The 57,671-nt window shown below is 35.1% G+C and carries 54 protein-coding genes (2 of these 54 cut by a window edge); 27 read left to right on the forward strand and 27 right to left on the reverse strand.

The annotated features are described in order from the left end of the window. A protein-coding gene (locus ACHRV3_RS00520; RefSeq protein WP_047775073.1) for a zinc dependent phospholipase C family protein crosses the window boundary here: on the reverse strand, positions 1-869 show its 5' portion. The gene continues 130 nt to the left of window position 1, outside the view; only the first 869 of its 999 coding nucleotides appear in the window; the start codon lies at positions 867-869; its stop codon lies off the left edge, out of view. Positions 870-1,042: 173 nt separating this feature from the next. On the opposite strand from ACHRV3_RS00520, the gene ACHRV3_RS00525 reads away from it, so the two are divergent. After that, positions 1,043-1,993 (forward strand): hypothetical protein, encoded by a 951-nt coding sequence (locus ACHRV3_RS00525; RefSeq protein WP_395434119.1) that lies wholly within the window; start codon positions 1,043-1,045, stop codon positions 1,991-1,993. A 4-nt stretch (positions 1,994-1,997) separates the two neighbouring features. Here ACHRV3_RS00525 and ACHRV3_RS00530 read toward each other — a convergent pair whose 3' ends face one another. The 22 genes from ACHRV3_RS00530 to ACHRV3_RS00635 all read right to left on the reverse strand — a co-directional run bounded on the left by ACHRV3_RS00530 (position 1,998) and on the right by ACHRV3_RS00635 (position 27,844). Next, a complete protein-coding gene (locus ACHRV3_RS00530) occupies positions 1,998-2,963 on the reverse strand; it encodes a YeiH family protein (protein WP_395434120.1) in 966 nt (321 codons plus the stop codon). Positions 2,964-3,037: 74 nt separating this feature from the next. Then, the gene (locus tag ACHRV3_RS00535; RefSeq protein WP_395434121.1) at positions 3,038-3,934 is read right to left on the reverse strand and encodes a LysR family transcriptional regulator; all 897 of its coding nucleotides are present in this window, start codon (positions 3,932-3,934) and stop codon (positions 3,038-3,040) included. A gap of 92 nt (positions 3,935-4,026) precedes the next feature. After that, positions 4,027-6,054: a hypothetical protein gene (locus tag ACHRV3_RS00540; RefSeq protein ID WP_395434122.1), complete on the reverse strand. Its 2,028-nt coding sequence runs from the start codon at positions 6,052-6,054 to the stop codon at positions 4,027-4,029. 64 nt (positions 6,055-6,118) lie between these two features. Further along, a complete protein-coding gene (fabG, locus tag ACHRV3_RS00545) occupies positions 6,119-6,865 on the reverse strand; it encodes a 3-oxoacyl-[acyl-carrier-protein] reductase (RefSeq protein WP_047775088.1) in 747 nt (248 codons plus the stop codon). 263 nt (positions 6,866-7,128) lie between these two features. Further along, positions 7,129-7,353 carry a hypothetical protein gene (locus tag ACHRV3_RS00550; RefSeq protein ID WP_230001908.1) on the reverse strand — a complete coding sequence of 75 codons (225 nt, stop codon included), beginning with the start codon at positions 7,351-7,353 and terminating at the stop codon, positions 7,129-7,131. Between the two features lie 85 nt (positions 7,354-7,438). Next, positions 7,439-7,642 carry a hypothetical protein gene (locus tag ACHRV3_RS00555; RefSeq protein ID WP_230001909.1) on the reverse strand — a complete coding sequence of 68 codons (204 nt, stop codon included), beginning with the start codon at positions 7,640-7,642 and terminating at the stop codon, positions 7,439-7,441. A 482-nt stretch (positions 7,643-8,124) separates the two neighbouring features. Then, positions 8,125-9,009 carry a hypothetical protein gene (locus ACHRV3_RS00560; protein WP_395434123.1) on the reverse strand — a complete coding sequence of 295 codons (885 nt, stop codon included), beginning with the start codon at positions 9,007-9,009 and terminating at the stop codon, positions 8,125-8,127. Positions 9,010-9,151: 142 nt separating this feature from the next. After that, complete coding sequence (locus tag ACHRV3_RS00565; protein WP_047775093.1) at positions 9,152-10,513, reverse strand: DUF4302 domain-containing protein; 1,362 nt, start codon at positions 10,511-10,513, stop codon at positions 9,152-9,154. 34 nt (positions 10,514-10,547) lie between these two features. Beyond that, the gene (locus ACHRV3_RS00570) at positions 10,548-11,408 is read right to left on the reverse strand and encodes a putative zinc-binding metallopeptidase (protein WP_230001910.1); all 861 of its coding nucleotides are present in this window, start codon (positions 11,406-11,408) and stop codon (positions 10,548-10,550) included. Between the two features lie 23 nt (positions 11,409-11,431). Beyond that, positions 11,432-12,913 (reverse strand): RagB/SusD family nutrient uptake outer membrane protein, encoded by a 1,482-nt coding sequence (locus ACHRV3_RS00575; RefSeq protein WP_047775098.1) that lies wholly within the window; start codon positions 12,911-12,913, stop codon positions 11,432-11,434. Between the two features lie 11 nt (positions 12,914-12,924). After that, positions 12,925-16,650: a SusC/RagA family TonB-linked outer membrane protein gene (locus ACHRV3_RS00580; protein ID WP_053004213.1), complete on the reverse strand. Its 3,726-nt coding sequence runs from the start codon at positions 16,648-16,650 to the stop codon at positions 12,925-12,927. 306 nt (positions 16,651-16,956) lie between these two features. Continuing rightward, positions 16,957-18,069 carry a FecR family protein gene (locus ACHRV3_RS00585; protein WP_047775100.1) on the reverse strand — a complete coding sequence of 371 codons (1,113 nt, stop codon included), beginning with the start codon at positions 18,067-18,069 and terminating at the stop codon, positions 16,957-16,959. An 89-nt stretch (positions 18,070-18,158) separates the two neighbouring features. Then, a complete protein-coding gene (locus ACHRV3_RS00590) occupies positions 18,159-18,770 on the reverse strand; it encodes an RNA polymerase sigma factor (protein WP_047775102.1) in 612 nt (203 codons plus the stop codon). An 838-nt stretch (positions 18,771-19,608) separates the two neighbouring features. Then, complete coding sequence (locus ACHRV3_RS00595) at positions 19,609-20,037, reverse strand: hypothetical protein (protein ID WP_395425361.1); 429 nt, start codon at positions 20,035-20,037, stop codon at positions 19,609-19,611. A 135-nt stretch (positions 20,038-20,172) separates the two neighbouring features. After that, positions 20,173-21,045, reverse strand: coding sequence for a succinate--CoA ligase subunit alpha (gene sucD / locus ACHRV3_RS00600; protein WP_047775108.1), 873 nt, complete (start codon positions 21,043-21,045; stop codon positions 20,173-20,175). 85 nt (positions 21,046-21,130) lie between these two features. Beyond that, a complete protein-coding gene (locus ACHRV3_RS00605; RefSeq protein WP_047775109.1) occupies positions 21,131-21,493 on the reverse strand; it encodes a hypothetical protein in 363 nt (120 codons plus the stop codon). Between the two features lies 1 nt (position 21,494). Further along, a complete protein-coding gene (locus tag ACHRV3_RS00610; RefSeq protein ID WP_395434124.1) occupies positions 21,495-22,424 on the reverse strand; it encodes a UDP-3-O-(3-hydroxymyristoyl)glucosamine N-acyltransferase in 930 nt (309 codons plus the stop codon). 109 nt (positions 22,425-22,533) lie between these two features. Further along, positions 22,534-23,100, reverse strand: coding sequence for an elongation factor P (efp, locus tag ACHRV3_RS00615; RefSeq protein ID WP_047775112.1), 567 nt, complete (start codon positions 23,098-23,100; stop codon positions 22,534-22,536). 190 nt (positions 23,101-23,290) lie between these two features. Continuing rightward, positions 23,291-24,076: an acyl-ACP--UDP-N-acetylglucosamine O-acyltransferase gene (gene lpxA, locus ACHRV3_RS00620; protein ID WP_047775114.1), complete on the reverse strand. Its 786-nt coding sequence runs from the start codon at positions 24,074-24,076 to the stop codon at positions 23,291-23,293. A 74-nt stretch (positions 24,077-24,150) separates the two neighbouring features. Beyond that, positions 24,151-25,539: a bifunctional UDP-3-O-[3-hydroxymyristoyl] N-acetylglucosamine deacetylase/3-hydroxyacyl-ACP dehydratase gene (locus tag ACHRV3_RS00625; protein ID WP_047775377.1), complete on the reverse strand. Its 1,389-nt coding sequence runs from the start codon at positions 25,537-25,539 to the stop codon at positions 24,151-24,153. Continuing rightward, complete coding sequence (gene lpxD / locus ACHRV3_RS00630) at positions 25,532-26,575, reverse strand: UDP-3-O-(3-hydroxymyristoyl)glucosamine N-acyltransferase (RefSeq protein WP_395434125.1); 1,044 nt, start codon at positions 26,573-26,575, stop codon at positions 25,532-25,534. Before lpxD ends, ACHRV3_RS00625 begins: the two co-directional genes overlap by 8 nt. 39 nt (positions 26,576-26,614) lie before the next feature. Next, positions 26,615-27,844, reverse strand: a complete 1,230-nt coding sequence (locus ACHRV3_RS00635; RefSeq protein ID WP_047775118.1) for an HD domain-containing protein — start codon at positions 27,842-27,844, stop codon at positions 26,615-26,617. 238 nt (positions 27,845-28,082) lie between these two features. On the opposite strand from ACHRV3_RS00635, the gene ACHRV3_RS00640 reads away from it, so the two are divergent. The 9 genes from ACHRV3_RS00640 (at position 28,083) to ACHRV3_RS00680 (ending at position 38,724) form a co-directional block, all read left to right on the forward strand. Further along, entirely contained in the window at positions 28,083-28,580 is a 498-nt protein-coding gene (locus ACHRV3_RS00640) for a GbsR/MarR family transcriptional regulator (RefSeq protein WP_047775120.1), read from the forward strand. A 20-nt stretch (positions 28,581-28,600) separates the two neighbouring features. Next, complete coding sequence (locus ACHRV3_RS00645; protein ID WP_047775121.1) at positions 28,601-29,719, forward strand: efflux RND transporter periplasmic adaptor subunit; 1,119 nt, start codon at positions 28,601-28,603, stop codon at positions 29,717-29,719. An 8-nt stretch (positions 29,720-29,727) separates the two neighbouring features. Continuing rightward, complete coding sequence (locus ACHRV3_RS00650) at positions 29,728-32,904, forward strand: efflux RND transporter permease subunit (protein ID WP_395434126.1); 3,177 nt, start codon at positions 29,728-29,730, stop codon at positions 32,902-32,904. Then, positions 32,894-34,294 (forward strand): efflux transporter outer membrane subunit, encoded by a 1,401-nt coding sequence (locus tag ACHRV3_RS00655; RefSeq protein WP_395434127.1) that lies wholly within the window; start codon positions 32,894-32,896, stop codon positions 34,292-34,294. The genes ACHRV3_RS00650 and ACHRV3_RS00655 overlap by 11 nt, the downstream gene beginning before the upstream one ends. Before the next feature lie 165 nt (positions 34,295-34,459). Beyond that, positions 34,460-36,013: a PglZ domain-containing protein gene (locus ACHRV3_RS00660; protein ID WP_395434128.1), complete on the forward strand. Its 1,554-nt coding sequence runs from the start codon at positions 34,460-34,462 to the stop codon at positions 36,011-36,013. A 128-nt stretch (positions 36,014-36,141) separates the two neighbouring features. After that, entirely contained in the window at positions 36,142-36,549 is a 408-nt protein-coding gene (gene tsaE / locus ACHRV3_RS00665) for a tRNA (adenosine(37)-N6)-threonylcarbamoyltransferase complex ATPase subunit type 1 TsaE (RefSeq protein ID WP_395434129.1), read from the forward strand. 7 nt (positions 36,550-36,556) lie between these two features. Beyond that, complete coding sequence (locus ACHRV3_RS00670; RefSeq protein WP_395434130.1) at positions 36,557-37,030, forward strand: GNAT family N-acetyltransferase; 474 nt, start codon at positions 36,557-36,559, stop codon at positions 37,028-37,030. An 83-nt stretch (positions 37,031-37,113) separates the two neighbouring features. Next, entirely contained in the window at positions 37,114-38,313 is a 1,200-nt protein-coding gene (locus ACHRV3_RS00675; RefSeq protein ID WP_047775136.1) for an alanine dehydrogenase, read from the forward strand. Between the two features lie 36 nt (positions 38,314-38,349). After that, entirely contained in the window at positions 38,350-38,724 is a 375-nt protein-coding gene (locus tag ACHRV3_RS00680) for a DUF4258 domain-containing protein (RefSeq protein WP_230001921.1), read from the forward strand. Positions 38,725-38,727: 3 nt separating this feature from the next. On the opposite strand, the gene ACHRV3_RS00685 is transcribed toward ACHRV3_RS00680, so the two are convergent. Beyond that, positions 38,728-39,399 carry a uracil-DNA glycosylase gene (locus tag ACHRV3_RS00685; protein ID WP_395434131.1) on the reverse strand — a complete coding sequence of 224 codons (672 nt, stop codon included), beginning with the start codon at positions 39,397-39,399 and terminating at the stop codon, positions 38,728-38,730. Positions 39,400-39,510: 111 nt separating this feature from the next. Here ACHRV3_RS00685 and ACHRV3_RS00690 point away from each other — a divergent pair, with 111 nt between their 5' ends. Both ACHRV3_RS00690 and ACHRV3_RS00695 read left to right on the forward strand, forming a co-directional pair. Beyond that, on the forward strand, positions 39,511-41,676 hold the full coding sequence (locus tag ACHRV3_RS00690; protein WP_047775143.1) for a DNA mismatch repair protein MutS: 2,166 nt from the start codon (positions 39,511-39,513) through the stop codon (positions 41,674-41,676). Between the two features lie 357 nt (positions 41,677-42,033). Continuing rightward, positions 42,034-42,447, forward strand: coding sequence for a thiol-disulfide oxidoreductase DCC family protein (locus tag ACHRV3_RS00695; RefSeq protein WP_395434132.1), 414 nt, complete (start codon positions 42,034-42,036; stop codon positions 42,445-42,447). 369 nt (positions 42,448-42,816) lie between these two features. Here the strand turns inward: ACHRV3_RS00695 and ACHRV3_RS00700 are convergent, their stop codons facing one another. The 3 genes from ACHRV3_RS00700 to ACHRV3_RS00710 form a co-directional block, all read right to left on the reverse strand. Beyond that, positions 42,817-44,559: a DUF885 domain-containing protein gene (locus ACHRV3_RS00700; RefSeq protein ID WP_395434133.1), complete on the reverse strand. Its 1,743-nt coding sequence runs from the start codon at positions 44,557-44,559 to the stop codon at positions 42,817-42,819. A 48-nt stretch (positions 44,560-44,607) separates the two neighbouring features. Continuing rightward, positions 44,608-46,584, reverse strand: a complete 1,977-nt coding sequence (locus ACHRV3_RS00705) for a thiamine pyrophosphate-dependent enzyme (protein ID WP_395434134.1) — start codon at positions 46,582-46,584, stop codon at positions 44,608-44,610. Positions 46,585-47,190: 606 nt separating this feature from the next. Beyond that, positions 47,191-47,940 carry a 4-hydroxy-tetrahydrodipicolinate reductase gene (locus ACHRV3_RS00710; protein WP_395434135.1) on the reverse strand — a complete coding sequence of 250 codons (750 nt, stop codon included), beginning with the start codon at positions 47,938-47,940 and terminating at the stop codon, positions 47,191-47,193. Positions 47,941-48,195: 255 nt separating this feature from the next. Between ACHRV3_RS00710 and ACHRV3_RS00715 the strand changes: the two genes are divergently transcribed. The 15 genes from ACHRV3_RS00715 to ACHRV3_RS00785 all read left to right on the forward strand — a co-directional run. Continuing rightward, a complete protein-coding gene (locus ACHRV3_RS00715; protein ID WP_047775151.1) occupies positions 48,196-49,146 on the forward strand; it encodes an isopenicillin N synthase family oxygenase in 951 nt (316 codons plus the stop codon). Between the two features lie 115 nt (positions 49,147-49,261). Beyond that, positions 49,262-49,594 (forward strand): translation initiation factor, encoded by a 333-nt coding sequence (locus ACHRV3_RS00720; RefSeq protein ID WP_047775153.1) that lies wholly within the window; start codon positions 49,262-49,264, stop codon positions 49,592-49,594. A 132-nt stretch (positions 49,595-49,726) separates the two neighbouring features. Continuing rightward, entirely contained in the window at positions 49,727-50,599 is an 873-nt protein-coding gene (locus ACHRV3_RS00725; protein WP_047775155.1) for a nucleoside phosphorylase, read from the forward strand. Then, on the forward strand, positions 50,600-51,040 hold the full coding sequence (locus tag ACHRV3_RS00730; RefSeq protein ID WP_395434136.1) for a DinB family protein: 441 nt from the start codon (positions 50,600-50,602) through the stop codon (positions 51,038-51,040). Positions 51,041-51,076: 36 nt separating this feature from the next. Further along, positions 51,077-51,469, forward strand: coding sequence for a VOC family protein (locus ACHRV3_RS00735; RefSeq protein ID WP_395434137.1), 393 nt, complete (start codon positions 51,077-51,079; stop codon positions 51,467-51,469). Further along, positions 51,469-51,942, forward strand: coding sequence for a DUF4265 domain-containing protein (locus ACHRV3_RS00740; RefSeq protein WP_395434138.1), 474 nt, complete (start codon positions 51,469-51,471; stop codon positions 51,940-51,942). Before ACHRV3_RS00735 ends, ACHRV3_RS00740 begins: the two co-directional genes overlap by 1 nt. A 60-nt stretch (positions 51,943-52,002) precedes the next feature. Then, the gene (locus ACHRV3_RS00745) at positions 52,003-52,854 is read left to right on the forward strand and encodes a substrate-binding domain-containing protein (protein ID WP_395434139.1); all 852 of its coding nucleotides are present in this window, start codon (positions 52,003-52,005) and stop codon (positions 52,852-52,854) included. Between the two features lie 19 nt (positions 52,855-52,873). Further along, complete coding sequence (locus ACHRV3_RS00750) at positions 52,874-53,806, forward strand: hypothetical protein (RefSeq protein ID WP_047775165.1); 933 nt, start codon at positions 52,874-52,876, stop codon at positions 53,804-53,806. A 186-nt stretch (positions 53,807-53,992) separates the two neighbouring features. After that, positions 53,993-54,358: a hypothetical protein gene (locus ACHRV3_RS00755; protein WP_047775167.1), complete on the forward strand. Its 366-nt coding sequence runs from the start codon at positions 53,993-53,995 to the stop codon at positions 54,356-54,358. A 327-nt stretch (positions 54,359-54,685) separates the two neighbouring features. Next, positions 54,686-55,261: a YdeI family protein gene (locus ACHRV3_RS00760; protein ID WP_395434140.1), complete on the forward strand. Its 576-nt coding sequence runs from the start codon at positions 54,686-54,688 to the stop codon at positions 55,259-55,261. A gap of 134 nt (positions 55,262-55,395) precedes the next feature. Continuing rightward, on the forward strand, positions 55,396-55,713 hold the full coding sequence (locus tag ACHRV3_RS00765) for a helix-turn-helix transcriptional regulator (protein ID WP_047775173.1): 318 nt from the start codon (positions 55,396-55,398) through the stop codon (positions 55,711-55,713). Between the two features lie 5 nt (positions 55,714-55,718). Next, positions 55,719-56,186: an SRPBCC domain-containing protein gene (locus tag ACHRV3_RS00770; RefSeq protein ID WP_395434141.1), complete on the forward strand. Its 468-nt coding sequence runs from the start codon at positions 55,719-55,721 to the stop codon at positions 56,184-56,186. Between the two features lie 7 nt (positions 56,187-56,193). Further along, positions 56,194-56,568 carry a DoxX family protein gene (locus tag ACHRV3_RS00775; protein WP_395434142.1) on the forward strand — a complete coding sequence of 125 codons (375 nt, stop codon included), beginning with the start codon at positions 56,194-56,196 and terminating at the stop codon, positions 56,566-56,568. Positions 56,569-56,591: 23 nt separating this feature from the next. Further along, positions 56,592-57,173, forward strand: a complete 582-nt coding sequence (locus tag ACHRV3_RS00780) for a YdeI family protein (RefSeq protein ID WP_395434143.1) — start codon at positions 56,592-56,594, stop codon at positions 57,171-57,173. Positions 57,174-57,199: 26 nt separating this feature from the next. Beyond that, a protein-coding gene (locus ACHRV3_RS00785) for a DUF4256 domain-containing protein (protein WP_395434144.1) crosses the window boundary here: on the forward strand, positions 57,200-57,671 show its 5' portion. Its footprint extends 95 nt past the window's final position; 472 of the gene's 567 nt are visible here — the first part of the coding sequence; the start codon lies at positions 57,200-57,202; the stop codon falls past the right edge of the window.

Genomic DNA, 57,671 nt, shown 5'->3' on the forward strand with positions numbered 1-57,671 from the left:
TTAACCCAAGCCGTGTACCAAAAACTTGCTGTTGCTGTGATTGCTTTTCTCATTTGGCTTTCAACCATTCCGTTTAATTCTTTGTGTAATTTTTCGGCATAGTCATCAGAGAATTTAGCTGCGTTGTATTTAGTTTTAACAACTTTTCCGTCAGCACCAATAACATAAATTTTATTTTCAGGAGTTGAAGTTCTTAGTTTTTTATCAACCGCTAATAAAGGTTCAACAAGAGTGTGGGTGTCATTAATCATGTCCCAGGTTGCTTTATGTACATTTTCGTAGTATTGCGCTTCCGGAACATTTAACTTATAATTTTTGACGAATAACTCCGGTAATTTGCTTTCCCAAAGTGAATGAATTCCTTTCTGATCGGTTAACTGACCGTCATGATTTGCAGAAGTGTGCAATGGCATGTGGGCATCTCCGATATAATGACCTAAATCTGCTGCAAGGAATAAAATTTCTGCTCTGTTTTTTTCTTTGAATGCCTTTGTCAATTTTTCCATCATATCTTCAATGTACCATGGTAAAATTCCATTGTCATTCAAAAATTTGGCATCATATTTCTTTTTTGCTTCTTCAAAAGTTTGTGGTATACTTTCTACAGGTCCGAAATTTTCCATGTCAAAATAATGTCTTGGATTTTCGTCTTTATAATTCAATGCATATTTACGGATATCCGGCACAGAAGCTTCCTGAGTAATAAAGTCAATATGATTGTAAAAAAACACCTGAAGTGGACGGGGCAAAGCCATTACCGCTGCTTTGTTGATACGTTCATGACCTACAATTCCCCATGATAATGTCAAAAAACCAATTCCTACTACTAGAAAGGCAATTAGTCTTGGTTTCATTCTAAAGTTTTTCATTTTAAATTTTTATTTGGACTGCAAATTTATCCCATTTATGCACACTACAAAGAAAACGGGACTAATTATTATAGTAATTTAACTTTTTGTTATTTTTTGGACTATACCGGAGTGGCTAATTCCATCTTATCAGTCATTTTCTTTGTATGTTTGTCTTAGTTAAATCGAATGTTATGCGTCTTATTGTTTTAAATTTCTTTCTTTTTTTAGCACCTTTTTGTTTGGCTCAAGAGGCTGAAATACAGCTAAAAAACGTCAGCGATACTGTTCTGAATCCAAAAAGAACACTTAAAATTCCGGATCCTTTAAATGGTGAGAAAACAATGCAAAAATTGTTTCCGGGTAATTTATACCATTTTGCTGATAAAAATACTTTTGTGAGCTGGAAGTGCAAAAATTGCAAGACCACTGCTTATACTGACGTTAATGAGGTCGAAGGCGATCAGCTTTTTCCGTATGAGGCAGGTGTTGCTACAAGATTGTTAACGACGCTGGACTATTCGGACTCCAAAGGAAATGAGTTTAAAATACTTGCTTTTAATCATTCGTTTCATGATGAAGACGGATTACAAACAGGCCGTTTTTCCGGTGGATTGTTGGGCCTTGCTAAATTTGCAAAGAATAATACTACTTGGGAAATGAGATCTTTTCAGCCTGCTGTTGCCGGCTTTGGAGCCTTCGCACGATGCCCTACTCCGAAACTTTTGCAAATCGGAGAAGATCAATATGCTTTTACCCTGTTGCATGTCAATGGTGGTGCCGGTGGTCCTTTTGAAGGTTATCTTTATCTGATTGCGGGTTTTGATGGTAAGTACCAGTCCATAATGGAAGTTAATAATTATCAGCTCACCAATGTACAAAGTGTGGACTGGTCAAGTTCTTACAAAGTTGTAAAGGATGACAAAAAAATACATTTTAGAGACATTATAATTACAACAAAAGGTTCATTTAATAAAGCGGAGCAAGCTAATGATGAGTTTGAAGTTGTTTTACCCGAAGAAATAGCTGTTATGGGCAAAACGAAAAAGTCTTTCAATTTTGAGATGGAAAGACGCTTTTCATTTAAAGGGAAAATTTATAAAATGATTAATAAACCGGTAGTAAAATTTTCAAACGTTAAATAGGTTCTTAATTCAGGTATACAATGGTGGTCAATCCTAAAATGGCAATAAAGACCCAAAGGAAAACACCTTGCAGCAAAGGCCTTACTCCTACCGCTTTGAGCGTTTTTATATTTAGAGTTGCACCAATAAGGAACAAAGTGATTGTTAGACCAATTTTTGCGATGCTTACGATATGCGGAGCCACAATGGCTGTTGCAGGGACATAAGTGTTTAAAAGCATGGCTACAATAAACAGTCCAATGAAATAAGGAATTTTGATTTTGCTGTTTTTGTTTTTAAATGCAATAGCAGTGAAAATTGAAATTGGAATGATCCATAAAGCTCTTGCTAATTTTACTGTTGTAGCAATTTGCAAAGCTTCAGCCCCGTATCTATTCGCTGCCCCAACTACAGAGCTGGTATCATGAATCGCAATAGCGCACCATAAACCAAATTCTTTTTGCGATAAATCAAGTTGATGACCAATATAAGGGAAAAGAAATAAAGCGACAGAATTCAGTATAAAAATGACTCCCAAAGCAATTGAAGTCTGATTTTCGTTTGATTTGATGACCGGAGCTACTGCTGCAATGGCACTACCACCACAAATAGCGGTTCCGCAAGAAATTAAATGTGACGTTTTCTTTTCGATTTTAAGCCACTTTCCTAAGAGAATACCGAAAATCAAAGTGCTGAAAATAGAGAGTATGGTTAGTAGAAAACCTTCTTTTCCTGCTGAAATGGCACTGACGGCATTCATTCCAAAACCAAGACCTACAACAGAAAATTGCAATAGAAATGTAATGGCTTTATGATTGAAAGCTAAAAAAGGATTGCCAAAAACGTTAACAATAAGAACGCCCAATAACAATGCGACTGGTGGTGAAATTATGGAGAATATACACAGAATAATAACCAGGGCAAAAACGGCCTGTTGAAAGTAAATACTAACTTCTAATAATTGCGGTGTTGAATGTTCTTGCGTTTTCAAAATAATATACTTATTAATTACTCAGCAAAGATCTGACGATTCTATTAGAATCACCAATCGTAAATTACAATAGACTATAACTTCAGGTTATAGTAAGTGGACATGCTTTGAACAAATAGCTCTGATAAAGGGTCTGATTTTCCGACTAAAGTAATGATATAAAAGTATCTTTCAATGGTTAAATTCTCGACATCCAATACTGTTAGCTCGTTGTTTTTTAACTCCTTACCTACTGCATGTATTGACATAAAGGCAAAACAATCAGAATTTAATAAATAGGATTTTATACTTTCGGTACTTCCTAATTGCATTTCGAATTGTAAATCGGTTATTTTTAAATTGACTTGTCTTAAAGCATATTCTATAACTTCAAGTGTTCCTGAGCCACGTTCTCGCGTGATGAATTTCATTGATTTGAGATCATTTAATGAAATTTCATTCTGCTGAGCCATAGGATTTTGACTGTTGCAAACCAAAACCAATTCGTCTTTTAAAAATGGAATGTATTTGATGGACTGGTTTTTTGACTGTCCTTCTACAATTCCAATTTCAATTTCTTTGTTGATTAAGGCATTTTCTATTTGCTCAGTGTTACCATTAAGCAAATTGACTTTTATTTCTTGCTGCTTTTGATGAAATTGCGCCAAAACAGGAGAAATAATATATTGTGAAATTGTGGTACTCGACCCTAAACGCAATAAACCTTGGCGGTTACTGGCAAAAACACTCATGTCAAAATCAATTTTGCGATAGATTTCAAAGATGCTTTTAGTGTGCTGCAGTAGCATATCGCCAGCTGGAGTTAAGGCTATTTTGGACCCGTTTCGTTCAAAAAGTTTTGTTTTATAGGTTTCTTCGAGTTCCTGAATGTGTTTAGAAACTGCGGGCTGCGTAATATACAATTCCGTTGCGGCTTTTGTAAAGTTAAGCCTTAAAGCGACAGTGTAGAATACTTTTAGCCTGAAGTCCATTCTGGAAAGGTGTTAGGTTAATTTTGTTTCAAGTTTTAAGTTTCAAGTTTCAGGTTGGGCGTTGTTAAAACCTTTATCACTCAGAGCTTACCTTATAATAATCCATTGTATTTTCTAACAAACCATTCGGTTGTCAGTAGAGCAACAAGTATAATTAGTAGCCAAATCCAATCAATAAGAGGTGTTTTTGTTGCAATATTTTTTTCGATCGATTTGTATTCTTTATTTTCTAAAAGTGTTTTTATCAATTCTGCTGACTGATCTTCAAAAAAGGCTTTTCCATTGGTTTGTAGAGCCAATTGTTTTAATTTTAAAACATCAGGATTTACAAATTGTTTTTCAATATCAAAATCTAAAATTTCAAAATGTCCGGAGTAACTGGTATTGGTGTTTAATTCTTTTACAGAAAAATTATACTTACCTGCCGTTAATCCATCCAAATTTACAGAAAAAGAATTGTTTCCTTTTAGTAAATCGTAGTTTTTAGTTTGTTTCGTTGCTGCGTTTGTTACACTTATCGCAAGTCTTGCTTTTTCATCGAACTCATAATTTTTATTAAAATATTGCGCATTGATGGCAATTGCTTCGCCAGAATTATAGAAACTTTCGTGTGTCACCACCAATGATTTTCTAGAGGTTGATGAAGCTAAAAACTGAACTATTTTATCGATAAAAACGTCATATTTTTCAAAAGACTGATGGTCTACATGACTTTGTAAACGCCATTTCCAACTGTTTTCTCCTAAAAGATAAGCCGTTCGTTTGCCTTGATTTTCAGCGAAAGCCAACAATGGTGCATTGGTACTTACATTTCTGATTTTTGAAGAAAGTAAAACCGAAACATTTCCATTAGTGGTTACGGTCCCAAATAAATTTTGCAAAGGCGGAAAATTTTCAAAACCAATATTATCAATAGCAAATAAATTAAACTGCGATTGGAACTCATTTAGATAATCTTCTTTCTGGCCGCTCATTTTGAAGACCAAATTTGACTGCTGCTGATTTAAGAAATTAAAATCAGTATTAGTTCCTGTAATAATAAAGGTATTTGTGCCTGCCAACTTATTAGTGTCGAAAATGGCTTTAAAAGCGGTTGTCGGTTGATATAAAACCAAAACAGAAACATCTTGTAATGAATTGATTTCGTTAGGTCTTACCAGTATTACTTTGCGTTGCGCATTAGACTCAATAGAACGTTTCAAAGCAGCAATGTCAGGATGGTTTATTGCCGAAACAATTGCTATTGTTGACTTTTGATCCATTACTTCAACTGCGAAGTTCTTGATGTTGTTGTAGCTGTTCTTCTCTTTTGCATTAGAAGAAATACTCGCTTTAAAAACTTGCAGTCCAACTTTATCAGCGGGTAATAGTAAATTGATTGTTGCTGTTTTTTTAGACGGTGAAAATGAAACTTTTTCTTTAGCAATAACACTGCTTCCCTGAACAATAGAAAAATCGGCTGTCGTATTTTTAGTTCCGGAATACTGAAGAAAAACTTCTACAGGGAATTTGTTTTTATGAAAAGCGTATTTGTTTACATTTAATTGATTGATTTTTAAATCAAAAAAAGTGGTCGTATCACCTACAATTACAGGATAAACCTTGTTTATTGGATCAAAACGATACACATAATCATTTCCGGTGGTTTGATTTCCATCTGTAATAATAACCGTTGGGAAAATAGTATTCCTGTTGATGCTTTTTAAGTTTTTGGCAATGGCATCTAAATTTGTCTGTTTTCCTTTAAAATCAAATTGTTTGGAAGGTTTTAAATCTGCATCAAATTGATACGACTGAATTTCAAATTTTTCCTGAAGTGCAGGATTTGAAACTAAATCCTGGTACAATTCGATTGCTTTTTTGTCTGATTTTAAAACCGGAATCGAACTGGAATTGTCTACTACGATTGCCAGAGGTGTTTTGGTTACTTCAAGAGTATTTTTAGTTACAATCGGATTAATCAATAAAAGGAGTATCGCAAAAATGGTCAAAAAGCGCAAAAAAGCCAAAAACAAATTCACTTTTGAATTGCTTTTGGCTTTATAAAAATATTGAAAATACGACAAAGCACCAGCTATTACTAAAGAAAGCAACAATAATAGAATCGTGTTTGTAGTCATATTTATAGTATTCGGTGACGGTTTTCAGTCTTCAGTAAAAACTGAAATCTGGACCGGAACTTTTTTAAGTTAACATTCCTCCACAAACATTTAAAACCTGTCCTGTGATGTAGGCACTCATATCTGAAGCCAGGAATAAACAAGCATTGGCAACATCTTCAGTAGTTCCGCCACGTTTCAAAGGAATTCCTTCTCTCCATCCTTTTACTACATCTTCGTTCAATTTTGCTGTCATCTCTGTTTCAATAAATCCTGGAGCAATTGCGTTGCAACGAATATTACGAGAACCTAATTCAAGTGCTACCGATTTTGTAAATCCAATTGCACCAGCTTTTGAAGCTGCATAGTTAGTTTGTCCTGCATTTCCAGATACCCCTACTACTGAACTAATATTGATAATTGAACCTGCGCGTTGTTTTAGGAAAGTTTTTTGAATTGCTTTTGTCATATTAAAAACAGACTTCAAATTAACATCAATTACCTGATCGAAATCAGCTTCAGACATACGCATTAACAAATTGTCTTTTGTAATTCCGGCGTTGTTAATTAAAATATCTACCGTTCCGAAATCAGCCAAAACTGCTTCGACAAAAGTTTGAGCCTCATTAAAATCAGCTGCATTAGATTGGTATCCTTTGGCTTTAACTCCTAAACTGTTCAATTCAGCTTCTAAAGCTTCTGCTGAAGCTACAGATGAACTGTATGTAAAGGCAACATTTGCGCCATGTTTAGCAAAAACTTCTGCAATTCCTCTTCCAATTCCACGACTAGCGCCTGTAATGATGGCAACTTTTCCTTCTAGTAATTTCATATTCAAAATTAAATTTAATATTTATTTGTAGCTGTTCCTGTTATCGATTCTCTCGTTTCTGTTTTTGAAGAAAAACAGAAAAAAGATTTTCATTTCTGGCAGCGCTATAAATGACTTGTCAAATATATGATAATTCCCTTTTTAAAAAAATAACAATCGTATAATTTATGGTCTCCCTCTTCTTAAGTACTTAATTGTTCGCTGAAAATAAAAATACCGTTCCAAAATTTGAAACGGTATTTTTGTTTTTTTAATAAACTTAATTAACACCCAAGTCCAACACAAGGATCATCTATAGGAAATGGATTCTCACGTATAATGTCTGCACATGGATAGAGCGGATAGTCTATACGATTCGCACCCGGAGGAGCATAGGTTTTACATTTTTCTACAGGTTTTGGGTCATTAGGACCTTTTCCTGTAATGTTTTTTTGTTCTTCGTCATTAAGAAGGTGGATTCCTTCTAAATTTAAAATAGTCTTTAACATAGTTGGTTTTTTGGTTAATTTTTAGCTATCAATCTAATGCGAACCCTGCATCATTTTTTTTAGGGTTCTACATTTTGAGACCGTGTTAACAAATTATACCGTCTACTGTTGCTGTGCATAGTGGTATTACTTCTTCCTCACGTGGAAGCATGATACAAGGTCCGTTGTATGTAAAAGGCGACCATGGCACCGTACATCTTATTCCTCCGCTACCGTTTCCGTTTAGGCTTTTCAGCTCTTCGCTGCTTAATACTTCGATTCCTGAAAAATTTAAAAAAGTTTTTAACATAATAAAATTGGTTGTTAATAGTTGGTTTTCTCAATCATTTTGTGTCCGTTGAGTTTCAGACATGAAACGTATTCTAATTGTCTTTTCTGCTGTTTTTAAATAAAGAACAAAGTCATATATTTTAATTTTTTCCTTAAAAAAAGCAGCTCAAAAGCGAGCTGCCTTAATTCAAAATAAAATAAAAAAAAACTAAAATATATGATTTTGCTTTGTTGCAAAAAACAAAATTGTCACTGCCACCGCTAAAATTAGCATCCTGTAAATAGAGGACTGAAACAGTGTAGTGTTATTAATTTTGTCATCTTTTCTCTGTTTTATGAGATTAACAATCATTACAGGAATGATCACTATTATGGACAAGTACAAATAATATCGGGTAAAGCCCGGGTAAAGTTCTGATATTGCTATAAGTATAATACCCCATAAAAAGAACACGGTATTTACTGATGTAAGATACTTTTTCACAATGCTTATTTTAAATATTAATTTGTTCTTTCTATATATTTACCATTAGAATCTGTCGTCCAGCAACTGTCTTTGTCACAATTCGTTGTTATTTTTCCAGTCGGAGGTTTTGGTTCGTCTGGATGAGAGCGAGTAAATGCACATGCCTTATAATCTTCCTTCGCCCTACTATCACAGCTTATTTTAGTTACCATACAATATGCTGCGGCTAATAATCCAGGGGCTAGTCCTGCGTATGCACCTGCAACAGCAAATACTGCACATGTTCCGAAATCACCAGCGCATCTCCTTATACTTGTATTAAAGGCACCTCCGCAATTTGGTCCTGCAACTACGCCGTAAGAAGGTATAATTACTTTTGAATCATAATTATCTTCAGCTGATGTGATACTACTGTTTAGAAATTGTACTTGTTCTTCTAAAGTAAGATTGAAAAACATTGGGTTTTCAATGATAAAAGCTTGTTGAATTGCAATATTTTTTTTTAGAATATTAATGACTTCTTGGCTATTTGCTATTCCAGCTTTTTCAAAAACTATCCTCAAATCATTTTCAGTTTGTGCAGCATTTAACATTTGCATTGCTTCAGTGTTAAAGCCCACATAGGTATTTTTGTTTAATGCAACTTCCATACTCTCGACAGATAAGAAGATTTGCTGGGAAAATGAATTTAGATTTTGTTCAACATGAATTGGCAAAACTCGCAAAGATTTATCCGTTTTTTTATTCTTTGAAGATTGAGTCGTGGTTTGATTTGTACCCGATTTAGTTATGGATTCGTCTCCAGAGGAGCAGGAATAAAGAATTGTTAGAATTAATGTGGTAATGAATGCAAATGAAAAGAATTTAGAACATACTAAACTTAAAAATTTGTTTTCGCTACCTTTTTTTAGTTTTGTCATGAATAAAGTTTTTTTTAACAATTAATACTATTGAGTATCTATTAAAACAAGGCTAATGGCATTCACATATTAATAAATAATGTCTTATGTAAATAAAAAGGTCGTCTCTAATTTGAGACGACCTTTCTCTGTTTTAAGTTAATTATTGGAATGAGTATGCAACCATTCTAAAAGGAGTTGATGTACTCGTAAAAGTATAACCACTATAACCTGAAACCTGCGCCTTGGCAAAATAAAGACCTTGAGGATTCATGAATTGATTATCTAACGCTTGCAGGAAAGATGGAGCCGCTATTGCTGGTGCTGTAGGTGCCGTACTTGATTTCCAAACTCCAGGGGTAAATGTAACCGTTTTCTTTGTGGCATCGGCAGTTAAAGTAAAGTAGTGGTATCTTCTGGCTACAGTGGCGCCACTGGCATTTCCGAATCTGTATTCAATAAAATTACTTCCATCAGCATTATTAAACCAAAGTTGTACTCTTGTAAGCATAAATCCGGCTGCTTGCTCTGAATCATTTAATAAAGTCAGGAATAACTGAGAGTTTGCTGCTTCACCTTTTGTTGTATTAAATATATAAGCGTATACATTATTTCCACTTCCAGGCAGTAATAGTTTGTAATCGTCTGTTAAGGCTAAAGGTGTGTTAGAGAATTTAATGGAAGCTGTTACCCCTCCTGTTCCCGTAGCAGTAAAACTTTTATCAGTATCATTATAGGTAAAGTCGGTTAATTTTTGACCTGCAACAACTATAGCAGGACTAACAGTGATTCCTGTTGGCGTATAAGCAACTCCTGTTCTGATAACATCTCCAGATCCGTCTAAAGCTGTTGAAATGGAATATCTGCTTGCTTGCGAAACAGAAAAGCTATACTTTTTAGTGGTAGTTCCGTCGTTAGTTTCCAGCAATCTGAAAAGTGGGCTACTGCTATTTCCAATGAAATTTTGTTGTGATATTGTATTCTTAGGTAAATCAGCCCAGTCTTGAGCAGTTGCTTTTACAAAACGAACATCTCTAACTAATCTGTTGGTTTTAAAAAGAATATCACCATTGGCTTGTTTTCCGTAGTATAAAAATTGGAAATCTCCTAAGTATCCTTTTCCTCTTAAAGCTGCAGTTGGAGCATTGCCTGAATCTGACAAAAGGTGTATTCTGTTAAAGGTAGTAAATACCACACTCATAGTGCTTCCTAATACCACATCAAACTGGCTTTCGTACGTTTTTGTATCGGCATTAAAATCGGATGCCATTTGTACTTTTCCGTCGTCAGTAAATTTAAACAAATGGGTAAAACCTCCCAATTGGGTGTCATCTGTAAAATACACTGCTTTCCAGCCAAATTCTGAAGAAAGTAAGGCTGTTCTCAACTCACTTTTCTGTGCGTTTATTCGCTCGACCGGAGTTTTATCAAAGATTTTTTCCGCGTCTGTATTATTGGTACAAGCACCCAAAGACATTGCTAAAAAAGCAAACATCGAGTACTTAAATATATTTTTTAGTTTCATAATATTACTATTTTAATTATACATTAACGGACACTTAGTTATTTACGACGTTGGTTGTATTTCTCTGCGCTGCATCTCTTAAAGCATAAAAGTCAATTCCGAAAGCATCTTTATAATACTGTACTACGATTGCTTCTTTTCTTTTCAATTTATCCCTTCCGTCAGCGCTTGTAATACTGGCAAGAATTGCGTCGTATTCTGCTACTGAACTTATCAATATAACAGAAGCTGTTTCAGCAAAATCTTCAGTAACATTGTTTCTTGCATAGTTCGTAACAAAACCTAGATTTCTTGAAACTGCAAGATTTTCTAAATGCCAGGTTCCTGTATAATCCCCTGGAGTAATTTTTTGCCAAGCTTGCTCGTCAAAAGGTTTGTTTTGATTTAAAATGTGTACATACTCATGTTGAATGGTATGGATGAATTCAGTAACATTGTCTCTGTTTTTTTGATTCAGATAATCTACTTCAAAAAGGGTGATTCTCTGACCTGAATCTGCGATACCAAGTGTTCTGGTTCCGTTTGAATTTGAATTTACTCCACCAACCAAAACAATTTCTCTTGGTGCGATGATTTTTACAAAATCAGCCCCTCCAACTTCTGAATAACTATCGATCCAGATTTGTTTAACGATATTTAAAGCTGGTTTAACTTTATCTACTAATGGAGGAAAAAGAAATCTGTTGTTATCGACTTTATTCTGATTCCATAAGTATTGTGCGTTAATATTATAGGGATCCAGGTAATTTGTTGTGATCCATTTGTCTAGCTCCGTTTTTGGAAGAGGTGAAAAATCCAATTGACTTTCCTTAGGTTGATCTTCATGAGCACAAGCTGCAAAAGTTAAAACTCCTGCAACAAGTATCATCGTTCTATATAGTTTAAATATTTTCATAGTATCTTAAATTTAATAAAAATTTATCTAGGATTTTTTTCTACGCCGTAGTTTGATGCACTTAGCGGTATTTGTAATGCTCTTCGTTTATCGTCTTTAACCAATGTGTTTACAGGTTTTCCTTGATCTTCACGGCTTACAACAATATTAAAACGTTTTACATCAAACCATCTTAATCCTTCATGAACAAAATCTCTTCTTCTGGCTTCGGTAAGCGCTTTAACATAAGAAGTTTGTACGTCTGTCATCGTATAGAACGGTGTTAACTCATCTGCAATTACAGGGTATCCTGCTACAACATCTGCTTCAGTAAGTTTATCTGTTGCGGCATTGTATCCGGCTGTTCTTGTTCCTAAAAAGTATTCCAATTCTGTGTTGGCATCTGCAATTCTGTTTTTCATAACAAGTGCCTCAATACGGTTTAGATAAAACTCATCATTAGACAAAAGTACGATTCCACAATAAGCAATTCCAATATTTGCCGTTAGATTTGTATATTTAAAATACTCTTCAAATTTTGGTGTAAATAAAGTACTGCTGCTGTTGTAGCTGTAAAAATCAAAAAGCCAGGCTTTTCCAAATGGATTTGTTCCATTAAAAAGTTCTCTTTGTTTCTCATCTGTCAAATAAAAATTACTACCATTTGCAGATCTTCCGACTAATGTATTTGGTGATCCAATTAATAAATTTGACGTAAGAGAAGATTTACTGTATTCGATAAATTGAATATCCGGAGCTAAACTTGACAAAGTTACATAATCTTTTAGTTTACCAACTGGTTTAGATCCTAATCCGCTTGAAACTTCAAGTACCTTATCCCAATCTCCTTTTATTAAATAGAAACGGCTGGCAAATGCTTTGGCTGCTTCTTTGTTGAAATGGAACTTTGGCTCTTTATAGTTATTCGATACGTATCTCAATCCTTCTTCAATATCTTGTTGAATGAAATCAAAAACTTCTTTTACGGTATTTCTTTTATAACTTTTCAGTAATTCTGTTTCCGGTTCTGTAACATAAGGAACCCCTAAATCTGTTGCAGCAGTAGCCGGATTATATCGGTTTGACCAAAAGGTAACCAACATAAAATGAGAGTATGCTCTTGCTAATAAAGCTTCTCCTTTTTGAGGATTTAAGCTAGTAGGATTTCCTAGTTCTTTAATGGACTGTAAAGCCTGATTAGCATGCGCAATAGCTCTGTAACAAGCATCCCAATAATTAGCCTGAGTATCTATATTGGTCTCGTCTTGCATTTCCCAATAGTAACTTTGTGTACTTTTTACACTGGCGTTATTTAATTCAGCATCGGCAACGTTATCAGACATCGTTTCTCCTAAATCCATATAAGAAGCCAGCGGGTATGCATTAACCAGTAACTCGGATATTTTTTCAGGTGTATCTATTTGAGTTCTGTTGTCGGGAACCTCTGACAAAAAATCATCACAGCTACTAACACCAACGAGCAGTAATAAGGCAGCGGTTATTTTTATATATTTTATGTTTTTCATAATCAACTATATTAAAATGAAAGGTTTAAAGTAAAACTGTATTGTGTTGTAATTGGGAAAGCTACGCCTCCTGTATTACGGAATTCAGGATCTTGTCCGTTTAATCTCTTATCAGAATAGATCAACCAAGGGTTAACTGCTGAACCTTTTAATGTAAAGGTACTTACGCCTAATTTTTTCTTGAAATCATTAGGGAATTCCCAGCTAAGTGAAACATTTTTTAGTCTTATGAAATCACCATCTGCAATTCTAACATCAGAATAATTATAAGTATTGTAAGCACGTCCAAGCGTATTAACTCCACCATAATTTGTAATCAAACGTTTGTCAGCAATAACCGGAACGTCTGTACGTTGTTCGTCACCAGGATTGATCCAACGATTCGTGAAATCTTTTGTAAATACAGCTAAATCATCATATTGACTGCTGAATGCCGGGTTTAAACGAACTTTGTTTCCACCTGATCCTACGAAAAACACATATAATGACCAGCTTTTGTATGTAAACGTGTTAGCTAGACCAATTGATTTGTTTGGCTCGATTGAACCTTCGTATTTCAAGTACTTAGTAACATTTTCAGTATCCTGGAAATTAGCTCCTGTTACTTTATCATCTTCACCATCCTGCATTACAAAAGTTGGTAATCCTTGATTATTTAAACCTGTAAATTGGTAAGAATAGATTGAATTTCTAGGACGACCAAGAGCATTTCCTCCATTTCCATCAACTAAATCAAATGCTGTAGGTTGATTTTCTAATTTTGTAATCTTTTGGTTGAACACAGAGAAATTAAGTGTTGTTGACCATTTAAATTTATCTGTAACAATGTTTTGAGTAGTAAAACCAATCTCAATACCTTTAGTTTCCATATTAGCATTATTTCCTTGCTTGATTTTTTGTCCTCCAATTCCTGAAGTAACAACAAAATCAACTAAATCAAATGCTTTACGGCTATAAACGTCTGTTGTAAATTGAACTCTGTTATTAAACATTCCTAAATCAACACCGATGTTGGTTTCGTACTGTTTTTCCCAAGTTAAATCAGAGTTTTGTAACTGCTCAATATCAATTCCTGTTTCTCTGTCTGGTATGCCTAGACGGTCTGTAATAAAACTTTTGTAGATCGCTAATGAGTTGGTCGCCGGACCGGCTGTTGCAGTAAGTCCATAAGATGCTCTTAAAGCTAAATTATTGATAGATTCTACATTTTTCATGAATTTTTCTTCAGCAACATTCCATTTTCCACTAAAAGTATAAGTTGGAAGCCATCTTGAAGAACCACTATTTCCTTGTCTGTTTGATCCGTCATAACGACCTGTAATCGATCCTGTATAACGACGATCATAAGTATATCCTACTTTACCAAAGAAACCAACTGTTCTTTCTCTTTCAGCACTTAATCCATAATAAGAGTTTCCTTCATTAATAATTTTTTCAATAAGTTTTGGATCAGTAAAAGCGGTTAATCCTCTGTCGTATTGAAGTCCTGCAGCAGTAAAATTATCACTGTTTCTGTCCAAAGATCTTAGCTCTGTACCGAAAAAGCCTTCTAATTCATGCTTTTCATTCAAAGTATTTCTGTACGTTACACTGTTTCTGATATTGTAAGAAGTCAGGTCGTTAGTGAATTTTCTCAAGAATCCACCATTAGGTAATACAGAAATTGGTTGTGCTGTTAAATCGTTCGGATCTTTATATAAAAAGATGTTAGCGTCTCTAACGATTGTGTTTGCGCCATCTGCACCATATTCTGTACCCGCTTTGTAAGCTCCTACTACATTTGAATTTTCGTAAATTTTGTGCTCTCTTGAAGTATTGGCATAACGAGCAGAACCTGTAAGATTATAACTTAAATGTTTGTTGATTTTATAATCTAAATCCAATTGAAAACGGATGTCTTTTACTTTAATTTCTAAAACATTGTTTTGCAATTCGTTAATAATATTCATTGGAGCCCAGTTGTTTCTGTAGTACTCTAATCCACCTGCGTCATTATAAGGACGAAGTGTTCTGCTCGTACTTAAAACATAATTGAACGGGTTAATATCAAAATCTCTGGTAACGTTACCGAATACAACATCTTGTTGGCTTTCGTAACTTCCCGGAGCGGTTTGATCACGAACAGAAGCTAAGGTAGACAACGTGATGTTTAATCTGTCGTTTACATAAAAAGTTCCTTTAATATTCGATGATAATTGTTTTACACTGTCAGCAATTGTCCATCCCGGATCTGTGTAATAACCCAATGATGCATAAAAAGTATTGTTTTTTCCACCACCTGAAAAGCTTAAAGAGTGATTTTGTGTAATTGAAGGTCTGAATAAAACTTTGAACCAATCTGTGTTTCCTAATTCATATTTTTTCAGAAACTGATTCATATAAGGTTGCTCGTTTCTAACCCCGAACTGTCCATTTGATGTATTGTAGGTGTTAATTTCTTTTGAAAGAATATTGTAAACCCCACCATATCTACCCTGAAGAGTTGATGGCATGTCAAGAAAACCTTTTTGTTCCATTTCTTTTAAAATACTCATAGATTCCTGAGAATTTAAAATATCATACTGTGTGTAACTTGGAACTGTTCTAACTGTATTTTCAACAGAATAACTTACTTTTAAAGGAGAATCTCTACGTCCTTGTTTTGTTGTAACAACTACAACTCCATTTAATGATCTTGAACCGTAGATTGAAGTAGCAGATGCATCTTTCAAAATTTCAATACTTTGAATGTCATTTGAGTTTAATCCCGCAACTGCAGAACTCAACAAAGTTTCAGAGTTTCCTGAAGCTAAATCTGCAAATGAAATGTTGATGATATCTTCTTGTACCACACCATCGATAACCCATAATGGTTTTGTATCACCAAAAATGGAAGAAGATCCACGAACTGTAATTTTAGGAGCAGTACCAAATGTTCCGGTAACGTTCTGAACCGTTACACCCGCCGCTTTTCCTTCAATCATTCTACTGATATCTACAACACCGTCTACTTTTAATTCAGTACCCGAAATTTTACTGATTGCTCCTGTAAAAGTTCTTTTTGATGTTTTTTCGTAACCGGTAGTTACTACAACCTCTTTTAAGTTCTGTCCTGCTTCGTTCAAAACAATAGTTGGGGTAGTATTCGTTATTCCAATTTCTTTAGTCTCCATACCAACATAAGAAATTACTAAAGCGGTACTATTTGCCGGCATTTCGATAGAGAAATTACCGTCAAAGTCCGTCAATACAGCTACTTTTGATCCCTTAGCCAATACGGTTGCACCAGGTAACGGAACTCCACTTGGGTCCGTAACTTTACCTCTAATGATTGGTCCCGGAACCAGAACATCAAATAATGAAGCCGGAGTTTCTGCACCTGAAAAAATATTCTTGCTGCTTTTTTGCAATATAATCTGATTGCTAATTTCAGCGTATGAAATATTTAAGGGTTCCAGAATTCTCGACAAAATTGCCGATAAGGTCTCATCATTTGCTTCTATACTAACTCTTTGGTTGAGTTGTGTTATTCTTGAATTATAAGAAAACTTAACCTGAGCCGATTTTGCAAGTTTAGACAATGCGTTATCCAAAGTTAAATTTTCAACTGTAATTGTAACTTTGGTGTCTAGTTTCTTTTGTCCATTTATATCGTTTGCCATAGCAACACTTGAAAAGATAAGTGCTAAGACAAACTGAAATAGTGTTATTTTCATGATTCGATGGAGTAATCGTTGTTTAACAACTGGTTTTTTCATAATTTTGGTTTGTTTTGATTAATACTGTTTCGTGCGTATTCTAAGAAACGACTGAATTATTCTTTACAGAGAACAATTCAACTTTAATGAAGTGTCGATAATGTTACAGCATTTCGACACTTTTTTTTTGCATTCTACTATTTACATAGGCATTCTTTTGTTTTTTTTGGTTATTTTATTTTGGTTTTGGTTGTTTTTAAACTTGTTCTATTTAAAGAAATCCTTTATCTATTTTTATTTTTCTATGGGATTATTCAGCGAAAAATAATTTCTCAAAGCCATGAAGACTTTAATACAAAAAATAGATTAATTACATCCTTCAGATAGTATGATAATCTGGTTTCCATTCATTTCAAAGCTGGTATTATTACCGATACTTTTGCATACAATTCTTAACTTCTCCGTCAGAGGCTGATCGCTAAGCGAAGTGGTAAGATGACACTCCTTTAATTTGTCTTTTGGATAATCGATATCAATCAGATAAGCCTGCTCGATTGTTTCAAAAATTTGAGCGACCGGTATGTCGGTAAATTCAAAACTTAATTGTTCGATATTACCAACACTGCTTACCAATGTTTTGTCCTGAGTAATATTGGTGATTTTGTTAAAAGTTAAATCACTTCGTTGAAAACGCAATGCCTGATTAGGGAGTAAAACGACCTCCCTATCCGACATCGATACTAATTCATTCGATTTAACCTTAACTTTACCGGTGCGAACGAGAACTTCTACATTTGGCTGATCGGAATAAGCTTTAACCCTAAAGCTGGTTCCAACAACTTTTGTAACAATTTCGTTTGCGTAAACGAAAAAAGGCTTTTTAGGATTTTTACTAATTTCAAAGAAACCTTCGCCGGACAAATACACCTTTCTTTCGTTTCCGGTAAAGATTTTAGGATAACTTAATTTACTATTGGGTTGTAATAAAACGGAACTTCCATCTGATAATGTGATGATTTGAGGTTTGCTGGAATTATTTGTTTGTTCCACCAATCCTTCTTTATTGTCATCAATTAGTTCATTGTAGGTAACAACTTCATGACTTGTGCTTGAAGTGCTTTTGTAAAACCAAACCGACATTAAGCAAAAAAATAATGCGGCAGCAACTCCAGCTAAAAAATATTTTTTTAGAAAACTAAATGTATTGTTTTGAGTGGAATCAATTTGATTCTCTTTTTTTTCAATTTTGCTCCAGGTATCCTGCAACGCTTTGTGAATATCGGAATTGGATAATTCTGAATTTGGTGCTTTCATTGCAAGCAAAAACAATCTTGCATCTTCAACCAATTTCGCACGTTGCTGATTTTCTAAAGTCCATTCTTCCCAACCGTCCTCGTCAATTTGAGAGAGGATCCAGGACTGGAATGATTTATCAGATAAAAAATCTTCTATTTCGGTATATGTACTACGTTCTTGCATCTGTATTTGAGGTTACAAAGACATAGAGGACAGTACTCTTATTATATACTCACCAAATTGTGATTTTTTTTATATTTTTAAAAATAAAATTAAAAAGTACTTGAGGATAGTAGTGCAATTATAGAAAAAGTACCTTTCCATTCCTTGCGAAGCGTAAGTAAACCGCGGTACAAGAGATTACTTGCAGACTGATAATTGACATCCAACATTTCTGCGATTTGTTCAACTGTAAGTCCTTGATGGTATCTAAGATACAAGGCTTCTTTTTGTCTTACCGGAAGATTATTTAATAATTCATTTAAATGCGTCACTTTTGCTCTTGTAGTATCATCGTCATCGTCGATAAGTTCATGCTCCACCGAAAATTTCAATAAAAAAGCTACAGAATCAGTACTTGCCGCTTTGCGAAAGATGTGGTCTCTTTCGTGTAAACGTGCAATTCTTTTACGAACACTTGATAATAAATAAGCTTTTACAACAACAGAACTTTGCAAGCTGTTCCTGTAGACCCATACATCAGTAAACACATCTTGTATGCAATCCTGAACTTTCTCGGCAAAGGGCGAAAGTGAATTACCGTAATTAACCAAATCTCTGTAATACCTTTCGAATAGTAATGAAAATGATTTCTCATCGCCTTCTTTCAGGTTAGTCCAAAGCGTAATGTCATCAAATGGGGTTTGTAAAATTTTGGTTTTCATAACTTGGTTTTGGCATAGAATTATTGATAAAGAGTACTGTTAGTTAATATCAAGAAGATACTTTTTTAACATTATCTTTTAACTTAATGCTCTAAATGTATAAAAGCAAAAATTTAAAACCAATTTTTTTACAAAAAAGAGACGGTTTCCTAATACAGGAAAACCGTCTCTACGCCTTTATTTTAACGAAGTTTTAACTATTTTGGGACGCAACCATTTTTTTTACTTTTTTTTAATTGTGAGATTTTACTACAACTTATTCTTTAATCAACTAAAATCGCTAAATGTTTCTGCTGAATTTTGTTTTGTACTTTTCGAAGAAATAATTCAATCGTTCTTTTTGGATATTTTGCCTTAGATCTTTACTGAATTGGCTGTAATTTTTGATCAAGACTGAAAGTTGCAGAGTAGTAAAAATTAAAGATTGGTAGTGTTGAAAAAAGTAGAAATCCATTTTAATCCTAAAAATTCTATTTAACTCTTTTTAAGTTGTTTAGATTCCTCGTTTTCGTGACCATCTTCATCATTCTGCCACTGATTAAAAGGATTTACACAGATTTTATAAATCATTTTAATCCTTTAATCTGTGGCATTTTTCTCGCTCATAGAGGTGCCAAGTTAGCAGCTCTTTGTCAAAGTCACAGACGTACTTTTTTGAAATCTGTGGCAAAGAAGTAATTCGAGTAAATTGGTGCAATTCGTGGCAAAAGATTAAAAAAAAACTGAAAACACAAACGGCTTAATCACAATGTATTGCAAATTAATTATAGAGTAAAAAAAAAGTCCCACTAAACAAATAGTAAGACTTTAAGTCAAATTGTATTAAGAATAGAATGCCTTAGAAAGCTACATTCCATCTAGGTAATTTTCCATTTGCATCTAAGAAATTTTGTAAAACCTGTCCTTCTACAGTTGTTGGAATTCCTTTTACTTCTGCAGTAAAAGTCTCATACCAAACCACTTCCAGAGCAGTGATATTTTCTAATTTCATTTGTGCAGGCCAAGAATATTTTCTACCTGTTTTTGCAAATTGGTGTCCGTTTACGATTTTGTCGTATAAACCGCCATTTTTGCTTTTTAGAGTTCCGTCATTCTGAACAGTTCCGGTAGAACCAACCATAATTAACTCTTTTGCATCTCCTTCAACAGCGTAAACAACAAAAACTCCTGCTCCTGATTCCGGTGCGTTACAAGCTTGTTCTAGGCTATCTTCTACAGTAAAAGTAAAGCTATTGCTTACTTTAAACTTTTCTAATTCTTTGTTCATATCTCTCTTTTTAAGCGTCTAAGTTTCTGAGAAACTAAGCTGCTAAGCTTTAATTTATCCTCTTTTTAAAAATGTAAAAAAGTCTCAACACGAATTGAGACTTTTTTGGAATTTGTTATTTTGAATATTTGGAGATTATCCAAGTATTTCTTTTACTTTTTTACCAATTTCAGCTGGTGAATCAACAACGTGAATTCCGTTGTCTCTCATAATTTGTTTTTTAGCAGCAGCTGTATCATCAGAACCACCAACAATAGCACCTGCGTGACCCATTGTTCTACCAGCAGGAGCAGTTTCTCCAGCGATAAAACCAACAACTGGTTTACGGTTACCATCAGCTCTTACCCATTTAGCAGCATCAGCTTCTAATTGACCTCCAATTTCACCAATCATGATGATAATTTCAGTTTCTGGATCGTTCATTAATAATTCAACAGCTTCTTTAGTTGTAGTTCCGATAATTGGATCTCCACCAATTCCGATAGCTGTAGTAATTCCTAAACCTTGTTTTACAACCTGATCAGCAGCTTCGTAAGTTAAAGTTCCTGATTTAGATACGATACCAACAGTTCCTTTTTTGAAAACGAAACCTGGCATAATACCAACTTTAGCTTCTCCCGGAGTAATAACACCTGGACAGTTTGGTCCGATTAATCTGGAATTTCTTTCTTTAACATAATTATTTGCTTTAATCATATCTGCAACAGGAATTCCTTCAGTAATAGCAATAATTACTTTAATTCCAGCATCAGCAGCTTCCATAATTGCATCAGCAGCAAAAGCCGGCGGAACAAAAATGATAGATGTATCAGCTCCAGCTTGCTCTACAGCGTCTTTTACGGTATTAAAAACCGGACGATCTAAATGGCTAGTTCCACCTTTTCCAGGAGTAACACCACCAACAACATTAGTACCGTACTCAATCATTTGAGAAGCGTGGAAAGTTCCTTCGCTACCTGTAAATCCTTGAACAATTATTTTGGAATCTTTATTAACTAAAACACTCATGATATATATTTTATGTAGTTTTTAAAATTGTGATGCAAAAATAAGGTTTTGTAATGTATTTTACCCTTTTTGTCATCAAAAAATATTAAGAAAATTGACTCATTTGGAATCCTCGATATAATTTGTCGTCTTTAATCTGCCAAATGGTAGAAAAATGAGCCAACAACATCTCCTCTCTTGGGTTTTCAATCGTTTTAACGTAATGAGAATAACGTATTGATACTAAATCATCTTCGGCAATAATATGGCTTATTCGGACTTTAGACCGCACATAAGCACGACTTAATTCATTGGCCATTCCTAGTAAAGAATCATAATTCATCAAAATTAGCCCTTTACTGCTATTCCAATCTAACAAGACTTCCGGATGCAGATAGATTTTCATGATTTCGCTATCAATCAAGGCATCGGACTTATAAAATTTTTGAACAAATTCTTTTATAGACATATTACTTCAATTTATTTAGAATTTCGGGAATCTTTTTGATATTGGCTAATTGCTTCAATTTTTCTCTTGATTCTTCGATTGGAGTTCCGAAATAAGATTTCCCTCCTTCAACCGATTTTGTAACACCTGTTTGTCCCATAATAACAGCCTTAGTTCCAATCGTGATACCACTAGTGGTGCCCACTTGCCCCCAGATTGTTACTTCGTCTTCAATAACAACACAGCCGGCAATACCGGTTTGTGAAGCGATCAGACATTTTTTGCCAATTACAGAATCGTGTCCAACATGCACCTGATTGTCAATTTTAGTCCCCTCCCCGATTGTGGTATCTCCTGTAACACCTTTGTCAATTGTGCAAAGGGCACCAATACCAACATTGTCTTCAATCACAACTCTACCGCCTGAAATCAACTGATCGAAACCATCTGGACGTTTTTTGTAATAAAAAGCGTCAGCACCTAGAATCGTTCCAGCATGGATAATTACATTATCACCAATAACGGTATGATCGTAAATAGAAACATTAGAATGAATCAAACAATTCTTTCCAATTTTTACATGATTTCCAACAAAACTATTAGGTTGAATGTGCGTTCCTTCTCCAATGGTAGCAGAAGTGGAAACCGCTACGTTTGCAAATTGAAAAGGTTTAAAGTGTTTGGTCAGGGTATTAAAATCTCTAAAAGGATCATCAGAGATCAAAAGTGCTTTTCCTTCCGGGCAATCTACTTTTTTGTTGATTAAAACAATTGTAGCCTCCGATTGTAAAGCTTTATCGTAATATTTTGGGTGGTCAACGAAAACAATATCTCCCGGTTCAACAACATGTATTTCATTCATGCCTAAAACGGGGAAGTTTTGGTCGCCTATAAATTCGCACTCAAGCAAATTTGCAATTTCTTGTAAAGAGTGAACTTTTGGAAATTTCATATTTTTTAATTAGATAATTTGCCAATTGGATAATGGGATAATGTGCTGGTTAGAAGATAATAAACTTGATTATCTCATTGACACATTATCCCATTATCTAATTAATATACTACTCTTTTACACGCTCCATGTAAGAACCTGAAGCGGTATCAATTTTAATTTTATCTCCTTCGTTGATGAACAAAGGAACGTTTACATTTGCACCCGTTTCTACAGTAGCAGATTTAGTTGCATTAGTAGCTGTATTTCCTTTTACTCCCGGCTCAGCATAAGTAACTTCAAGAATTACAGAAGATGGCATGTCTACAGATAAAGGTAAGTCAGTTTCAGTATTTACCTGAACCATTACACTTGTTCCTTCTTTTAATAAACCCGGTGCATCCAGGATGTTTTTATTCAAAGAAATTTGCTCGAAAGATTCTGTATTCATAAAATGAAATTCATCTCCTTCAGCATATAAAAATTGGTAATTATGCGTCTCTACACGCACATCATCAATTTTATGTCCTGCAGAAAAGGTATTGTCTAATACTCTTCCTGTAGTTAAACTTCTCAATTTTGTTCTTACGAAAGCAGGACCTTTTCCAGGTTTTACGTGAAGAAATTCAACAATTTTATAAATATCGTGATTGAATTTGATACACAATCCGTTTCTAATATCTGATGTAGATGCCATTTTTTTATATTTTAGATTTAAGAATGTAGATTTTAGATTCTTATAAAAAGAACCAATCTCCCTTTTTTATATTTTAGATTTAAGAGTTCAGATTTTAGATTCTCTGAAAAGAATCAATCTGTCTTTTTGGATTTTAGAGTGTAGAATTTCATTATCTAAAATTCTACATTCTAAAATCTAAAATCTTAAATTAGTAATTACCTGAATAACCTTTCATAATTCCTCTTGATGAATTTCTGATAAAATCAAGAATTTCATCTCTCTCAGGAGTGGCTTCCATTTCGGCTTCAATAATGCTTAAAGCCTGTGTTGTATTGTAATTTTTTTGGTATAAAATTCTGTAAATTTCTTGAATTTCTCTGATTTTATCGGTGCTAAAACCTCTTCTTCTTAAACCAACCGAATTGATTCCCACGTATGATAACGGTTCTTTTGCTGCTTTTGTATAAGGTGGTACATCTTTTCTTACCAAAGAACCACCGGAAATCATAGCGTGATCTCCAATATGGATAAATTGATGAATAGCTGCTAAACCTCCAATTACAGCATGGTTACCCACTACAACGTGACCTGCTAAGGCAACTCCGTTTACAATAATAGCGTTATTACCAATTTCGCAATCGTGAGCAATATGCGCGTAAGCCATAACCAAACAATTGTCTCCTAAAGTCGTTTGCCCTGAAGCAACAGTTCCTCTATTGATGGTTACACATTCTCTGATCGTACAATTGTCACCAATAATAGCCAAAGAATCTTCTCCGCCAAATTTTAAATCTTGTGGCACAGCAGAAATTACAGCTCCGGGAAAAATATTACAATTTTTTCCGATACGAGCGCCTTCCATAATGGTCACATTTGAACCGATCCATGTACCGTCACCAATAATAACATTATTGTGGATTGTTGTAAAGGGTTCAATTACAACGTTTTTAGCGATTTTAGCGCCAGGATGAACATAAGCTAATGGTTGATTCATCTGTCTGTTTTATATTTTAAATTAAAATAGTCTGATTTGGGCAACAAACCTAAACAATAATTTTGATTAAACTATTATTGTTTTTTTACAATTTGTGCCATTAATTCTGCCTCAGTAACTAATTTTCCGTTTGCGTATGCGTTTGCCTGCATATGACAAATTCCTCTTCTGATAGGAGAAATCAATTCGCACTTGAAAATTAAGGTATCTCCCGGCAGTACTTTGTGTTTGAACTTAACATTATCAATTTTCATGAAATAAGTCAAGTAGTTTTCCGGATCCGGAACGGTACTTAGAACCAAAATCCCTCCTGTTTGTGCCATTGCTTCAACAATTAGAACTCCCGGCATTACCGGTGCTTCAGGAAAATGTCCAACGAAAAAGTTTTCGTTCATAGTCACATTTTTCAATCCTACCACATGACGATCAGACATTTCGATGATTCTGTCGATCAACAAAAATGGAGGTCTGTGAGGCAACATGGCCATGATTTTGTGAATGTCCATCAAAGGCTCTTTGTTCAAATCATAAACAGGAACGTGATTTCTTTGTTCAATTTTAATGATTTTTCCAATTTTCTTAGCAAACTGAGTGTTCACATAGTGACCAGGTTTGTTCGCGATAATTTTCCCTTGAATCCTAACACCAATTAAAGCTAAATCACCTACTACATCTAATAATTTGTGACGTGCAGCTTCATTAGGATAGTGTAAAGTGAGATTGTCTAAAACGCCATTCGGTTTTACTGAAATTTTATCTTTACCAAAGGCTTTCTTTAAATTTTCCATTGTAGCATCAGAAATTTCTTTATCTACATATACAATAGCGTTGTTTAAATCACCCCCTTTAATTAATCCGTTTTCTAATAAAGATTCTAATTCATGCAAGAAACTAAAGGTTCTTGAATTTGAAATTTCGTCTTTAAAATCAGCGATACTTTTCATAGTTGCATTTTGAGTACCTAATACTTTAGTCCCAAAATCTACCATTGCAGTAACTTGATAATCGTCGCTTGGCATAACCAAGATTTCGCTTCCTGTAGCTTCATCAGTAAACGAAATAACTTCTTTTACTACATAAACATTACGTTTAGCGTCTTGTTCTTCGATTCCTGCATTTTCTATTGCTTCAACAAAATATTTTGAAGAACCATCCATAATAGGCAGTTCTGAAGCATCTAATTCTATAATAACATTATCCAAATCACATCCAACTAAAGCAGCTAAAACATGTTCCGGAGTTTGAATTTTAACTCCTAATTTTTCAAGATTTGTGCCTCTTTGTGTATTAACAACATAATTAGCATCAGCCTCAATGACTGGTTGACCTTGCAAATCTACTCTTACAAAAGTGAAACCATTATTAATTGGAGCTGGTTTAAAAGTCATTGTAACTTCTTTACCAGTGTGTAATCCAACTCCTGTTAGTGAAATTTCATTTTTGATGGTCTTCTGTTTAACCATTATTTCCATTTTTTGGGTTTATTATTTGTTTTTTTAATTCTTCCAGTTCGGCTACGATTTTAGGCAAGTTCTTAAAATGAACATACGATTTACTAAAATCACTTAAACTAAAGGTTGGACTTCCTTGTAAAACTTCGTCGTCCTTAATATTTCTGGCAACGCCGGATTGCGCCTGAACTCTCACATTATTTCCAATAGTTAAGTGGCCTGCTATACCAACCTGCCCACCAATCATACAATTTTCGCCTATTTTTGTAGAACCGGCAACACCTGTTTGCGCTGCAATTACGGTATTTTTACCAATTTCTACATTGTGTGCGATTTGAATCTGATTGTCTAATTTAACTCCTTTTCTAATAATTGTAGAACCAAGTGTAGCTCTGTCAATTGTAGTGTTGGCGCCAATATCTACATTGTCCTCCAGAATCACATTCCCGATTTGCGGTACCTTACTGAATACTCCTTCTTCATCTGGAACGAAACCGAAACCATCAGCCCCGATAATAGTACCGGAGTGTATCGTACAATTATTCCCAATTACAGTTTCAGAGTATATTTTAGCGCCGGCAAAAATATAGACATTATCGCCAATAACAACATTATCGCCAATAAAACTGTTTGGGTAAATTTTTACGTTGTCTCCTAAGACCACATTCTGTCCTATATAACTAAAGCTGCCTAAGTATAGATTTTCGCCATATTTAGTGCCTTCAGAGATAAAAGAGTTTGCTTCAATTCCGTTTTTATTCAATTTTACCTGATTGTAAAACTGTAATAGTTTGGAAAAAGAGGCATAGGCATCTTCTACTTTTATTAAAGTTGTCGTAATTTCTGCTTCGGGTGTAAAACTATCGTTAACAATGGTTACCGTTGCTTTTGTTGTGTATATGTAATTGATATACTTTGGATTAGCTAAAAAAGTCAGCGACCCTTCCTCACCTTCTTCGATTTTAGATAAGTGAGAAACTTCTGCAAGGGGATTCCCAACAACTTCTCCATCTAAAATTCCTGCTATTTGTTCTGCTGTAAATTTCATCGCGACAAAAATATAAAAAATAGATTTTAAATGTTAATTTTAGATAAGTTGTTTTGGAAAACAGATGTAATATTTTGTTACCAATTTAGATAACGACTTCAAATTCAACTGATCAGAAGCTTCGACAACATCTTCAATTGTTTTATCTTTTTTCAAAATTCGTATAGGCTCTGCTTCTTTGCTGTAAGCCTGATTTTTTATTTTTCCTCTGAAAATAAAATAACCAGCTTCTAATAAGGAAACATTATGTTCTTGTGCAAATTCTTCTTTTAAAGACTGAGATTCTTCCATCGGAATTTTATCTGCACTGAGTTTTATCTTTAATAAATCTCTGTTAATTATCATTTTGCTTAAAGTAGACAATATAAAATCGTCGTGTTTCTGCCAGGCTTTTAAAGCACTTATAATATCAAAATCGTCCAGTTGAGAAAATAAATCTAACTTTTCAGCATCGAAATTTTCGAGTGTAATTTTGTTTTTCATAAAATACAAAAGGGGTTCACTGCAAGGCAATGACTGTCCTTTTAGGACCAATTCTTTGGCTCTCTTTAAAACTTTCATTAGAATTAATTCCGCTACCAGACTAGTTTTATGCAAATAAGCCTGCCAATACATCAATCGTCTTGAAAGTAGGAATTTTTCAACAGAGTAAATTCCCTTTTCTTCAATTACCAAAACACCATCCACGACATTCATCATTTGAATCAATCGTTCCGAATTGACATTTCCTTCTGCAACTCCGGTGTAAAAACTGTCGCGTTTTAAATAGTCCATACGATCCATGTCTAATTGACTTGAGATCAATTGCAACATGAACTTTCTGTGGTATTCTCCTTTAAAAACCTGAATTGCCAAACTCAATCTTCCGTCAAATTCCTCGTTTAACTGATTCATAAACAGCAATGAAATGGCTTCGTGATTGACATCTTCGACTATGCTTTTTTCCATAGCATGTGAAAATGGACCATGACCGATATCGTGTAATAAAATCGCGATGTACAAGGCATTCTCTTCTTCAGACGAAACCACTACTCCTTTAAAACGAAGTGTTTCTACGGCCTTTTGCATCAAATGCATACAGCCTAAAGCATGATGAAAACGGGTGTGATTGGCACCGGGATAAACCAAATACGAAAGCCCCATTTGCGAAATACGTCGCAAACGCTGAAAATAGGGATGCTGAATTAAGTCGTATATGAGCTCATTCGGAATTGAAATGAAGCCATAAATGGGATCATTGAATATTTTTAACTTGTTAATTGAAGTCACAATTTGGTTTTTTTATAAGACAACAAATATAACTAAATTACTACTTATTCGGTTTTTGTTTGCATTCAAAAAATAAAACAATTTTAGTACTGCAACAAAAGTGTTTTTATCCGAAGGATTGCGAAGTCTTTTAAGGACTCATTTAACGCATTTTTTAGGTAACCTAAATTTAACACAAATTTAAGTTCGGTTGGTTCTGTAAATAACGAACCAAAATCTATCTTTGCTCAAAAAAAAGATGAAATCGATTCAAAAAGAGAGAGAAGATCTCATAGAATCTTTCGGAGTTTACTTCGAATCATTTTATCACATGTCACCATTAGGTTCCAGAATCCTTGGATTACTAATCGTTGACGGTATAAAAGAGGGCTTGACATTTGAACAATTGGTAGAGAAAACCGGTGCCAGTAAAAGCTCTGTTTCCACGAACCTGAACTTGCTTCTAAAAATGGAAAAGATAAACTACTTTACGATACCGGGAGACCGGAAAAAGTACTACAAGTCTTCTCCGTTTAGCGAGCGATTAAACAGTTATCTCAAGATTATTGCTTACGAAAGAAAAATCATTGATAAGATGCTCTCCTATCGTGAAAAAACGATGTCAAGTCCGGAAGAGCTAATAAATCTGGACAATACCAGAGCTTATAAAGCGCACGTAATAAAAGTTGAAGAACTGATAAAAGAAACTATATCTGAATTTACAGAAATAGAAAATCCGTCAAATCCCCATAAATAATTAATTCAAATTAAATAAGTATGAAGCATATTTCATTTTCTCTGTTAGCCATTATGCTAGTTTTTGCATCCTGCAAAAAAAAGGAAGAACAAGCACCGCCTCAAGGCCCTGCTCCTTTTCCGGTTAAAACTGTTACAATTCAGAATGCGACGGTATATCAAGACTATACTGCCAATCTTGAAGGGCAACAGAATGTGGAAATACGTCCAAAAGTAAACGGATTTATTCAAAAAATATATGTTGATGAAGGTCAGGTTGTAAAAAAAGGACAATTGCTTTTTAAACTAGAAACGCAAACGTTAAATGAGGATGCTTCTGCAGCAAAAGCCGCTGTTCAGGCTGCCCAGGTTGAAGTAGACCGATTGAAACCTTTGGTGGATCGCAAAATCATTAGTGTGGTGCAATTGGAGACCGCAAAAGCGAAATTGGCTCAGGCAAAAAGTACATACGGAAGCATTGTGGCTAATATTGGTTATGCAACAATTTACTCTCCGGTAAACGGTGTTATTGGCGGATTGCCTTTCAGAGAAGGGAGTTTGGTTAGTGCTACTAACGAAATGCCACTGACAACGGTATCTGACACCAAAATTGTTCGTGCTTATTTCTCTATGAATGAAAAGCAATTGTTGTTCTTTAATAAAACATTTAAAGGAGCTACAACTGCCGAAAAATTAAAAGCAGCTCCTTTGGTTTCCTTGATTTTAGTTGACAACTCAGAATACGATCAAAAAGGAAGAATTGCAACGATGAACGGTCTGGTGAATGCACAAACCGGAACGACACAATTCAGAGCTGAGTTTGCTAATCCTGAAGGGATTTTAAGAAGTGGAAGTACCGGTATTATTCGTTTACCTATTGAAGAAAAAGATGTAATTCTGGTTCCTCAAAATGCGGTTTTCGAGGTTCAGGGAAAACAGACTATTTACGTGGTGGAGAAAGGCAATAAAGTAAAGTCGAGAATCATTGAAACCAATGGGACGACAGAGTTGAACTATATTGTTTCTTCAGGGCTTAAAGAGGGTGAAATTGTTGTAATCGAAGGAGCGTCAAAATTAAAAGACGATGCAGAAATTACGCCACAACAAGCCAAAGATGAGGCTGTAACTACAGCAAATACAAATTCTTCCGCTAAAAAATAATAGTAAAGATGTTAAAAACTTTTATAGAAAGACCAGTTCTCTCGACGGTAATTTCGATCTTAATTACCATTTTAGGTATTTTAGGATTGATGACTTTACCGATCGAGCAATATCCCGAAATAGCCCCTCCAACCGTACAGGTTAGTGCTACCTATACCGGAGCTAATGCAGAAACCGTACTTAACAGTGTTGTGATTCCTTTAGAGGAAGAAATCAACGGTGTGGAAGGAATGACTTATATGACTTCGTCTGCAGCAAATGACGGTTCCGCCAAAATATCTGTTTATTTTGAACTTGGAATTAACCCGGATATTGCCGCGGTAAACGTTCAAAATAGAGTTTCCCGTGCCACCAGTAAATTGCCACAGGCCGTTGTACAGACGGGAGTAACAACGCTTAAGAGTCAGACTAGTGCCTTGATGTTTTTTGCTTTGTATTCTAATAATAACGATTTTGACGAAACTTATATTCAGAATTATGCTAAAATCAACCTTGTACCTAAATTACAACGTGTAAAAGGAGTTGGACAAGTAAATGTTTTTGGTGCCAAAGATTACTCCATGAGAATCTGGATTGATCCGGAGAAAATGGCTTCTTACAGTGTTTCTCCTAAAGATATTCAGGCAGCATTACAAGAACAAAACGTAGAAGCGGCACCGGGTAAATTTGGAGAAAATGCAGAAGGTGTTTACGAATATGTAATCAAATACAAAGGCCGTCTTTCTGAAATTAAGGATTATGAAAACATCGTGATCAAATCAACCGGAAATGGGAATTTCCTTCATTTAAAAGATGTCGCAACGGTTGAATTGGGTGGTTTCAATTATGGAACAAAAAATATTGCCATGGGTAAACAAGGTGTTGCTGTTGGTGTATTTCAAACTTCCGGTTCTAATGCACAAGACATTATTACAGAGGTTACCAAAATTCTTGACGAGACCAAACCTGATTTTCCAAAAGGGGTTGATTATGTAATTCCATTTAATACAAAAACATTCCTGGATGCCTCTATTGAAAAAGTAATTCACACTTTGGTAGAAGCTTTTATATTGGTATTTATAGTAGTGTTTTTATTTCTTCAGGATTTTAGATCTACTTTAATTCCGGCGATAGCTGTTCCGGTAGCGATTATTGGTACGTTTTTCTTCCTGCAGGTATTTGGTTTTTCGATCAACATGCTGACTTTATTTGCCATGATTCTGGCTATTGGTATTGTCGTCGATGATGCAATTGTCGTCGTCGAGGCCGTCCATGCCAAGCTGGACGAAGGAGCAAAATCCGGAAAAGAAGCTACTATTTCTGCCATGAGTGAAATCACAGGAGCCATTGTTTCTATTACGTTGGTAATGGCTGCCGTATTTATTCCGGTGTCGTTCTTGAGCGGGCCTTCAGGAGTATTTTATCAGCAATTTGCGATTACTTTAGCGATAGCGATCTTAATTTCTGCTGTAAATGCATTAACGCTAAGTCCGGCATTATGTGCCTTGTTCTTAAAGCCGCATGCAGATTCTGAACACGGACATGAACATAAAAATTTTAAAGACCGTTTCTTCATCGCATTCAACACCAGTTTCGACAGAATGAATGACCGCTACGTGAAATCTCTTGGTTTTTTAGCCAAAAGAAAATGGATTGCCATTACTGGACTGGCGGTTTTCTCTGCGATTACGATCTTTTTATTCCAAAGTACACCTTCCGGGTTTATTCCGAATGAAGACAGGGGGATTATCATGGCCGATTTAACGTTGCCTCCGGGAACAACACTGGAGAAAACGCAACTAGCCGTTAATGAATTGGATTCTATTGTTTCTTCAATGGATATCGTTGAATCGAGAATGAGTGTGGTAGGTTTCAGTTTATTGAATAGCGTAAACGGAGGTTCTTATGCCTTTATGGTTATTAAATTAAAAGACTGGAAATACCGAACAGAAGCCAATCAGTCTGTGGATGCCATTGTGGGGCAATTGTTTGCAAAAACAGCTCACTTTAAAGACGCCAGAGCCTTATTTTTTACACCACCAAGTGTACAGGGATTTGGATCTGCGGATGGTTTTGAGCTTAAAATTCAGGACAAAGGAGACGATGATTGGACAACGGTAAGTAAAGTGAGTAATGAGTTTTTGGGTGAATTAATGAAAAGACCTGAAATTCAATACGCGATCACGAACTTCAACCCTACTTTCCCTCAATATCAAATGGATATTAATGTAGAAAGAGCTAAAAACGCAGGAGTTTCTGTCAGTGATATTTTTAATACGATGCAAGGGTATTATGGAGGTCTTTATACGACTGATTTCAATAAATTCGGAAAACAATACCGTGTTATGATTCAGGCAAAACCTTCAGACAGAGCCAATCTGGAATCGATCAATTCCGTATACGTGAAGAATAATTCCGGACAGCAGGTTGCCATAAGCCAGTTTGTTGATTTCAAGAGAATTTACGGGCCTGAAGCTGTTGCACGTTTCAACATGTTAAAAGCAGTAAACGTAAATGGTAAAGCAAAACCGGGTTACAGCTCAGGAGACGCGATTAAAGCGATTCAGGAAGTTGCCGCGCAGCATTTGCCAAAAACCTATAGTTATGAATTTTCAGGAATGACCCGTGAGGAAATCCTTGCAGGAAGTCAGGCGGCTGGTGTGTTCTTATTGAGTTTGATATTTGTATACTTTTTGTTAAGTGCGCAATATGAGAGTTATTTAGTGCCTTTGTCTGTAATTCTTTCATTGCCTGTCGGAATTGCCGGAGCCATTGGTTTTGTAAAACTGGCGGGATTAGAAAACAACATCTATTTCCAGGTAGCCTTGATCATGCTTATAGGACTCTTAGCGAAAAATGCTATTCTGATCGTGGAGTTTGCCATACAAAGGCGACGACAGGGAATGGATCTGGCACAAGCTGCTATTGAAGGTGCAAAAGCACGTTTGCGTCCGATTCTAATGACTTCTCTTGCCTTTATATTCGGTTTATTACCATTAGCGCTGGCTTCTGGTGTTGGTGCTGTAGGGAACCGTTCTATTGGTATGGGAGCAGTTGGAGGAATGTTAATCGGAACGATATTCGGTGTATTTGTAATTCCGATATTGTTCATTGTTTTCCAAAGTTTGCAAGAGCGAATCTCAGGAAAACCAGTAGTAAATAATGAATCTGAAACGACACTTTTAGACGAAGAATATGAAAAATAATGTATATAAAATAGTAACAGTTGTCGTCTCGGCAACTGTTATGCAATCCTGCTTCGTTGCAAAGGAATACAAAAGACCGGATGTAAAAACCGAGAATCTATACCGAACCGAAGTTGCGGCAAAGGATAGCGTCTCGTTGGCCAATATATCCTGGAACAACATTTTTACAGATCCAATTTTGCAAGATTATATTAAAAAAGGACTGGATACCAATCTGGATATTCGAATTGCCATGCAAAATATCGCAGCAGCAGAAGCTTCTATGAAACAAGGTAAATCCGGCTACTTCCCTACCCTGTCTGCCGGAACAGATTGGACGCATCAACAATTATCAAAAAACAGTCAGTTTGGAGCTTTGCTTCGTGACAGAAGCACCGATCAATATCAATTGACCGGAACTTTAAGCTGGGAAGCTGATATTTGGGGTAAAATAAGAAGTAATGCTCGTGCAACAAATGCGATTTATTTGCAAACAACAGCAGCGACTCAAGCCGTAAGAACACAGTTAATCGCTGACATTTGCTCTACTTATTTTCAATTGATTTCGATCGACGAACAGATTAGAGTTGCAGAAGAGACCTTGATAAACAGAGACGAAAGCATCGTGGCAATTCAAGCCTTAAAAGATGCCGGAAATGTTACAGAAGTTGGTGTCAAGCAAACCGAATCTCAAAAATACGCTACCCAAATTATTATTGCAGATTTAAAAGTAGCAGGTATTCTTTTTGAAAACAAAATGAGTATTCTTTTAGGACAGCCCTCAGGTAAAATTGAAAGAAGCAGTTTTGGAGCCCAAAAAGAGGTTCCTGAAATTACATTAGGTGTTCCGGCGACACTATTGCGCAACAGACCCGATGTAATTGCGGCAGAATACAATTTCATGTCGTATTTTGAACAAACGAATGTCGCGAAAAGTAACTTTTACCCAACGTTTAAAATTACAGCAACAGGCGGACTTCAAAGTATTGATTTAAAAGAATGGTTTAGTGCCAATTCTATTTTTGCCAACATCGTAACCGGTTTAACACAACCTATTTTTAATAAACGTGAGATCAGAACCAAATACGAAATTGCAAAAGCCAATCAGGAAAAAGCTTATTTGCAATTTGAACAATCTTTGTTAACTGCCGGTAGAGAAGTTTCAGATGCTTTGGCACAATACAACAATGAAATTTACAAAATATCTGTTCGCGAAAAGCAGGTGGAAGCTTTAAAAGTAGCGACTGATTATTCTGATGAATTATTGAAATATGGTTTGGTCAATTACTTGGAAGTATTAACGGCTAAAGATGATGCTTTGAATGCGCAATTGACATTAATCGAAAATAAATACGCTAAATATAATGCGGTAATCCAATTGTACAAAGCGCTTGGAGGTGGTTGGCAGTAAACCCGTCCGGAAGTATTAGTTATAAAGTAAAAACCATCGAGTATTTTTTATTCGATGGTTTTTTGTTTTTTTATAGTAAAAATTATCATAATATTAATAAATAGCCGTTTCAAAAAGAAGTAAATTGCCAATAGATTTTAATACTTTTGAACAGACAAAACAATTATGGATAAAATAAAAATACTTTGGGTTGATGATGAAATCGACCTTTTAAAGCCACACATATTATTTCTGGAGAAAAAAAATTATGCAGTAACAACTTGTAACAATGGTTTAGACGCTATTACCCTCTTTGAAGAAGATAATTTTGATATTGTTTTTTTGGATGAAAATATGCCCGGAATGAGCGGTTTGGAGACCCTTTCGGAAATGAAAGAGAAAAAATCAGCCATTCCGATGATTATGATTACCAAAAGCGAGGAAGAATATATAATGGAAGAAGCCATTGGTTCTAAAATCGCCGATTATTTAATAAAACCCGTAAATCCAAATCAGATTTTATTGAGTTTAAAGAAAAATCTGGATCATTCGAGATTAATCTCCGAAAAAACAACTTTAGACTACCAAAAAGAGTTTAGAAAAATCTCAATGGAACTGGCAATGGTCAACTCCTTTGAGGATTGGGTGGAGTTGTATAAAAAACTGATTTTTTGGGAGTTGGAACTGGAAAATATCAATGATCAGGCGATGATCGAGATATTGGAATCTCAAAAAGTCGAAGCCAATTCACAATTTGGTAAATATATCGAGCGCAACTACGAAGATTGGTTTGCGCCAAAAGCCGACAAACCAATTCAGTCGCATAACTTATTCAAAGAATTAGTAGTACCCGAAATTAAAAAGAAAGACAAACCTATACTGTTTGTTGTGATTGATAATTTACGTTACGATCAATGGAAATCTTTTGAAACAGTAGTTTCAAATTACTATAAACTGGAAAAAGAAGTTCCGTATTTCTCTATCCTTCCTACCGCTACTCAATACGCCAGAAATGCCATTTTCTCAGGATTATTGCCTATAGAAATGGAAAAACAATTTCCGCAATATTGGAAAAATGACGTTGAAGACGGTGGAAAAAACCTTTACGAAGCCGAATTTCTAACCGCACAATTAAAGCGTTTAGGACTGGACATCAAGCAAGACTATTTTAAAATCACCAATTATGCAGGTGGTAAAAAACTGGCCGAAAACTTTAAGGCTTTAAAAGGAAATGATCTGGTAACGATTGTCTATAACTTTGTTGACATGCTTTCGCACGCTAAAACAGAAATGGAAGTCGTAAAAGAATTGGCTTCTGATGATAAGGCTTATCGTTCCTTAACACTGAGCTGGTTTAGAAATTCTCCGCTATTAGAAATCATTCAGCAAGCCCAACTTTTAGGCTTCAAATTGGTTTTAACAACAGATCACGGAACAATTAATGTAAAAAACCCTTCAAAAGTTGTTGGAGATAAAAATACAAGTCTAAATTTGCGTTATAAAACAGGCCGTAGTTTGACCTACGAGCAAAAAGACGTTTATGTGGTAAAAGAACCAAAAGCAATTGGTCTGCCTGCCATAAACATGAGTAGTTCTTTTATTTTCGCTAAAAACGATTACTTTTTGGCGTATGTAAACAATTACAATCATTACGTGAGTTATTACAAAAATACCTATCAACACGGGGGAATTTCATTAGAAGAAATGATTATTCCGTTCTTGATATTTAACCCGAAATAAAAAAGAGTTTGCAGGCTCAGTTTTCAGTCACGAATCTTAACTGCGACTGAAAACCGGGACTGAAAACTGCGACTAAAAACTGGGACTGAGACTAAAATAATAGACTATAATTAAAAGTAAAACAAAGAATGAATATCGTTTTTTCAGTAGAACAACTTAAGGAAGTAGCAGAGCAGATTTTAGCTCAAAATCTAAAGAAAATTATCCTTTTTAATGGAGAAATGGGTGTTGGAAAAACAACTTTAATAAAACAACTGTGCAAGACTTTGGGAGTTGAGGATGCGACCAGTAGCCCAACTTTTTCTTTAGTTAACGAATATGATACAGTGGATAATAAAATTGTATACCATTTTGACTTTTATCGTTTAAACAAAGAAACAGAAGCCCTGGATATGGGGGTTGACGATTATTTGTACTCCGGTAATTGGTGTTTTATCGAATGGTCTGAAAAGATTGCCAGTTTGATTCCTGAAGAACATTCTGTTGTGACCATTACATTGTTGGCGGACGGAAAGAGAGAATTGAAATTAGTCTAAAATAGAAATGAACACTCAAGATAAAGTAGTAATAGTTCCTTTTTCATCTGATTTAATGAAGGCGATAAAAACCTTAAATTTAGAATGGCTGGAAAAGTATTTCAAAGTCGAAGAAAAAGACGAAATAGTGCTTTCGGACCCACAGCGCTATATTATTGATAAAGGCGGAATGATTTTTTATGCGAAATACAATGATGAGGTTGTTGGAACCTATTCGCTGATTAAAACAGATGCAACCACATTTGAATTGGGGAAAATGGCCATTTCAGAACGAGCACAAGGCTTGGGAATTGGAAACAAAATGTTGGTGCATTGTATGGCTGTAGCCAAAGAGAATCACATTAAAAAGCTGTTTTTGTATTCCAATAGAATTTTGCTTCCGGCAATTCATCTCTATGAAAAATTTGGTTTTACCGAAATTCCATTAGAAGACGGAGTGTACGAAAGAGCCGATATAAAAATGGAAAAAATACTGACCTGATTATTAATGCAGTATTAGCAGAATATTTGCATTGATTTTAAAACTTTTTACGTAATTTGTACTCTTAATTTTTCGCACAACCCATGTCAATTACCTTAACTCCATTTACGAAACAACAATTGTTGCCACAAGAAGAAAAACTTGAAATTGGCCGATTTAAAAGAGAGCTTTTTATTGGGATTCCAAAAGAAACAAGTTATCAGGAACGTCGTATTTGTTTAACGCCGGATGCAGTAAATTCATTGACGTATGAAGGACACCGCGTGATGATTGAATCGGGTGCGGGTGAAAGTTCCAGTTACTCCGATAAAGAATATGCAGATGCGGGTGCTGAAGTAACAAAGGATACGAAAAGGGTTTTCGGCTGTCCGATGCTTCTTAAAGTTGAACCCCCAACTTTGGCCGAAATCGAAATGATCAATCCCGAAACGATTATCATTTCAGCCATTCAGCTTAAAACAAAAAAGAAAGCTTATTTTGAAGCTTTATCCTTAAAAAAGATAACAGCACTTGCGTTTGAATATATTAAAGATGAAGACGGTTCTTATCCGGCTGTAAAATCATTAAGCGAAATTGCAGGAACTGCTTCTATACTTATTGCCGCCGAATTAATGATTACGGACGAATTCGGAAAAGGGCTTTTATTCGGAAACATTACCGGCGTCCCTCCTACTGAAGTTGTTATTTTAGGAGCCGGAACTGTTGGCGAATTTGCTGCCAAAACAGCTATTGGTCTGGGAGCAAATGTAAAAGTTTTTGACAATTCAATTACCAAATTACGTCGTTTGCAGAACAATTTAAACCAACGAATCTTTACGTCTACCATTCAACAAAAAGCCTTACTAAAAGCGTTAAGACGTTGTGATGTAGCGATTGGTGCGATGCGCGGTAAAGAACGTTGCCCGATTGTAGTGACCGAAACCATGATGGAACATATGAAAAAAGGAGCCGTAATTGTTGATGTCAGCATTGATACGGGCGGTTGCTTTGAAAGTTCTGAAGTCACAACACACGAAAAACCAACTTTTATTAAGAGCAATGTTTTGCATTATTGCGTGCCCAATATTCCTTCAAGATATTCCAAAACAGCCTCACTTTCAATAAGTAATATGCTAACTCCTTACCTGCTTCAGATAGCCGAAGAGGGTGGTTTGGAAAGCTCTATACGATGCAATAAAGGACTAAAAAACGGAGTTTATTTGTATCACGGAATCCTAACCAACAAAGCAATTGGCGAGTGGTTTGATTTACCGGATAACGATATTAATTTACTTGTATTTTAAGGGAACTTTAGTGTACCTTTGCAAAAAAAATATTTCATGAAGTTTGTACATCGTTTTGCTTATTATTTGATTGGTCTGATTATGGGATGCTTTTTTGTAGCCCTTGTTTTTAGTGGAAAAGATACCAGATGCAACTATTTTCCAAACGCCAGAGTTTTGAACAGTTTACGTACAAAACCATTTCAATATTCCGAAAAAGCAATTCAGACTTTAAATGAAAAATGGGTTGATACTGCTGATGTAAAAAACACATTGACATTTGGAGACGTTGATTTCGATCAGAGTAATGTGCCTTTCAAAAAAGGAAAACTATACGTTATTGAAGGTAAAACAGCAAAAAATCAAGAAATTGTTTTAAAAGTAATCAACTACGAGAACAAAGCAATCTTAGAAGAAATTACAAAAAAATAGTTTTTACAACCATTCTATCTCAGGAATTCCTTTAGAGTTCAAAAAAGAATTGGTTTTACTAAAGTGTTTGTTCCCGAACCATTTCCCTTGATTAGCACTCATTGGTGACGGATGTCCTGATTCTAAAACGAAATGTTTGGATCGATCAATTTTTGATCCTTTTTTCTGCGCAAAAGCACCCCACAATAAAAAGACAATGTTTTCTTTTTGAGCAGAGATGGTCTGAATTACGGCATCTGTAAAAAGATTCCATTTTAAATGTTTATGACTGTTCGGGCTGTCTTTTCGAACGGTTAATGACGCATTTAAAAGCAAAACGCCTTGCTTTGCCCATTTTTCTAAATTACCCGAAGTCGGCATAAAAATCGAATCTAAATCAGTGCTTAATTCTCTGTAAATATTGCGCAAAGAAGGCGGTATTTTAACAGCATCATTCACCGAAAAGCTCAAACCGTTTGCTTCTCCTTCTCCATGGTAAGGATCCTGGCCAATAAGAACTACCTTTAAGTTTTTAAAATCACAATTGTTAAAGGCGGAGAAAATCAATTCTGTTGGTGGATAGCAGACCTGCGTTTGATATTCGGTCTCTAAAGCAGCGGCTAATTCCGTAAAATAAGTCTTTTGAATTTCGTCAGCCAAAACGGTTTGCCAATCTGAAGAAAGATTAATTTTCATTTAAATAAAATTTAACTACAAATTACGTAAAGATTTTTGCAAAGTACCAATTAATACTACTATTTAGTTTTAAAACTTTGTAACTTTGAACTTTACAACTTACGATATATAATGATATCCATTACTGAAAAAACATTACAAGATTTACAATTTCCAACAGTGCTTGAAACCATTTCAGCAGGCTGTAATACAGATATTGGAAAACAAAAAGCTTTAGAAATAACTCCTTTTAGAGATAAAGAAACTTTGATGCAGGCTTTAATGCAAACATCAGAATACGTTTCGTCATTTGAGAATAACAATGCGATTCCAAATCATGGTTTTGATGCCATTACGCATGAAATCAAATTCTTGGCTATCGAGGACAGTTTTCTTGAAGTGGGCAGTTTTAGAAAAATTGCAACACTTTCGTCGACATCTAATTTTCTATTGAATTTCCTTAAGAAATTTGATGATTATTATCCAAATTTAAATGCCAGAGCTTCAAGAGTCGAATACACCAAGGATATTGTTACTTTGGTTGATGCGATTGTAGATAAATATGGCGAAATAAAAGACAATGCTTCACCGGCACTTTTGAGTATTCGTCAGAGCATGAATATTGTTCGAGGCAAAGTAAATCAGAGTTTTGGCGCGGCGCTTACACATAACAACAGCCTTGGTTACTTGGATGATATCAAAGAAAGTTTCGTTCAGAATCGTAGGGTTTTGGCCGTTCTTGCCATGTATCGTCGAAAGGTAAAAGGTTCTATTTTGGGAAGTTCAAAAACCGGAAGTATTGCCTATATTGAGCCGGAAGCGACTTTGCAATATTCACGTGAACTAAGCAATCTGGAATACGAAGAAAAAGAAGAAATTACCCGAATTCTGAAGCAATTATCGAATGAGATTCGTCCGTATTTGCCGCTTTTAATTGAATATCAGGAATTTTTAAGTGATATTGATGTTGTAGCAGGAAAGGCAAAATATGCCAATAGAATCAACGGAATTTTACCAACGATTACGGAAGATAGAAGGTTGTTTTTCAGAGAAGCGTATCATCCGATTTTGTATTTGAATAACAAACAAAAAAACGAAATTACGCATCCGCAAACCATTGAATTAAAACAGGATAATCGAATTATTGTTATTTCGGGACCCAATGCGGGAGGAAAAACAATTTCGCTAAAAACGGTTGGTCTGCTGCAATTGATGTTGCAATCCGGTATGCTGATTCCGGTTCATGAAAGAAGTGAAACCTTCTTATTTGACCGAATTTTAACGGATATTGGAGACAATCAATCGATTGAAAATCACCTGAGTACTTATAGTTATCGATTGAAAAATATGAATTATTTCTTGAAAAAATGCAACAAGAAAACAATGTTTTTAATTGATGAGTTTGGTACCGGATCCGACCCTGAACTTGGTGGGGCTTTAGCAGAAATTTTCCTGGAAGAGTTCTATCACCGTGAAGCCTTCGGAATCATTACGACACATTATTCTAATTTGAAAATTTTAGCAAACGAATTGCCTTTTGCAACCAATGCTAATATGATGTTTGATGAAAAATCATTAGAACCAATGTACAAACTGGCGCTTGGTCAGGCGGGAAGTTCTTTTACTTTTGAAGTAGCGTTAAAGAACGGGATCCCATTTGGACTGATTAATCGTGCGAAAAAGAAAATCGAAGTCGGAAAAGTTCGTTTTGATAAAACCATAGCCACACTTCAGAAAGAGCGTTCTAAGCTTGAAAAAACTTCTATCAACCTTAAAGAAGAAGAAACAAGAGCGCGTGAAGAAGGTAAAAAGATGGAAAACATCAATGTAAAAATCAAACAAAAACTGGAAAGCTATCAGGAATTGTACGACAGTAACCAGAAAACGATTTACATTGGGCAAAAAATTGAAGACATCTCGGAGAAATATTTCAACAACAAAAACAAAAAAGAACTGATCGGTGAATTTTTGAAAATTGTAGAAATTGAAAATTCAAAACGCAAAAAAGCAACTCCAAAAGAAACCAAAGCGATAATTGAGAAGAAAAAAGAAGTTATTGCTGAAATTACGGTGCAGGTAGAAGAAATCAGAAAAGAGAAAAAAGAAAAGAAGCTTAAACCGGTTATCGAAAAACCAAAACCAATCTTAAAAGTCGGAGATCGTGTAAGAATGCAAGACGGAAGATCGGTTGGAAGTATTGACTCAATCGAAAAAAATAAAGCAACGGTGAACTATGGAATTTTTACTTCGAAAGTAAGTTTAGATGAATTAGAATTGGTTGAAGCTGTGAAGAAGTAAGTTTTTAAGTTTTTAAGTTTTCAGTCTCAGTCTCAGTCTCGGTCTCAGTATTCGGTTTTGAAAATAAAAACAGGAAAAAAAGGAATCGAAATTGAAATAAAGTGTTTTAAGTGACGTTTTTTAAAAAGACAACAACGAAGACGGAATGTTTTAGAAAATCGCTCAGAATTTATTTATGAAAGCTGTTTTTGATTTAAAATTTCGATAGAATTTTTTATTTCAATAGATAAAACTAATAAATAACTACAACGAACCTGAAACGTGAAACCTGAAACAAAACAAAAATAGAGGTAAGAAAAACCTGAAACCTGAAACAAGACAAAAAAAAGGTAACAGAACCTCAAAATAAATCAAATAATGCTCAATTTTCCAAAAAATAAAAAAATAATTCTTTTTGACGGAATCTGTAACTTATGCAATTCGGCTGTACAATATATTATCAAACACGATACGAAGGACATTTTTAGATTTGTGGCATTGCAATCGGAATTAGGGATTTCAATATGCAAACATCTAGGTGTAAGTTTCTCTAAAATGGATAGTATTATTTTATACAATCCAGGTGTCTCCTATTTTTATAAATCTTCGGCAGCTATAGAAATTGCCAAAAATTTTGGAGGATTCTGGAAACTGATTTCTATTTTCAGAATTATTCCTATTTTTATGAGTGATTACATTTATGATTATATTGCTAAAAATCGATACAATTGGTACGGTAAAAAAGAAAGCTGTATGATTCCTAGTCCTGAGATTAAGGCGAAGTTTCTTTAAAGGTTTAACCCAGCATTTTTTATATGCGAGTTTTTGTAAAACGCATAGACTGCAATTTTAGCTATTGGAGCCTAAAATTTTTTTTAGCACGCAGATTTAGCAGATTAGGCGGATCTTATTTATTCCTTCAAAAAAAATCTGCGCAATCTGCTAAATCTGCGTGAAAGAAAAATCAAGTATCAAGTTAAAGCTGTGACTGTTCTTTTTAGGTTAAATTACTTTGCTACTCATGGCTTTGGGCTAATTTTAAACGAATGAGAGGCAGAGTTTTACGAACTTGACTCTTAAATTTTGATGATAATTGAGTACATTCCTTAGAAAATATTCTAAAAAAAAAGGCTTTTTCATATGTTGAAAAAGCCTTTTTTTTTACTCTTTAGATAACATCAATTCCTTAATGTACTTTACAGGAGCACTACCAAAACTCAAGAATTTTTCATGAAATTGTTTCAGGTTAAAATCTTTTCCTTGTTGTTTTTTAAGTTCCTCTCGTAAATTGTAAATTTCAGTGTATCCCGTAAAATAAGAACACAATTGAACCTGAGATAAGGTGACACGTTTCCATTTTCCGTCAGCTTCGGCTTGTTGTTGAAAAGCTTCTTTGATCAGTAAGTCAAGAGCCGCTTCTTTAGACATGTTTTTAGTGTGAACGCTGATATCTAAAATGGTATTGCAAGTGGCTCTTAAGTTCCATTTGTAGTACATCAACCACATTTCGTCCGAGTTTTTATAACCGCTTTCCAACATCATTTTTTCAGCATAAACCGCCCATCCTTCGACCATTGAACCATTTCCTAAAATAGATTTTATGATACTCGGAGATTGATTGCTGTAAACCAATTGGGTGTAATGTCCCGGAACAGCTTCATGAATGTTTAGAATTTGAAGAATATAATCGTTGTATTCGCGTAAATAACTTTCTGCATTTTCTGCTGTCCAACCAGACATGCTACCTACATTATAATAGGTGTTTGCATTTTTATCATAAGGACCTGGTGCAGAAATAGAAGCTCCTGCAACTCCCGCCATATAGGCTGGCTCTTTACGTACTACCAGTGGTTTTGACGGATCAATATACAATAGATCTTTTGCTTTTACATAAGCAGTCAATTCAGGAATTTGTTTTTCAATTTCCGATTGAAATTTTTCCGGTGTAGTGTGTTGTAAGGAGATTTTATCAATAACCTGTTTGATTAAATCTAATTTATCAGTTGGTTTTGGAGCAGTTCCTTTATATTTTGTCCAAAGTTTATCTGCTATAACAAACATCTTATCGTGAAGATCTTTTTTGTGATCAACTGCTATTTTATAAATTTGATCTACATTATAACCTGATTGAATGTCAAAATTGAATTTTTTAGCATACAATTCCGCTCCTAATCTAAAAGAACGTGGTGTTTTGTTTGGTAATTTTTTCAACCAGTCCGCATAATCTGCAATAGCTTTTACCGATACTTTAGCTTTGTCAAGAATTTCTTTTTTCTCTTCGGCAGTTAATTTACTTTTTTTCAAAGCATCACTTAATTCTTCTTCAAAAACACTTGAACCTCCTAAGTTCTGGTCTATTGCAAGTTGGGTGTGTTCTACAGTTGGGTTTTTAATGTTCTTTTTTGCAGCTTCATAAAAAGCCGGAATTCCGTTCATTTTAGTATTGAAAGCTCTTAAGCGAACTTCTAAACTATCGTAATTACCATTAAGAATTTCTGCAAATGAACCGCAAACATTATATTCAGAAGGATTCCATTCTCCGGATTTTAATTCTTTACTGCTGAAAATAATATCCTCTAAGTGATTTTTTATCATGTAAAAATCAGTTTTATTCTTATCGGATAACTCTTCAATCGTATATTGTTTTAAAGAATCTAATTGTGCTGTAGCAAAATCAAGTTGCTTTTTTTCTTCTTTGCTGTCCGGAATTACTAGAACATTATCAAATTTATGGTAGCCGACATTGGAAGCCCAATCCGGATTTATTTCCCATAAAGAGGTTACAAAGCCCTCTTTATAATACTCGAATTTCTTATCTAAAGGTGTGTTTTCAGCGGTTTTAGCACTTTTATTGCAAGACAAAAGTACTGTAGCTGCACAAACAGAAACAAACAGTTTTTTCATAATTTATTCTTTTTTGGTAGTACAATGTTTAGGGAAGGTAAAATAAGTTTAATATTTTAATAATTCCAATAAAACTTCTTCAAAACGACTTTTTGGTAAAAACTGATCTTCGAGTGCTTTTGTAAACGGAATTGGAGAATCTAAACTGGCTACTCTTTTAACCGGAGCATCTAAAGATTCAAAACATTCTTCCATAATTAAAGCCGAAATATCGCTCGCAATTCCCCCAAACATAGTATCTTCCTGATAAATGATTACTTTTCCTGTTTTTCTAACCGATGCAAAAATGGTTTCGGTATCTAAAGGTTGTAATGTTCTTAAATCGATTAAATCAGCTTGTATTTCAGGGTTTTTAGTTAAAGTGTCCAATGCCCAGTGTACCGCTGCTCCAAATGAGATAATGGTTACTGCATTTCCTTCTTTTAACAAGGCTGCTTTTCCAAACGGAATGGTGTAATAATCAGTTGGAACATCTTGATAAACACTACGATACAATTGTTTGTGTTCGAAAAATAAAACCGGATTAGGGTCGTTTATTGAGGTGTTTAACAATCCTTTAGCGTCATATGGGAACGCAGGATAAACAACTTTTAAGCCAGGTGTTTTGGTAAACCAAGCTTCATTTGTTTGAGAGTGAAATGGACCAGCCTGAGTTCCGCCACCGCAAGGCATGCGAACCACAACATCGGCATTTTCACCCCAACGGTAATGTGATTTAGCCAATAGATTGACAATAGGATTAAAACCTGTCGAAACAAAATCGGCAAATTGCATCTCTACAATCGCTTTATAACCGTTTATAGACAGTCCCATTCCGGCTGAAACTACGGCACTTTCACAAATTGGAGTATTGCGAACGCGGTCTTTTCCGTAAAGTTCAACAAATCCGTCTGTGATTTTAAAGGCACCGCCATATTCTGCGATATCTTGTCCCATGATCACCAGATTTTTATGGCGCTGCATAGATTCATTCAAACCATTGCGTATAGCGTCAATAAAACGAATATTTTCTGATGACGCAGATGGATTAACTTCCTCATGTTGATAAGGTTTGTAAACATCATCTAATTCACCGGCATAGGTAGGAATGATTTCAGGCTCCGCATTTGCAAGGACTAAATTGTCATCAATCTCTTTTTTTATTTCACTGCGCAAAGCTTCATCAAATTCTGCTGTTAAAACTCCTGTCTCTGTTAAATAATTTCTGTAATTCGCAACAGGATCTTTAGCGGCCCATTCGTCCATTAGTTCCTGAGGAACGTATTTGGTACCGCTCGCCTCTTCATGGCCACGCATTCTGAATGTTTTGAATTCCAGTAAAACCGGATGTGGGTTCTCTTGCATTTCTGCTTTTAGTTGCGCCAGTTTATTATATACTTCCAGTATATTATTTCCGTCTATGATATGGCTTTCCATACCGTAACCAATACCTTTGTCGGCAAGATTCTCACAATAATACTGCTCGTTTGTTGGTGTCGAAAGTCCGTAACCATTGTTTTCTATGACAAACATTACCGGCAATTTCCAAACTGAAGCAATATTTAAGGCTTCGTGAAAATCTCCTTCACTGGTAGCGCCTTCACCGGTAAAAACGGCTGTGATTTTTTTGTTGTCTTTAAGTTTGTCCGCTAAAGCGATTCCATCTGCAATTCCCAGTTGTGGACCCAGATGCGAGATCATTCCGATAATATTATAGTCCTGTGTTCCAAAATGGAAGCTACGATCTCTACCTTTTGTAAAGCCATTTGCTTTTCCTTGCCATTGTGAAAATAAGCGGTATAATGGAATGTTTCTAGTAGTAAAAACACCCAGATTTCGGTGCATCGGCAATATGTATTCCGTTTCATCAAGAATGGCTGTAACGCCCACGGCTATTGCCTCCTGCCCTATTCCGGAGAACCATTTGGACACTTTTCCCTGCCGAATTAAGATGAGCATCTTTTCTTCTATTAAACGGGGTTTTAATATTTTTTTATATAAATCTAAAAGCTGTGAATCGGTTAGTTCTTGTCTGTTGAAGATCATTTGGTTGTTTTTTATAATTTTCAAATATATAAAAATATAACAATTTTAACATTATTTGTTAGATAATTAACACCATGAAAATTATGAATTTGCAACATTAAAAATAGGAAAAAATAGCTACATCCGATTTAATTTGATTTAAAGAATAAATCAGGATTAGTTTTAGAATTTGATTTTCTAGAATCTTGCTCTGTTTGTCCTTTCGACGAAGGAGAAATCGCACAAGAGATTCCGCAAAGAAAAGCGCCAATCTTTGTCTAAAATTGGATCGGTTAGTCAGTAAGTTAGGCTGTTTTTTCACGCAGATTTGGCAGATTTGGCGGATTTTTTTTATTTCATTCCGCTAAAATCTGCGTGAGACTTTTTTGATAACCCTTAGTTTAATTATGGATGAATGCCTTTTTAAATTATTGGTTAAAACTACCGAGTTTTAATTGCCGTTGGTTTTAACCAACGGTCAAGTATGATTGATAGAATAGGCTTTAGCCAAAAACTTTAAGAGTATAGTTTTGGCTAAAGCCTTTATTAATGTCTTTTTTATTCGGCAATTCAAAAAATAAATACCTTGAAGAAAATAATATAACCTAAATGTGTTACAAATTTGATTTATACCGCAAAATAAGGCGAAAGTATGTCCTCAAAATTAAACAGACCTTCCTTTTTATCCACCAGATTTTCGGCTACAAATATGACACCGCTTCCAAAAGCTTCGCGTGAAATACTTTCATGTACAAGTCTTACGGTCTGAAATGGAAATCCAAACACAACTTCATGTTTGCCTACTATTCCACCTGCACGAACCGAGTTGATGTCTTCTTTTTCGAGATCAAGTGCTTCGGCAATTTTTATGGCGGTTCCTGAGATGCCGTCTTTACCTTTAAAATGTTCTTCGATGATTTCAATGTCAACCCAAGGAGCGATTTTCTTTAAAAATTTGGAGGCAAAAAGCAAATAGTTTACCCCCAAGGTAATGTTTGGGCTCCAAAAGACGGTTGTAAGGTTGGAAAGCGATTTTAGATAATCTTTCTCCTTATTGGTATAATGAGATATTGCCGAAATGATTTTTATTTTTCGTTGACTTGCAGCCTCTCCATACGCATAGATCCCGGAGTTGGATGAAAAATCAATTATAACATCAACGGGTTGATTATCGAGGAGTTCAGTAATAGAAGTTGATGCTGTTGAATATATTTTTCCTGTTTCCTCCGAGTCAATTCCGAGGTATTCTGCAGCTGTCCTGTTTTCGAGCGTTTGGCTCCTTTTCATAACCCATGAAAGAGAGAATTTTTTGTTTTGCAAAATTACCGACGCTACCGCTTTTCCTGTTTTTCCGAATCCAATTAGACCTACTTTCATAATGTTGTTTTTTATAAAAATAGAAATTTTTTATTGCAAATGGGAATATTTTTGGAATTATTAACATGTTTTAGGACTATAACTGCTGTTAAATTATGGAAAAACCAAAAATAAGATTCCTTGTTCTGTAGTTAAATTATTGTTCTAAAAATCAATTTTATATTAAAATTTAAAATTCAAATATAAAATATTATATACCTTTGTTACTGAAAGACCTTTCTATAGTCTTTTATCTTTTAATAAAAAATGTAAAGTATGCAAAACATTCCTAGTGTAGACTTACGTGATTTCCTTTCGGACGACCCGAAACGTAAACAAAAATTTGTAAATGAAATCGGCAGTGCATTTGAAAACATTGGCTTCGTAGCCCTAAAAGGTCATTTTCTTGATGATCAGTTGGTAGACGAACTTTATGGCGAAATTCGAAAATTTTTCGCCTTACCAGTAGAAACTAAGCATAATTATGAAATTCCCGGAATTGGCGGACAAAGAGGTTATGTTTCTTTTGGAAAAGAGCATGCTAAAGGACGTAAAGAGGGAGATTTAAAAGAATTTTGGCACTTTGGTCAGTATGTTGACCAAGATTCCAAATACGCTTCGGAATATCCGGACAATGTAGAAGTAAAAGAATTACCACGTTTTAATGTTGTGGGTAAAGAAGCGTACCAAATGCTTGAGAAAACAGGTGTTTATGTATTGAGAGCGCTGGCTTTGCATTTAGGTTTAGATGAATTTTATTTTGATCAGTATGCAAAAGACGGAAATTCAATCTTAAGACCTATTCATTATCCACCAATTACTACTGAGCCTGAAAATGCTATTCGTGCTGCAGCTCATGGTGATATCAACCTGATTACCCTTTTGATGGGGGCTCAGGGAAAAGGATTACAAGTTCAAAATCACGATGGCGAATGGATTGATGCTATCGCTGAAGACGATCAATTGGTAATCAATGTTGGAGATATGTTGTCAAGACACACCAATAACAAATTAAAATCAACGATTCATCAAGTGGTAAATCCACCGAGAGAATTATGGGGAACTTCTCGTTTTTCAATTCCGTTTTTTATGCATCCTGTAAGCGATATGCGTCTGGATTGTTTAGAAAACTGTATTGATGCAGAGAATCCTAAGAAATTTGAAGACATTACAGCAGGTGATTATCTGTATGAACGTCTGGTAGATTTAGGTTTAATAAAAAAATAAAACATTTAAATCTCCATTTTTTAAATTCCAAATTCCAAAACTATCAAAACTTGGGATTTGGAATTTAATTTTTAAACAAACAATATTGGAATTTACCTTTTAGAATAAAAATATTATGGATTTACAAGATCAATTAAAGAATTTATTTCCGGATCATATCGAATCAAATGAGCCTGAAGAAGTTCAGGAAGAGGATCATGTGCTTTATATTCAAAAAGAGCCCATGATTTGCAAATTTGAAAAACGAAAAGGAAAAGCTACAACCATAATCGAAGGTTACGAAGGAAGCGATGAAGACTTTAAAATTCTGGCGAAAGAAATCAAGACCAAACTGAGTGTTGGCGGTACTTTCAAAGATGCCTCCATCATTATCCAGGGTGATTATCGCGACAAAATAATGGCAATTCTAAAAGAAAAAGGCTTTAAAACCAAAAGAGTCGGGGGATAAATTCCAAATTCCAACTTATGGAGCTTTATTTCAGGTCACACAACCTGAAACCTAAAACGTGAAACAAAAATAACTCAGAGACTAAGAGCCTCAGAAACTTAGTAGCTCAGAACCTCAGAAACTTAAAGAAGAATGATACAAGCATCAGAATTAATATTAAATCCGGACGGAAGTGTTTACCACTTAAACCTTCGTCCAGAACACATAGCTAACGATATAATTTTTGTTGGCGACCAAAACAGAGTTGAAAAGATCACTCAATTTTTTGATTCAATTGAATTTTCAACTCAAAAAAGAGAATTTAAAACCCAAACGGGAATCTACAAAGGAAAAAGAATTTCTGTAATGTCAACCGGAATTGGTCCGGACAATATTGACATTGTTCTGAATGAATTAGACGCTTTAGTAAATATCGATCTTGAAACGCGTCAGCCAAAAGAGAAGCTGACTTCATTAAACATTATCAGAATTGGAACTTCGGGTTCTTTACAAGCCGATATTCCTGTAGACAGTTTTGTAATGTCAAAATTCGGGTTAGGATTGGACAATATGCTTCGCTCCTATTTAATTGATGAAGTTACAAATGTAGCGCTTGAGGATGCTTTTATAGCGCATACGAATTGGGATAACAGAAAAGGAAGACCTTATGTAATTCCTTGTTCGGAAGCATTAGAAAAAGTGATCGAATCAGATCGAATATTCAAAGGAATTACGGCTACTGCAGGTGGTTTTTATGGCCCACAGGGACGTGTTTTGCGTTTGAACATACAGGACGAGGAATTAAATGCTAAAATGGATAATTTTAACTTTAATGACCACCGAATTACCAATTTAGAAATGGAAACGGCTGCTATTTATGGACTTTCGGCTCTTTTAGGACATAATGCTTTGTCTTTAAATGCTATTATTGCCAACCGTGCATCCGGAACTTTTAGTGAAGATCCGTATAAAGCAGTAGATGAATTGATTACTTACACGCTAAACAAACTTTCAAGCACGATCTAAATGCAGGATACAATTCTTAAATTTGAGCAATTGCTTGGCGAAAGTGCTGTTTCTTTTCCAACAATTGACATTTCAATTTTAGAGGCAAAAAGAACTGGAAAATGGTCGAAAAAAGAGATTTTAGGCCATTTGACAGATTCTGCGATTCATAATCTGGTACGTTTTACAGAAATTAATTATCTGGAACAACCGTATTATCATCGACCGTATCAACAGCATAATCTCGTTGTTATAAACCAGTATCAGGAGATGGATTTTCTAGAACTGATAGAGCTTTGGCTTTCTTTAAATAAGCAAATTGTCAGATTATTTAAAAGTGTTAATGAAGAAGCTTTAGCGTATAAAATCATATTAGCAGATGATTCTGTTATTGATTTAAGATTTTTAATGACTGATTATGTGGAACATTTAGAGCATCATATTAAGCAGATTAAAGATTAAATCTTTGTTTTAAGATAAGATTATTAAAGTATAATTATGACTTTACGAGTAGCGCGACATACCGACAATCTGGAGAGAATAGAACATTTTTATGTCAATATTCTGGAGTTTGAACGCTTGGGCGGTTTTCAAAATCACAATAATTATGATGGTGTTTTTATCGGAAAAGCAGGTTTGGACTGGCACTTTGAGTTTACACAATCCGAGACAAAAGCCAAACATGTTTTTGATGAAGATGATGTTATTGTGTTATATCCGGAGACTATTATAGCATATATTGAACTAACAAACAGACTTTTAAATCATAATATATCAAGTATAACGGCAAGTAATCCTTTTTGGAATGAGAATGGGAAAATGTTTCAGGACCCTGATGGGTATCGTATCGTCATCTCACCATTAAAAGCAGAAATAAACGAAATTGAATAATGGAAAATACGCATAAAAAAATCTTGTTCAGATATTACAGTGATTATCTGGAGGATACTATTGTAGAGACTATGTGGGCTGAAATCATCGACTTGGAGAAAGGACACTTTAAACTGGATAATATTCCTTTTTTTGGACCTTTAATTGCAACGGATGATCTTTTCTATGCAGAGTACGATACAACTGAAGAACGTTTGGTGTACAAAAAAACATTACAAAGTTCTGGGAATTCAATTGTGCAGGTTGTAATTTTAGACAAAGATTTTGATAAAGAAATTATCAGAGAGAAATTAAAAACAATTGATTGTTTGTCTGAAGGCTTAAATGACACCTTTTTTGCTGTTGAAATAGTGAGGGATATCGATTATGCTATCGTCAAAAGTTTGTTGAGTGAATACGAAACACTTTCTGTCATAGAATTTGCAGAGCCTTGTCTTTCAGAAAAACACAGGGCCGATTTATTAAAAAACTAGTACAATCAAGCCTGAAGTACTAAAATTAGCATACGCATACCCAATTTAACTTTGATTATAATGAAAACTGTAAAAATAGTAGGTGTTCCGGAACACTTCAATCTGCCTTGGCAATTGTGTATTGAAAATGGGGAGTTTGAAGCAGAAAATATTGATTTGCAATGGAAAAATATCCCGGAAGGGACTGGCAAAATGTGTCAAATGCTTCGCGATGAGGAGGCTGATATTGCCGTTATCCTGACCGAAGGAATTGTAAAAGATATTGCAGCCGGAAATCCTGCTAAAATAGTGCAGATTTATGTGCAATCTCCTTTGATTTGGGGAATTCACGTAGCAGCCAAATCAGATTTTCAGGAGCTAAAAGACCTTAAAAATAAAAAAGCCGCTATTTCCAGATTGGGTTCAGGATCGCAGCTTATGGCTTATGTAAACGCAAATGAGCAAGGCTGGAAAACGGATGATTTGAAATTTGAAATTGTAAATACGATCGATGGTGCTGTAGAAGCTTTAACAAACGGAACAGCGGACTATTTTATGTGGGAGCATTTCATGACGAAGCCTCTGGTAGACCAGGGAATTTTCAGAAGAATTGGTGACTGCCCTACTCCATGGCCTTCTTTTGTAATTACGGTTCGCGATGAGTTTTTGAGAAAGAATTCTAAAACAGTTGAAAAAGTACTGGAAATCATCAATAAAACAACTTACGATTTTAAACAAATCCCAAATATAGACCAGACACTATCGGAACTTTTTAATCAAAAAATCGAGGACATTCAGGATTGGTTGCAACTTACGCAATGGTCCCAAAAACAATTGGATGAAAAAGCCTTCAATAAAATTCAAAATCAATTATTTGATCTCGGAATTATTGAGAAAAAAAGTACTTTTGTAGAAATGGTAAAAGCACTATAAAAAACTGCTTTTGATTCTTATGATAAAATTCCCGAAAATCGACTTTCCGCAGTTAAAATCCAAGCTACAGGTGAAATCACCTTGGGACAGGATTATTATTATGCTGTTGAGTGTGCTGATTACCGTTCCGATTTTTATCATTATGCATCAAAATTTCATCGATTTAAAATGGCCTTTTAATTTAGATCGTGTATTGCTGTTTATAGTTGTTTTTACAGCAATTTTCTTTCTGCTGATGCTTTTGCGAACCATAATAATCATTTGCATTGCACTTTATTTACTGGTTTTGTTTTACGGAACCGTAATTGGTAATTATGGCTTTACAGAGATTTCGGAAGATTATAATTCGATGATTTACACCATGTCGGATAATCCTTTTCCGCAGGATATTATCGTGGCAAAATTGCTTCCATTTCCTAACAAATCTAAAATTATAAATGCCATAGAATATCAGAATCCGAAAGTTCGGAATTTTGCTGTTATGGCCACAACCAAGCATTTTAAAGGCATAAAAGGCTATGCCGACTACAGAACAACGATTCAGTGTTTTGCTGTTTTTAAAGAGATTAACAGCCGATGGAACTATGTAAACGATCCTAAAGAAGGAGATTACATTGCAACGGCGAGTGAATCTTTAGAATATTTTTCGGGTGATTGTGATGATCATTCGATATTGATGGCTGCTGCAATACGTTCGATTGGAGGAACTCCGCGATTGATTCATACCAAAGGACATATTTATCCCGAAATCTTAATTGGTTCATTGATCGATTTGGAAAAAGTCAATTATTTGATCAAAAACGTGCTTTTTGTTAAAGAAAGTTACAAGCAAAAGTTGCATTATCACATCGACGAACGTGGTCAGGTATGGTTGAATTTAGATTATACGGCCAAATATCCCGGTGGCCCTTTTATGTATGAAGAGATTCTTGGGGCTTTAACTTTGAACTAACGTATTTGTAGGAATAATTAGCCGGATTAGTGATTTATTACTTTTTAATATAGAACGATAATTAAACCTAAACTTTTAATAACAAAACTCCGGATATAGCTAACTTTTTTTAAATAATTGATTCTAAGTATTTTGAACTTATTTTTTTTGTAACTTGTTTCCTGTTTAACTTATTAATCAAAAACCATGAGAAAATCTAAATTACTTATCTTAGGAATTACACTATTAGCCGTATTAATGATTTCGTGCAAAGGTCGAAACAAACTGGTTAATTCTTGGAAAATTACTGCCGTTGAAGCTAAAATGCCTCTTTCTGATTCAGCTAAAAATGTAATTTTAACACAAGGGAATCTAACGTTTACTAAAGACGGACATGTAACCGGATATTTGCAAAGTGAAATAACAGATGGGACTTATGCTTTGACAAAAGGCGGTAAAAGTTTAGTCATTAAAGACGAAACAGGAACTCCATATCCGTGCGAAAGTACTATAACAGAAGATCAATTGATATTAGACAGTAAAGAAATGAAATTGACGCTTAAAAAAATATAAGTTCAGCTTGATCTGAACACCCAATACAACAACAAAAGAAAAAACTCCTTACTTCAAGGAGTTTTTTTTGCCGTTTACCAGAATGATGTTAAGATTGGTACTGACAAAATAAAATAGCACGCAGATTTAGCGGATTTAGTGGATTTTCGCAGCAGTGTTTCTTTTATTATCTGCTAAATTTTCGTAAAAAATAATCAGTACGAATCTTTTTAATCAGAGGCAAAAGAACAATTCGCGAAGATTCGGGTAATTCGTGGCAAAAAAAATAATACCCCATTTTGTAATTAATCGATAATCTAAATAAATACCATTTAACTATTAAACCAAATGCAGGATATTGAAACTTTTTACCCCGCCAGTAGCCAGGATTGGAGAGCATGGCTGATAGAGAATCATAATGTAAAGCAGTCCATCTGGCTTGTTTGTTATAAAAAACAGGCCAATGTACCCACCATTACCTGGAGTGATGCTGTTGATGAAGCGCTGTGTTTTGGATGGATTGACAGTACCCGAAAATCGGTAGATTCGGATAAATTCATCCAGTTTTTCACCAGACGTAAACCTTCCAGTAATTGGTCTAAGATCAATAAGGCAAAAATTGAACGCCTCGTTGCAGAAGGACTTATGACCGAGGCCGGTCTTGAAAGTGTGGAAAGAGCAAAACAGAATGGCTCCTGGACTATTCTGGATCAGGTAGAAGAATTGCATGTTCCCGAAGATTTGTTAGCGGCTTTTGAAGTGAATGCGGGCGCAAAAGAATATTTTACGGGTCTAAGTAAGTCTGTAAAAAAGATGCTGCTGTATTGGGTAGTTTCTGCTAAACGACCGGAAACAAGGCAAAATCGGATCAATGAAATTGCCGTATTGGCCGCACAAAATCTGAAACCCAAACAGTTTAGATAATCCTTTTTTTGTAAATGAGATTTCCTTTAGTTTACTGTGCTTAAGGATGTTATTTTGAAAAAAGAATAAAAAAAGTCCAAAAATATTTGCGCAGTCAAATAACTGCACTATATTTGCAGTCAAATAACTGCGCAATGGAAATTAGAAGAGATGTATTTCAGGCAATAGCCGACCCGACCCGTAGAGCCATACTAAGTTTGGTTGCTGCACAGGCAATGACTCCAGGAGCGATAGCAGCTAATTTTGATTCCTCAAGACAAACGATTTCAAAACACATTCAAATTCTTAACGAATGTGAGTTGCTGCATCAGACACAAAGTGGAAGAGAAATTCATTATCACTTAAACGCTGAGAAAATTAAGGAAATTGACAACTTCATTGAACCCTTCAGAAAAATGTGGGATGAACGTTTTAATAAATTAGAAGAGATCATGAAAAATTATAAAAAATAAACCTCATGGAAAGAAAGACAAAAATTAATGCAGAAGAGGGCAAGCAGGAACTACTTATTACGAGAGAATTCGATTTGCCTCTTGAATTGCTTTTTAAAGCGTATATCGAACCTGAAATTGTAGCGCAATGGATGGGAACAAAAGTGATAAAGCTCGAAAATAGAAAACACGGCAGCTGGCAATTTGAAACGAGTGACCCAAAGGGAAATGTTGTATTTCAGGCCAATGGCGTAATTCAGGAGTTTCTTCCTGATGAGAGGATTACACGTACGTTTGAAATGGAAAACAGCCCCTTCCCTCCTCAGTTAGAGTTTTTAGAATTTGAAAAAATTACGGATTCTACCAGCAGGCTTACGATGCAAATTATTTACAAATCGGTGGCGCTGAGAGATCAAATGCTGAAATTGCCTTTTGCTCAAGGGATCAATATGGCCCACAACAGATTACAGGATATTGTTAACCAACTAAACTAAAATAATTATGACTAAGAAAAACAAAATTATCTATTGGGTTGCCACACTTTGGCTTGCTTTGGGAATGACTGCAACAGGAATCGTACAATTGATACAAATGAAAGAAGAAGCAGAAATGATACAACGTCTGGGGTATCCGCTTTATTTCTTAATTCTTTTGGGAGTTTGGAAAATTTTAGGTGTGATTGCAATACTGATCCCTAAATTTCCATTATTGAAAGAATGGGCATATGCGGGCTTTTTCTTTGCTATGTCGGGAGCTATTTTTTCTCATTTATACTGTGGTGATAGTGCCAAAGAACTTTTTGGTCCGGTTTTATTGATTGTACTGACAGTCGTATCCTGGTATTTCAGACCGGCAGACCGAAAAGCGATTGTGTAATTAGTTTTTAAAATTCAATTGGTATGAATCCAAACGTTGATTTTTATTTTGATGAAGCTAAAAAATGGCAGGAAGAACAGGAGCAATTAAGAAGTATTGCTCTTGATTGCCAGTTGACCGAAGAACTAAAATGGGATTCTCCGTGTTATACGTACAAAGGCAATAATATCGTATTGATACATGCTTTTAAAGAATATTGTGCTTTTCTGTTTTTTAAAGGCGCTCTATTAAAAGACACAGCAAGTATTCTCATTCAACAATCGGAAAATACACAGGCTACCCGCCAGATTCGATTCACAAATACGGAGGACATTACTGCGATAAAGGCGACTCTTAAAGCTTATATTTATGAAGCAATTGAAATAGAAAGAGCCGGTTTGCAAGTCACCTTTAAAAAAACGACAGAATTTGCCGTTGCCGAAGAGTTTCAGAAAAAACTGGAAGAACTTCCGGATTTAAAAACGGCTTTTGAAGCTTTAACTCCCGGAAGACAAAGAGGGTATTTGCTCTATTTTTCGCAACCCAAACAATCTAAAACCAGAGAAGTACGAATAGAAAAAGCGATGCCTCAAATCCTGAAAGGAAAAGGATTAAAAGACATTTAAGATCATAAAAAACAAAACAAAGTAACATGAGTAGTAAAAAGAACCAATTATCTGCTGAGCAACAGGACCAATTGCTTAGTGTATTAGAAGCTCGCTTTGAGAATAACAGCAAACGCCACGAAGGTCTTGAATGGCATAAAATTCAAGCCAAATTAGAAGCTAATCCGGACAAAATTTGGTCATTGGATGAAATGGAAAGAACTGAAGGGGAACCGGATGTTGTGGGGTATAATAAAGAGACCGATCAATACATTTTTGTGGATTGTTCAATAGAAAGCCCAAAAGGTCGCAGAAGCTTTTGTTACGACCATGAAGCTTTGGAAAAACGTAAAGAGCACAAACCAAAAGACAGTGCTATTAATAAAGCAGCTGAAATGGGAATTGAAATCCTAACCGAAGAACAATACCGTGACCTGCAAAAATTTGGAAAATTTGACGCCAAAACATCCAGCTGGATTGTAACGCCTCCTGATATCCGAAAGCTTGGTGGTGCTCTTT

This window comes from Flavobacterium sp. FlaQc-49, assembly GCF_044005985.1.
GTDB lineage: Bacteria > Bacteroidota > Bacteroidia > Flavobacteriales > Flavobacteriaceae > Flavobacterium > Flavobacterium cupriresistens.

What these genes read in the sequence shown, in the direction of transcription:
- ACHRV3_RS00660 (WP_395434128.1), top strand. Translation starts at nt 34,460, where the DNA reads ATGGATAAAATAAAAATACTTTGGGTTGATGATGAAATCGACCTTTTA.
- ACHRV3_RS00625 (WP_047775377.1), bottom strand. Translation starts at nt 25,539, where the DNA reads ATGGTTAAACAGAAGACCATCAAAAATGAAATTTCACTAACAGGAGTT.
- ACHRV3_RS00730 (WP_395434136.1), top strand. Translation starts at nt 50,600, where the DNA reads ATGCAGGATACAATTCTTAAATTTGAGCAATTGCTTGGCGAAAGTGCT.
- tsaE (WP_395434129.1), top strand. Translation starts at nt 36,142, where the DNA reads ATGAATATCGTTTTTTCAGTAGAACAACTTAAGGAAGTAGCAGAGCAG.
- ACHRV3_RS00565 (WP_047775093.1), bottom strand. Translation starts at nt 10,513, where the DNA reads ATGAAACTAAAAAATATATTTAAGTACTCGATGTTTGCTTTTTTAGCA.
- ACHRV3_RS00575 (WP_047775098.1), bottom strand. Translation starts at nt 12,913, where the DNA reads ATGAAAAACATAAAATATATAAAAATAACCGCTGCCTTATTACTGCTC.
- ACHRV3_RS00525 (WP_395434119.1), top strand. Translation starts at nt 1,043, where the DNA reads ATGCGTCTTATTGTTTTAAATTTCTTTCTTTTTTTAGCACCTTTTTGT.
- sucD (WP_047775108.1), bottom strand. Translation starts at nt 21,045, where the DNA reads ATGAGTGTTTTAGTTAATAAAGATTCCAAAATAATTGTTCAAGGATTT.
- lpxA (WP_047775114.1), bottom strand. Translation starts at nt 24,076, where the DNA reads ATGAATCAACCATTAGCTTATGTTCATCCTGGCGCTAAAATCGCTAAA.
- ACHRV3_RS00640 (WP_047775120.1), top strand. Translation starts at nt 28,083, where the DNA reads ATGAAATCGATTCAAAAAGAGAGAGAAGATCTCATAGAATCTTTCGGA.
- ACHRV3_RS00695 (WP_395434132.1), top strand. Translation starts at nt 42,034, where the DNA reads ATGCTCAATTTTCCAAAAAATAAAAAAATAATTCTTTTTGACGGAATC.
- ACHRV3_RS00650 (WP_395434126.1), top strand. Translation starts at nt 29,728, where the DNA reads ATGTTAAAAACTTTTATAGAAAGACCAGTTCTCTCGACGGTAATTTCG.
- ACHRV3_RS00780 (WP_395434143.1), top strand. Translation starts at nt 56,592, where the DNA reads ATGAATCCAAACGTTGATTTTTATTTTGATGAAGCTAAAAAATGGCAG.
- efp (WP_047775112.1), bottom strand. Translation starts at nt 23,100, where the DNA reads ATGGCATCTACATCAGATATTAGAAACGGATTGTGTATCAAATTCAAT.
- ACHRV3_RS00555 (WP_230001909.1), bottom strand. Translation starts at nt 7,642, where the DNA reads ATGTTAAAAACTTTTTTAAATTTTTCAGGAATCGAAGTATTAAGCAGC.
- ACHRV3_RS00580 (WP_053004213.1), bottom strand. Translation starts at nt 16,650, where the DNA reads ATGAAAAAACCAGTTGTTAAACAACGATTACTCCATCGAATCATGAAA.
- ACHRV3_RS00670 (WP_395434130.1), top strand. Translation starts at nt 36,557, where the DNA reads ATGAACACTCAAGATAAAGTAGTAATAGTTCCTTTTTCATCTGATTTA.
- ACHRV3_RS00570 (WP_230001910.1), bottom strand. Translation starts at nt 11,408, where the DNA reads ATGAAAATATTTAAACTATATAGAACGATGATACTTGTTGCAGGAGTT.
- ACHRV3_RS00605 (WP_047775109.1), bottom strand. Translation starts at nt 21,493, where the DNA reads ATGTCTATAAAAGAATTTGTTCAAAAATTTTATAAGTCCGATGCCTTG.
- ACHRV3_RS00770 (WP_395434141.1), top strand. Translation starts at nt 55,719, where the DNA reads ATGGAAAGAAAGACAAAAATTAATGCAGAAGAGGGCAAGCAGGAACTA.
- ACHRV3_RS00765 (WP_047775173.1), top strand. Translation starts at nt 55,396, where the DNA reads ATGGAAATTAGAAGAGATGTATTTCAGGCAATAGCCGACCCGACCCGT.
- ACHRV3_RS00750 (WP_047775165.1), top strand. Translation starts at nt 52,874, where the DNA reads ATGATAAAATTCCCGAAAATCGACTTTCCGCAGTTAAAATCCAAGCTA.
- ACHRV3_RS00715 (WP_047775151.1), top strand. Translation starts at nt 48,196, where the DNA reads ATGCAAAACATTCCTAGTGTAGACTTACGTGATTTCCTTTCGGACGAC.
- ACHRV3_RS00705 (WP_395434134.1), bottom strand. Translation starts at nt 46,584, where the DNA reads ATGATCTTCAACAGACAAGAACTAACCGATTCACAGCTTTTAGATTTA.
- ACHRV3_RS00560 (WP_395434123.1), bottom strand. Translation starts at nt 9,009, where the DNA reads ATGACAAAACTAAAAAAAGGTAGCGAAAACAAATTTTTAAGTTTAGTA.
- ACHRV3_RS00655 (WP_395434127.1), top strand. Translation starts at nt 32,894, where the DNA reads ATGAAAAATAATGTATATAAAATAGTAACAGTTGTCGTCTCGGCAACT.
- ACHRV3_RS00740 (WP_395434138.1), top strand. Translation starts at nt 51,469, where the DNA reads ATGGAAAATACGCATAAAAAAATCTTGTTCAGATATTACAGTGATTAT.
- ACHRV3_RS00675 (WP_047775136.1), top strand. Translation starts at nt 37,114, where the DNA reads ATGTCAATTACCTTAACTCCATTTACGAAACAACAATTGTTGCCACAA.
- ACHRV3_RS00685 (WP_395434131.1), bottom strand. Translation starts at nt 39,399, where the DNA reads ATGAAAATTAATCTTTCTTCAGATTGGCAAACCGTTTTGGCTGACGAA.
- ACHRV3_RS00585 (WP_047775100.1), bottom strand. Translation starts at nt 18,069, where the DNA reads ATGCAAGAACGTAGTACATATACCGAAATAGAAGATTTTTTATCTGAT.
- ACHRV3_RS00550 (WP_230001908.1), bottom strand. Translation starts at nt 7,353, where the DNA reads ATGTTAAAGACTATTTTAAATTTAGAAGGAATCCACCTTCTTAATGAC.
- ACHRV3_RS00755 (WP_047775167.1), top strand. Translation starts at nt 53,993, where the DNA reads ATGAGAAAATCTAAATTACTTATCTTAGGAATTACACTATTAGCCGTA.
- ACHRV3_RS00645 (WP_047775121.1), top strand. Translation starts at nt 28,601, where the DNA reads ATGAAGCATATTTCATTTTCTCTGTTAGCCATTATGCTAGTTTTTGCA.
- ACHRV3_RS00595 (WP_395425361.1), bottom strand. Translation starts at nt 20,037, where the DNA reads ATGAACAAAGAATTAGAAAAGTTTAAAGTAAGCAATAGCTTTACTTTT.
- ACHRV3_RS00700 (WP_395434133.1), bottom strand. Translation starts at nt 44,559, where the DNA reads ATGAAAAAACTGTTTGTTTCTGTTTGTGCAGCTACAGTACTTTTGTCT.
- ACHRV3_RS00610 (WP_395434124.1), bottom strand. Translation starts at nt 22,424, where the DNA reads ATGAAATTTCCAAAAGTTCACTCTTTACAAGAAATTGCAAATTTGCTT.
- ACHRV3_RS00735 (WP_395434137.1), top strand. Translation starts at nt 51,077, where the DNA reads ATGACTTTACGAGTAGCGCGACATACCGACAATCTGGAGAGAATAGAA.
- ACHRV3_RS00535 (WP_395434121.1), bottom strand. Translation starts at nt 3,934, where the DNA reads ATGGACTTCAGGCTAAAAGTATTCTACACTGTCGCTTTAAGGCTTAAC.
- ACHRV3_RS00720 (WP_047775153.1), top strand. Translation starts at nt 49,262, where the DNA reads ATGGATTTACAAGATCAATTAAAGAATTTATTTCCGGATCATATCGAA.
- ACHRV3_RS00725 (WP_047775155.1), top strand. Translation starts at nt 49,727, where the DNA reads ATGATACAAGCATCAGAATTAATATTAAATCCGGACGGAAGTGTTTAC.
- ACHRV3_RS00775 (WP_395434142.1), top strand. Translation starts at nt 56,194, where the DNA reads ATGACTAAGAAAAACAAAATTATCTATTGGGTTGCCACACTTTGGCTT.
- fabG (WP_047775088.1), bottom strand. Translation starts at nt 6,865, where the DNA reads ATGAAATTACTAGAAGGAAAAGTTGCCATCATTACAGGCGCTAGTCGT.
- ACHRV3_RS00710 (WP_395434135.1), bottom strand. Translation starts at nt 47,940, where the DNA reads ATGAAAGTAGGTCTAATTGGATTCGGAAAAACAGGAAAAGCGGTAGCG.
- ACHRV3_RS00680 (WP_230001921.1), top strand. Translation starts at nt 38,350, where the DNA reads ATGAAGTTTGTACATCGTTTTGCTTATTATTTGATTGGTCTGATTATG.
- ACHRV3_RS00590 (WP_047775102.1), bottom strand. Translation starts at nt 18,770, where the DNA reads ATGAAAACCAAAATTTTACAAACCCCATTTGATGACATTACGCTTTGG.
- lpxD (WP_395434125.1), bottom strand. Translation starts at nt 26,575, where the DNA reads ATGAAATTTACAGCAGAACAAATAGCAGGAATTTTAGATGGAGAAGTT.
- ACHRV3_RS00760 (WP_395434140.1), top strand. Translation starts at nt 54,686, where the DNA reads ATGCAGGATATTGAAACTTTTTACCCCGCCAGTAGCCAGGATTGGAGA.
- ACHRV3_RS00540 (WP_395434122.1), bottom strand. Translation starts at nt 6,054, where the DNA reads ATGACTACAAACACGATTCTATTATTGTTGCTTTCTTTAGTAATAGCT.
- ACHRV3_RS00745 (WP_395434139.1), top strand. Translation starts at nt 52,003, where the DNA reads ATGAAAACTGTAAAAATAGTAGGTGTTCCGGAACACTTCAATCTGCCT.
- ACHRV3_RS00690 (WP_047775143.1), top strand. Translation starts at nt 39,511, where the DNA reads ATGATATCCATTACTGAAAAAACATTACAAGATTTACAATTTCCAACA.